Below are 57,421 nucleotides of genomic sequence, written 5' to 3' on the forward strand. Positions count from 1 at the left end.
ACTCGTCGACGTGCAACGTCTCAACGGTTAAGTCGGATCCATGGATGGGGGAAAGTGGACCAGTCGGCTTGTTATCTCGCTGTTGCTTGCGGCAACCGCAAGCCACGTCACATGTGGGCCGCTGGCCGCATCCGAGGGTTCCGATGAAGGGCCGCTAGCGGGCTTCGCTCCTGGAGGCATTGACGTCGGTGGATCCAAAACAATTTGGGTACTTGACCCGGATACAGGGACGCTGGTCCCGTCGACGAACGGAAATGCAACGGATCCCAACCAATACAGGGCTGATCTGCAGTGCCAGACTGACGAGAACAACTTAAGCGTGAAGTGTTTGCCTGGGCAACAGCAGTGTCCGCCTCGTGAAGAGGGCGGACACCCCGGGATCCCCGTGATCTGGAAGGTGGCGCCGCGAGGAATAGCCGATCCTGTGTGGTCAGACTGGGCCCCAAGCGGTGGAGGGCCGTCGTGCCTATATGACGAGAGCCCCGAGGACCTGCTTCCCCGCATCGCAGCCTTGATTCAGAGCGAGTTTCAGAAACTCCCCGTTGCCGCAGGAACTGTGACCGCTCAGCCGGCTCCGCACACCCTGCGCGGAGCCGAGACAAATTTCTATGCCGACTCTGCGGAGCAGCAGTTCGACATCACGATCCTCGCCCAGAAAGTGCATGTCGTTGCGACACCGGTTCAATACACGTGGAACTACGGCGACGGGACCACGCTCGGGCCGCAGCCCTCGGCGGGCGGGCCGCTCCCGCAGGACCGCTGGGGCGAGAAAACGCGCACCAGCCACGTTTACACCCAGACCGGCGATTTCCAGGTGGTGCTTACGACCCACTTCCAGGGGACGTACTCGGTCAACAGCGGACCACCGCTGCCCATCCCGGGACAGGGGCAGTTCAATTCGCCGCCTCAAACCATCAGCGTGTGGCGTTCCGTCACCCGAAACTACGCCGACGACTGCATCAGGAATCCGCAGGGCCAGGGCTGTCCGGGCGCCGCGCTGCGGGCACCGTAAGAGAGCCACGGCACCGCAGGGAGCCGCACGTCCGGCGCGACCATCGTCGCAATCACAAGCTACGCCTGCAGCTCCCGGTCCACCCGCTCCATCTGCGCCCGAACCAACTGATGGCGCGGATCGCTGGGCCCGACGAGGCTGGCCATTGCCGAAGCTGCTTCGGTATCTGATGAGCCCATGTCGCTCGCGCACCACCGCATCATGAGCTGGGCATTCCCGCTGGCACGGACTGACGCGCCCACTGCTTCGTTGAGCTCGTCCCGCATCAGCTGAACAGACAGGTTGGCCGAACGGTTGAGCAGCTTCGCAGGGTAAGCGGCCAGAGCGTCCAGCACCCGGCCCTCGCGCAAGTGGCCGGCAACGACAGACGCGTCCGTAACGACACGGATGGCCGAAGAGAAACGATAGGGGTTGGGTTCCACCACGTTGCCCAGGACGCCGCGGATTCGATGCATCTCCGTCCTGATGGCTGTTGCGGCACCGTCCTCGCCGTGAAGCCGATACGCCAGTTCGTCGGCGCTCCACCCCTGGGTCCGGGATGCCAGCAATGCCAGGATTTCCGCGCGGCGAAGAGTCAGTGGAAGCCGGGCACCGCCGTCGACCTCGGCGCCGGGAGTGTCACCCAGCAACCTCAGCATCAGCGTTGAGCGCACCGCGCTCGCGGGCTGCCGCAGGAGGTGGCCTGCGGCCGGGGCGCCGGCCGTCTTCAGCAGCTCCTCCGCCAGCCGAACACCGCAGCGCACCATGCGGAGGCTGTCCGGCGTCACCGATTCAAAGGGGCCGGACACATCGAGCACTCCCACAACTTCGCCCGTGAACGGATCGCGAATCGGCGCTGCCGTGCAGGCCCAGTCGTGATGGGTGCGCACCAGGTGTTCGGCGCTGAATAACTGCGCCGGTGCGCCGGTCACCAAGGCCTCGCCGATGGCGTTGGTCCCGACGCCGGATTCGGACCAGTCGGCTCCCTCAACGAACTCCAGGGAATCGGCCAGCCGCAGCGCCTGCCGGCTGGCAACCCGCCACAGCACCTCGCCCTGCTGGTCCGTGACGATCAGCAGATGGCGGCCCGCGGCGGACTCGTCGGCCAGTAGCTGCGACAAGGCCGGCATGACGGAGGCCAGCCGGTGCCCGGCGCTGAGCGAGCGCGCCTCCGACACGTCGTGCCGGTGGACAGGGCGGTGTTGATCAGGGTCGATCCCCAGTGCCAGCGATCGTTGCCAGGACTTGATAATGCCCGGCGAAAGGAACGGATCAGGGTTGCCCGAGATCGTGGCTTCATGGGCCTTCCGCAGCGTGCGTGCGTACTCCGCCGGCGCGGTAAACCTCAGGTCAGGAAGATAGGTGGCCGCGCCGGTGCCCGTCCGCATCCGCAATCTCCCAACTCGTCATCGAATCGATCCGGCCAAAAACCGGAGGCCGCTCTCCGGCAGTTCCTACGGCAGACAGCGCGAAGGAACAGGGGAGAGGTTCATGTCACTCGATTGTAACCCTCGGCGTCTTTTACTTGTGATGCGGGTCACGGGGCGCTCATGGCGAGGCGGACCGGGAGTGGCTCACTGAATGCAACGGAAAGAGGAATCATGCCTGAGACACCAAGCGGCATCGTGGAGGCCTGGCTGGCGCAGTTCGATGAGGCGCTGCGCTGCACCAACACCGATGCCGTACTGCAACTGTTCGAGGACGATTCGTACTGGCGCGACTTCGTATCCTTCACTTGGAACCTCAAAACACTGGAGGGCAAAGCGGAAATCCGGCGCATGCTGGACACCACGCTCGGCGACGTCCAGCCCGGCAACTGGAAACTCTCCGAGGATGCCACAGGGGACGCCGCGAACACAGAGGCGTGGGTGAATTTCGAAACCGCCCAGGCACGGGGCTACGCCCACCTGCGGCTACGCAACGGCAAATGCTGGACCCTGCTCACCACCATGCAGGAGCTCAAGGGATTCGAGGAAAAGAAGGGCCCCAACCGCGAGAAGGGCGTGGCGCACCAGATCAGTAGGGGCCGCAAGTCCTGGCTGGAACTCAAGGAGGAGGAAGCGGCAAAGCTCGGCTATGAGGGCCAGCCGTACACCGTGATCATCGGCGGCGGACAGGGCGGCATCGGACTTGGTGCGCGGCTCCGCCGGCTCGGCGTGCCCACCATCATCGTGGAGAAGAACGAGAAACCCGGCGATTCGTGGCGGAACCGCTACAAGTCCCTCCACCTGCACGACCCCGTCTGGTACGACCACCTGCCGTACATGAAGTTCCCGGACGACTGGCCGGTCTTTGCCGCCAAGGACAAGATCGGCGACTGGCTGGAGCATTACACCCGGATCATGGAGCTCAACTACTGGTCCAGGACCGAATGCACCAACGCCCGCTTTGATGAAGCGTCCCAGGAATGGATCGTTGAGGTAGTGCGCGACGGCGAACCGGTCACCTTGCGGCCCAAACAGCTCGTCTTCGCCTTGGGCGTCTCGGGTTACCCGAACGTTCCAGCGTTCGACGGCGCCGAGTCCTTTCTGGGGCAGCAGTACCACTCGTCCAAGCACCCGGGCGGTGGAGACTGGACGGGCAAGAAGGCAGTGGTGATCGGCTCCAACAACTCCGCGCACGATATCTGCGCCGATCTATGGGAACACGGCGCGGACGTCACCATGGTGCAGCGGTCCTCCACGCACATTGCCCGGAGCGAGTCGCTGATGGATCTCGCACTCGGTGACCTGTACTCGGAGAAGGCGCTCGCCAACGGCGTCACCACGGAGAAGGCCGACCTCCTGTTCGCGTCTCTGCCGTACCGGATCCTGCCGGAAGCCCAGATCCCGGTTTACCAGGAGATGGCCAAGCGCGACGCCGGGTTCTACTCCCAGCTTGAGGCCGCCGGCTTCGATCTGGACTTCGGAGTCGACGGTTCCGGCCTGTTCCTCAAATACCTGCGGCGCGGCTCCGGCTATTACATCGACGTCGGTGCCTCACAGCTGATCATCGACGGACGGGTCAAGCTCGCGAACGGCCAGGTCAGCAAGATCACCGGCAATGCCGTAGTCATGGACAGCGGGGCGGAGCTTGAAGCCGACGTCATCATCTATGCCACCGGCTACGGTTCCATGAACGGGTGGCTGGCCGACCTGGTCTCGCCCGAGGTGGCGGACTCCGTCGGCAAGTGCTGGGGGTACGGTTCGGACACGCCCAAGGACCCAGGCCCGTGGGAGGGTGAACTACGCAACATGTGGAAGCCCACCAATGTTGGGAGTCTCTGGATTCATGGCGGCAACCTGCACCAGAGCCGCCACTACTCCAACTACCTGGCGCTTCAGCTGAAGGCCCGGATGGAGGGGCTGCCGACGCCGGTCTACGAACTCCAGCCCACCCACCACGCGCGCTGACCCTGACGGGCCGTGACAATCACCAACCGGAAACCACACTGAGGGTGACGGCCCCTGCTGTGACAATCCAACGACATGCCGTGGATGTGCCTGGCCGGGTGCATCCACGGCCCGTAATGCGAAGGAAGACATCATGAAAGCAGCACGATTCCACGCCCGCGAGGATCTCCGGATCGAAGACATTCCGGAGCCGGGGTTGCGCCCCGGCGCCGTGAAGATCGCCGTCGCCTGGTGCGGGATCTGCGGTACAGACCTCCATGAATTCCTGGAGGGGCCCATCTTCACCCCGCCGGCCGGGCACCCCCACGGGCTGTCCCACGAGGCCGCCCCGGTCACCCTGGGGCATGAGTTCTCCGGCACTGTTGAGGAACTGGGCGAGGGCGTTACCGGGCTCTCCGTGGGCGACAGTGTGGTGGTGGAGCCCTACTTCGTCTGTGACGAATGCGGTCCGTGCCGGGAGGGCAACTACAACCTGTGCACCACGTTGGGCTTCATCGGGCTGGCCGGCGGCGGCGGGGGACTCAGCGAAAAGATCGTGGTCGACTCACGCTGGGTCCACCCCGTTGGCGACATCCCGCTGGACGAAGCCGCGCTCATCGAACCCCTTGCGGTGGCCTATCACGCCGTCTGCCGGAGCGGCCTCAAAGCCGGGGACGTCGCCGTCGTCGGCGGTGCAGGTCCCATCGGACTGCTCACTGCGGCAGTCCTGAAAGGGATCGGCGTCACTACCCTGGTGACCGAACTGTCCGCTGCGCGCAAAGAGAAGGCGACGTCGTCCGGCGTCGCGGATCATGTGATCGACCCGAGCAGAGACGACGTCAAGGCGCGCGTACTCGAGCTGACCGGCGGAGCAGGTGCGGACGCAGCCTTTGAGTGCGCGGGGGTGAACGCGGTGCTGGACACCATGCTCGACGTCGTGAAGCCTGCCGGTGTGGTGGTCAACGTGTCCATCTGGGGCCGCCCGGCCACGGTGGACATGCAGAAGATTGTCCTCAAGGAAATCGACCTGCGCGGCACCATTGCCTACCGGGGCGACCACGCGGCTGCCATCAAGCTGGTCCAGGAAGGGAAAGTGGACCTCAAACCTTTCATCACCGGACGAATTGCCCTCGAGGACCTGGTGGACAAGGGCGTCGATACGCTCATCAACCACAACGACACGGCGGTGAAGATCATCGTGCACCCTTAGTGATCCCCGTCTCATGCGGAATAGTTGCAGGCGCGCTCCAGTTGAGCTCAGTGGACCCCATCCGCTTCGAAAGGAACCGCGCATGTTGTTTTCCCCCATGACTCTCGGCGAGCTCGAACTGCCCAACCGCCTGGTAATGGCGCCGCTCACCCGCCTCCGCTCCGGCGAGGAGGGCGTGCCCGGTGCGCTCGTTGTTGAGCACTACCGCCAGCGCGCTTCGCTTGGCCTGATCGTCAGCGAGGGCATCTACCCCAGCCCCGCCGGCCGGTCCTACCCGGGGCAGCCCGGCATTGTCACCACCGAACAGATTGCCGGCTGGAAGAAGGTCACGGACGCTGTCCATGCCGAAGGCGGCCGGATCTTCGCGCAGATCATGCACGGCGGCCGGGTCTCCCACGAGGACATCAACGGCGGCCACCAGGTTGTCGCGCCCAGCGCCATCGCCCTCGAAGCTGAAACCCGCACGTACAAGGGCAAGCAGGCGCACCCCGTGCCGCACGAGCTCACCGCCGATGAGGTGCCCGTGGTGATCCAGGAAATCGTGACGGCGTCACGGAACGCCATTGAGGCAGGGTTCGACGGCGTTGAGCTGCACTCGGCCAACGGTTACCTGCTGCACGAATTCCTTGCGCCGGACACCAACGTGCGGTCGGACGGCTATGGCGGGTCTCCCGAGAACCGGGCACGGTTCGTCATCGAAACCGTCAATGCCGTCGTCGAAGCGCTCGGCGGAAACCGGGTGGGTATCCGGATCTCACCGGAACACGGCGTCCAGGGGATCGCGGAGAACGACCCCGCCGATGTCCGCGCAACCTACGAAGTTCTCGTGGACACGATCGCGCCGCTCAACCTGGCCTACCTGAGCATTCTGCACAACGATCCATCCGGCGCTCTGGTCCAGGACCTGAAAGCCCGCTTCAGGGGCACGTTCCTCGTCAACACCGGCTTCGGTGTCGTAACCTCCCGCGATGAAGCCATCTCCCTCGTTGCCGACGGCCATGCCGACGCAGTTGTCGTGGGCCGGCCCGCCATCGCCAACCCGGACCTCGTCCGCCGCTGGCGCGAGGGCCTGCCGGTCAACGAGCCGGACCAGGCCACGTTCTATGGCGACAGCGCGGCAGGATACACCGACTACCCCTTCTACGAGGAGTCCCGGAACTAGCCATCTCGAGATAGCGATACGCTCCTCACACGGGCTGCAATCCGGCGGGCGCAACCCAGTTGTGCCCGCCGGATTGTTGCCATGCGTGGCCGATCGTTAGTGTTGGCCGCCCCTGCGCCCGGAGACAGCGGCTTTCAACTAGTACCTCATGACCTGGATGGCCGCCGTGAAACCTGGACGGGGTGCCCAATTTTCCCCGATGAGTCCGAAGGCGTTGCTGCCGTCGTCGCGAAGCTGATAGACAATGATGGCCAAGGGCCTGGCCTGTTTTGCGGCCGCTATCGCCGCAGGCACGAAAAGACGTTGGTCTTCGGAGGACCACTTTCCGGCAACCTGCAGCCCAACCTCAGCAATGATCACGGGCTTTCCGTAGCGGAGCTTGGTGTCGTTAATGCGTTTTGGGAGCATTTCGATTTCAACGAAGCTGTCCGCCGGGTACACATCCAATGAGATGACGTCCAAGTATTGCGAAATACCGTCGAAGTACTTCTGCCATCTGGCCTGGCGTTCATCCGACATCGGCCATCCAGTGGATGTGGTTGTCAGCAGCACCCGGGGGTTCACGGCTTTTATCGTCGCTCTGGCTATGGCCAGCATGGAGCCAAGATCGGACAGGTATTCGGGGGTGAGGTCCTCAACGGGTTGGCTTAGCAGCCGAAAATGGGCTGTGTCGGATTCGCTGTAGACCTGCCAAACAGCCACCTTGTTCGCAAAGCGCCGTGCGAGAGTATCCCAGAACTGGCCCAGGGTGACTTTGTAATCATCGAAAGAGGTGGCCGGATTATTTTCGGCGTCCGCGGTAATCAGGTGAATGGCAAGCCCTTTGGAGTTGACGTAGTCGATGGCGGCGTCATATTGCTTCAACGCTTCCTCATCCCAAATAATTTGCCGCCCCGGGTCCGCGACTTCCATGATGTCCCAGCCAACGATTCCCAAGCGGACCCACTTCTGCCCGTTGGCGACCAAGAGATCGATGTCCTTCTTGAAATCGTCCAGGCTCGGGCCACGGCCGCTGGTGGAGAAGAGCACCATAAAGCCAAAACCAGGCGTGAGCCCCTCAGCCCCGACGGTGGCCGGCCCCACTAGCGAACTCTCGGCCGTCGTCAATCCTGACGCACTTCCGCCGCTTCCCGGTGGAGCGGCGGCGGTGATTGAAGTTGCGACGACCACAAGGATTAGTGCCACCAGGCTGAAGCGGCGCGAAGGTTGAATGCTGCTTGTCATGGCTTCCTCCGATTTCTGTTTCTCACGGTTCGCGCCTCCCATAGGCCTGCCGCATCTCCGCCTCGGAGCGGAACGACTACCGGGGAACGGCTCTGGCTGGTGCGCAAATTGGTCGGCTCAACTCCGTGCCGGCGCAGGCTTCAAGCCTCCTCTTAACCCCTGTTCGGCGCCAAGGCCTCCTGCTGCGGAAGGTCGGCCTGTATTTTTCGAGACATCGCGGTACAGATCGAGGTACTGCCTGCAGACTTCTGGCCAACCCAACCGGGGATGGACTTCCGACCGGACCGATGCCCTAAGGGATGTGTAGGCGGGCGCTTGCCAGAGCTTCAGTACCCCGTCTGCTATGCCGCGGGCGTCAGCACCTGGTGCGACGAGCAGCGAGGAGAGTTTTCCGACGATCTCGGGGTTTGCGGCCACGGGTGTCACCAAGGGGACTGCACCACAGGCCATGGCCTCGACTGTTGAAAGCCCAAAGCCTTCAAGGGTTCGGGTGGGGGTTACTGCGATGTCGGCTCGCCTGTACCAGTCCCGGAGATCCGCGTCACTGATACGGCCGACCAGGTGCACCGTTTCGTGGAGTCCCAGTTCCGTTATGATCCGTTGCAGCCGCTCCCTGAGAGGCCCGTCGCCCGCTACTGTCAGCCTCGCATCGGGTTTTTGTTCCAGGACGAACGGCATGGCACGGATAAGTTCTTCGACCCCGGTCCGGCTGACCAACCGGCGGGCGGTGAAAAGCCTAGGCCCCTTGGCTGGTTCCCGTGTCTCAGGCTGCGGTTCGGGAGAAAACCACGATGTGTCGAGCCCTCCGGGGATGCGGGTGACGCCCTCGGGAGGCTTGGCGGTGAGCTCGACAACCTCGTCACACACGAATTGGCTGAGGGTCACCACGCGTTTCGCAGAGCGGATGACGAGCTTCTCAACCACCTTGAAGGTGCCAATGAACGCATCCTGGACAATCGCAGGCAGGCGGTAGCTGTCCTGCCTTTCGTCCAGAATCTCCTTATGCACCGGCGCGTGGCACGTGTAGACATATGGCATTCGGCGGAGCAACGGATAGATCATGGGCAGCGGGAAGTGTCCGTGGATGATGGTGCTCCCGGTTTCGTGGGGGACCATTGCCGCTGATATTGCCCGGCTGACTCCCGTGGCCACGGAAAATGGATATTTGATGACAAACAAAGGGTCCCGCTTCGACGGCACCTCGTAGCGCTGCACTTTGACACCGTCGGCAAACTCCTCCTGGAGTGGCTGGAGTTCATGGGTTCTTTTCGAAACAACAGTGACTAGATGGCCCTGCCGGACTATTTCAGCAGAAAGCTCGCGGACGTATCTCTCGAGCCCGCCCAGTTTGTCGGGTGCCACGACATTTGTCACCATCACGATGTGCATTTGGGAACTTTGCTGACTCATTGCGGTGTCCTTCCGGTGTTGCAGAATGAGGATGGTCAGAGGCTCACATTTCGGGTGCCGATTCAAGCCCGACGGTGGCGCCGTGCCGGGTTAGTGGCACCTTCAGTCCTTCCAGGAAGGAGCGTTGGCGCAAGAGGTAGTGCGGTATGGTGTCCCGCCGTGCCGCCACCCTCGCCATCATCCACACCTGCATGTACGCCAGCGCCGTGACCTTCTGGACTGTGGAACAGTGCTTTCTGGTGACCAGGACCCAGTTCCGCGAAATCCACCGCACGGAGAAAGGCGAAAGATAGCCGCCGGTAAGACTGCTCGCCTTGTGGATTATTTTGTACTCGCCGGTCAGCCAATAGGGAAACCCGGCTGCCTTTGCCCGGATGGCAAAATCGACGTCGTCGAAGTAGACGAAGTAATCCTTGTCCATGCCGCCTATGAGATTGATAACGTCACGGTGGATCAGGAGGCAGCAAGTGGACGCATACGGGGTCTTGTGCAATCCTCGGGGGGCGCCGACAATAGGCGACCCCATTTTTTCGTGCCGCACCTTCATGCCCTGATAGGGAGAAATGGTGCCCCCCGCATACCAGACGCTTTCGACTGGTTCAGTACCCTCAATTGTTGGCGTCAGAATATGCAGACCCTGTTCAGTTGCCGTTTCCAGCAAACCAGCAAGCGTACCCTCAGGGATTATGATGTCGTTGTTCAGCAGGAGGATCCACTCTGCACCGTCACTCAGCGCTGCTGAAATTCCTTGGTTGTTGCCCACCGCGACACCGAGATTTTCAGCATTGGCGCGAACTGACATATCTATTCGGTCTTTGTATCGCGCAGCGACTTCAAGCGTCTTATCAGCGGACGCATTGTCGATGAGATAGAGCTTGATTTTGGGCAGGCGGGGGTCCGTCAGCAAACTGTTGAAAAAATCCTCCAAGACGTCCTGGCTGTTGTAGGTGACCGTCACGAGGGCAAGGGGGGCGACGGTGTTCATTTGCTGGCTCCTTGATGAGCCCATTCCATGAGATCCGCGAGACCCTCCCGGAATGGAACCACCGGTTTGTAACCTATTTCCCTGCGGGCACATTCCACATCAGCGAACGCGGAGCGAACATCCCCAGCGCGGTACCGGCGCGAGGTGGCAGGCGGAGGTGACCCCGCAGCCATAGCCAGTTGGGTTGCGTAGGCGAACAGCGTCCCGTGTGTCCCGGATCCGATATCCAAAGTGCGTGGCTGCGTGGCCGGCGGCGGGGCCGACAACGCACAGAGGATGGCTTGCACTACATCAGTGACGTGGACAAAATCACGGATAATGCCGCCATCCTCGTAAACCTCCACAGTCTCGCCGCTGGCGGCCTGGCGGGCGAAGTACGTCAGGACACCGGTATAGGCGTTATCCAGCGCCTGCCCGGCTCCATAGACATTCTGGAGCCGGAGGATGCTGAGCGGCACCTGGAATGACTGGCACCAGGACGACAGGATGTTCTCCTGCGCAAGTTTCGTGGCCGCGTAGATGTTCGTCGGGCGTGGACTGACCCGGGCGGCGCTGTTAGGCATTGGCTTGCCCCGCTGACCGGCGGGTCCCAAGGGAGCCCAGCGGGCATTTTCGAGGGCGAGGGCGTCCCGCGGCCGGGCGCTGAACGTTTGTCCGGAAGGTTCGGCCCAGTCCCCCTCCCCGTAAACTGCCCGGGAGGACGTCAGCAGAACATGATTCGGGAGCGCGCTGGCACGGTGGAGGGCGTCAATCATAACTGCCGTCCCGTGCACATTCGTGTGGGAGTGGCGTGCCGATTCGGTCAACGACTGACCTGTTCCGGTCTCCGCCGCCAGATGGATTAGCATCGTCGGCGTGAACCCGGACAGGACTTCACCCCAGATGTCCGGATCAGCTATGTCGCCCCTGTGGAACGTTGCGTTCTCGGCCATGACCACCGGCAATGGCAGGAAGCCGTGGACCTGCGGATGCAGGTTGTCGACAACTACAACCTGCTGTGCGGACGCCAGTTCCTTCTGCAGCTTTGTGCCGATGAAACCTGCACCGCCCGTTATCAGTATGTTTTCTCCACGCAGATCGTTCATGTCAGTTCCTTTTGGGTAGGTCTGTGATGGAAGGGGGATCAGGAAACCAGCTCGAACTGGTTTGCGAAACTCCTGATCCGGTCAAGAACCATGCAGAGCTGGTCCTCGGACAGGTTTGGGCTGCTTGGCAGCACGATGCCTTGCTTGAAGAAGCGCTCGGATGTGCCGTTTACCAGCCGGGGAAACGAGCCGGCGCAGGCGAAGACGGGTTGCAGATGCATCGGCTTCCACAAGGGCCGGGTTTCTATCCCGTCTGCCTGCAGCCGGCTCGCCAGGCAAGAAGCATTGAATTTGGCGCGCCCGGGGTCGATGACGATTGCCGTGAGCCAGCAGTTGTCTCCCGTGTCGTCGCCGCCAAAGATATCCACCCCGTCCAGGCCGGCACAGAACTCGCGATACGCAGAGCGAATCTCCCGTCGACGGGCCAAGAATTCGGGGAGCCGATTCAGCTGAGCCCGTCCGAGAGCGGCCAGAAGGTTCGAAAGTCGGTAGTTGTAGCCGACTTCGGTGTGCTCATAGTGGATGACGGGCTGGCGCGCCTGGCTGGCCAAATAGCCTGCCCGTTCGACGATCCGCGCGTCGTCGCAGAGCAACACTCCACCGCCGGAGGTGGTGATTATTTTGTTGCCGTTGAAAGAGAAGACCGCACAGTTGCCGAAAGAGCCGGCGGGTTGCCCATCCCGACGCGCACCCACAGCCTCGGCGGCGTCAGATACAACCGGCAGGCCGTACTGCGCCGCGATTGCGCAGATGTTTTCGTAGTCGGCCACCTTTCCCAGCATGTCGACCACAAGGACGGCAGCTGCTTTTGCCCCGCTGTCTGCCAGCCCAGCCAGTGCTTCGGACAAGAGGTCCGGGTCCATGTTGCCCGTGGCGTCGCAGTCGATGAAATAGGGCGTGGCTCCCGTATAAGTGACGGCGCTCGCCGTCGCGATGAACGTCAAGGTGGAGCAGAGCACAACATCGCCCGGCCCCACGCCGGAGCACAACAGCGCCAAGTGGAGGGCGGCGGTGCACGAGCTGACGGCGAGGGCGTGCTGCCGCTCGGCCAGTATTGCTAATTCCTGCTCGAACAGCACAAGTTCAGGCCCCAGTGGCGCCACCCACCCCGAGCGCAGCGCGCGCACGACGGCGTCCTCTTCCGCCTTGCCCACGTCCGGCGTGGAGAGATGAAGGGTGTAAGCGGGCTGGCCTGCGTTGGGGATCGTGGTCGCGTTCATCACCGTGCTCCGATCCGCTCGGGCTCAGACTCGAGCCCGACCTCGGCCGGAAGCGCGGCCTGGGGACCGGACACGTCGGGAATGGTAGCGACAACCCCCAAAATTGAGGCACCGGCCTGCCCGATGAGCTGCGCAGCAGTGCGCAGCGTCTCACGGCGGGAACCCCGAAGCGGAGTGGCCAGCAGGGTTTGTCCGGCAATTTGCACAAACGCCCGGGTGTTGGCATCAGCGTCAAGGGGTGGCGCTGCAATCACCACCAGGTCCTTGGAACCTGCGGCGCTACGCAGCAGCATGTTCACGCCGTCCACCGTTGTGACGCCCCCCTCAGCGGTATTGAATGCATCCGAGGTCAACAGCTGCGGGACATTGCCGGGCTTTGCTGCGGGCGTCCATCCGGCGTGGCTTTCCAGGGCCGTCCGGGCAGCGGCATCGACAGCCACGAGGAGGCAACGTTGACCGCTCGCTGCGGACGTTGCCGCCAAGCCCCAGCCGACAGTGGCGGCATGGGCTCCATCCACTGTCGAGACGACCACAACCAGCCGGGGGCCGGCTCCCTGCCCGGCCAGGCCCGCACCCGAGTACAAGGCGGCAAAGGAGCCGCCAGCACGGCCACGCTTTCTCGGCGACGAGTGGCGAGATGCCGGACTGTCGGCTGAATGTGCCCCCCGTCCCAGCGGAACCGACACCACGGCCAGGACCTCGGCATCAGCGGACTCGCCGATATCCTCGATGGTGCGGGCATACGGACCATAAATTCTCCAGAGGAGCGCTGCGATGAGTCCGGCAGTCAAACCCGCCGTGGACCCGATCGTCATGAGGGCCATCGGACTCAAGCCGGCGTCGGCATTCGGCGCCACGGCCGCCTCGACGGTATCGGAGCGGAGGATAGGATCGTCCCTGTTGTCCAGGCGTGGGGCCACTTCAGCGTAAGAACGCGCCACCGCATTGGCCAGATCGGCGGCGCCCTGGGGATCGCTCCAGCTTGCCGTGATCGTGATCAGGACTGTTGAGACTTCGACCCTGGCATCGATATGGCTGGCCAGGAAGGCGGTTGATTCGTCCGTACCCATCAAGCTGCGGGCATTAGCCAGGACGGATTCCGACTCAATGAACTCCGCGTACGTCGGCATCCGGTCCCTGACGTAAAGGCTGCTGTCTGTCGGGTCGGTCACCTTGGGAGCGGACAGGAGAATTTGCGCAGTCGCGTCGTACGTTTTCGGCACGACAGAGCCGACTGCCACTGAGGCGAACGCGCCGATCATGAGACCGGCTATGAGCAAGTACCAGTAGCGACGGATCGCGGAGAAAAAGAATGCCGATGTCATGATGTGCGCCCCTTGTAGTATCGAAAGAGTTTCCTGTGCAGATGCGGTGAGCCCTTTGCCAACCCCAGGGAAGCGACCAGCGCCACCCGGCCCCTGGCAACGAGCCACAAGAGTTCCGACCAGCGAATCTGGTGTCGTGTCCACGATTGAATTTCCTCCGCCAGCACACCGGAGCTGATATCGGCAGCCGAATTATGTATCAGCGGCCAATACACCAGCCGATATGCGAAGTGCTTACGGAGGGCACGGGCCACGCGGGGGGCGAAAACCTCGTCCAGGATGGGGTCCACGAAGCTGTGCAGCGCGGTGAGATCCCACATACTTGGCCGCAGTGCGCCCGTGACTGAGCCCGAGTGCAATGAATAGTTGTAGAGGGGTTCGTCCACGAAGGCGACTCGTTCTGAACGGCTGAATAGCTTTGGCATGATGGCCAGGTCGCCGTAGGCGTTGCCCGGACTCACGACACCGTCCCAAATGTCTTTCGAGACGAGCTTGTTGGTCTGAAAGGACCCAATGTCTCCCCGCGCCAGATGTTTCAACGATTCGACACCTGTAGCTACCGAGGCCCTCGGCGCCCACTCTGGAAGGATCTTGGCGGCGCCTGTCGCCACGCGGACTGTGCGTATCCTCGAGACGGCTATCTGCGCTGCATGGGACCTGGCAGCGTCCACAAGCCGTCGCAGCATCTCCGGTTCGGCCCAATCGTCACCGTCCACGAACCAGATCCAACGTCCCCGGGCCAGCCCGACACCTGTATTGGTTGCAGCGGAGTACCCCAAATTGTGTTCCCGACCAATGATGTGCACCTTGTCTCGGTCCGATTCAGGGCGTTCGTCCACGGCCTGACGAACGGTGGACAGTGAACGGTCAGTCGACGAATCATCAATGATGATCACCTCGAAGTCCTTGAAGGACTGATCCAGAACCGAATGTACGGCGCGCGCTACAAAATCCTCGTTGTTGTATATGGGCATGACCACGGTCACGGTCGGATTCATGATGTTCCCCCGGGAAGGCCGGCGTAGCTGGTGGGCCGAGCAACTGGCTCTTGCCGGTGGAAGCACCGAAACGACCAGCCGAGCATGATTGCGATGAAGAGCTCGGTGAGGCAGACTGCGACTGCCGCGCCGACCGCCCCGAAGTTGATGCACCCCAAGGGCAGTAGCACGAGGTGCAAGAGCGCTGCCCTCACAAGCACCCGTGACGAGATTGTCGCTTGCCCATGGGCGATGAGAAGCAGTGTCAGGGCTGTCGACACGCCCGTGAGGCAGAGGGCAGCTCCGAGCAACTGGGCGACGGGGATAACTGCGTCGAAGCCGTGCCCCAGGTACCAGGGAACGAGAATGCCCGCGGAGGCGGTCAACCCCACACCGGCCAGTCCGTAGGTGGCCACCAAACCGGTCAGTACGGCTCGGCGCAGGGCCGCCCCGTGGTCGGAGCCGATGGATGCGCTCACACGCGGAAGCAAGGACTGCTGTACTCCTCCGAGAACCCCTCGCAAGGCGTTGGAGAGACGCTCGCCGGAACCGTAGAAGGCGACCTGTTGAATGGTTGAAAATACGCCCAGAAACACAGTGTTCATGGCCGAAATCACGATTGTGGCAACGGATCCGACGAAAAGCGGAGCGCTTTCGCGGAGGGCGCTGAGTGCTGCCTGCCACGTCGGTCGATCGATTTGGTGGCAGCCGATCGCGGAAAGGTAAAACCACGAACCAACAGCGGCAATCGTGGCCGGCGCGAACTGCCAGAAGATTGCCAGGGTAGCGTCGGACCCTGACTTGACGGTGAGCAGGAGCCCGACGAGCGCGATGAGACGGGAAACAGCGTGCAACACCGCGAACGTCTTGATCTTGCCAATTCCCTGCAAGAGCCAGGTCGGGTAGGCGGCCGCCCCGACTGTCAATACGGAACCGATGAAGTAGAGCTGCCAATGGGCCCGGAGCTCCGGAATCACAAGGACCAGGACGCCCAGAACGGACGCGGAGCCGCCAAGCAGAAGGACCTTGGCCGCCAACGTGGACGAAACAATGTGGGACCGCTCGCGAGCTGTCCCGGCCAGCGCCACGCGACGCAGTGCGCTCATGCCGAAACCAAAGTCCACGACCAGGACCAATACGTTGATGATTGACATCGCCAAGAGCAGCTGACCAAGTCCGTTGGTTCCGAAAATCCGGCTCAGATACGGAATGGAGACCAGCGGATACACAAAGGCGCTCATTTGACCCAGCGCAACCGTGGTGGCGTCCCCTCCGAGCCGGGCCAGACCTGTCCGTTCGCTCCGGTGCTTTGCTGTTGCGACCTTCACGCCGTCACCCCGCCGCCGAGCTTCAGCGAGTTGTATGCCGCCAGGGAGCGTTCTGCAAGGGCACCAACGTCGAACAGCTGAGTGCTGCGTAGCTGGGATGCTTGCCGCATCCGTGCACGTAGCCGGTCGTCGGTCAGGAGCCGGTACACATAGCCGACGAGCTCGTCAGGGGAAGTGCCCAGGAATCCGGTAATTCCGTGCTCCACGACATCACATACTCCGGTCACCCTTGAGGCAACGACGGGAATTCCGAGGCCCTGCGCTTCGAGTAAGGCCATGGGCATGCCTTCACCGCGGGACGTGAACAGTACGACGTCGGCGGCAGCCAGCCGTTCGCGCAGCACCTCGCGGGGCAGCCACCCACTCACCTCAATCCGCTGGGTACGGTCGCCCAGCAGGGACCGCCTGCCGTCGCCGAGCCAAACCACTTCGATTTGGACGTCCGCGCCGGGCGGAAACCGTTCATACAGCGCGTCTATGGCCGCACGGAAGAGTTCGGGGCATTTTTGTTCCGCAATCCGCCCGACATGCACGACACGGTAGGTCTGCTTGGCTGGCGATAGACGGGGTCCTTGGCTTCCGGTCCTGGCCATCCGCGTATAGTCATTCAGGGACTCGTTGTCCACGACATTCGGGAGGACTGCGACGGCAATTCCTGGCAGTGACGCCCTTGCCAGCGCGCCTTCCGAATCAGACACGACCACAAGCTTGTCTCCGCAGAACGCGGCCGCCCTCTCCAAGAAAAGGTACGCAGCGCGTTTCGGAGCGCTCAGACCGGTCTGGGCGAAGGCAAAAAAGTGCGGGCTGTAGACGGCATCGGGGGAGCGGCCGGCCAGTCTTGCAACCAGCCTGCCCAGAAAGCCGGCGCGGGAGGAATGGAAATGAATGACGTCATAGCGTCCGGAGCGCAGGGCACGGACCAGATGATGCGTTAGCGCAACCAAACGGACGGGACCACTCGAGGATGACCACTCGTGCACGGAGACATGCTGGCCGGTGAGTCCTTGTATCTCGTGTTGCTCCGGGGAGTCTTCACGACGGACGTAGGCGAAGGCAACTTCGCTGAACAAGGACGAGGTGGACTGTGCCCTGGCGAGAGTGGTGACCGACGTCAAAACGCCGGCGGAACTCGCATCGGTGACATGCAGTATTTTCATGTGATCACGTCCCTCTCGCGCAGTGGAACCAGGGTCAGGAACAACGGAAGAAGTGGCGTGAGGTGTTTGAGGTATGACCCGAAATCCGGCTCGAAAATGGCCTGCACCAGGACAACCGCCAGCAGCAGGGCGGCGGCCCGCGTGGCCCTCAGCGAGCGGTTCGAGTCCATTTTTGTCCGGGCGTGGACGTCCGGCTCCGCCCCGGCACGCGGCCCACGCTTCGCACGGAGGATTCCGGCAAATGCCGTAATCCACAGGAAAGCGATCATCGAGGCGGAGAGTATGTGGAACGCGCTCCCGCTCAGGAAAAGCTGGACTGGCACGAGCAGGCCCAGCAACACGAGCACCGCGCCGGGCACCATCGAGAACCCGTCGCCGGCGGCCAAAGGATCCACGATGAGCGACGCAACGGGCACGCCCTCCCGGGAGTCGTTGACCGCCTCCCGGAAGGCGGTGAGGCCCTGGCCGAGAACGTTCTGGAAGGTCAGCTCAAGCAACCAATAAAGAACCGCGATGGCCGTCAGCATCCACAAAGGACTACGCGTTTTGGTCAAGAGCAACCGCCACACGAGGTAGAATGCGGCTACAAAAAACCAGTACTGCCGGAAAAGTGCGCCGTAACCGACCACCGCCGCCGCAAAGCATAGCTCTGCGCCAAGGTGCCGCGGCATGGTCATCAGGAGCAGGACCAGCAAGACGGGAATGGACTCCTTGCTGTACTGAGCCAGGTAGACCACGGCGCAGAGGAAGCAGATTGCCAGAACGCACACACCGACGAAACCAAATCGTGCGATCTCAGCCCATCTGGCAGCCGCAAAGACCGCAAGAGCAAAAACAACCAGCGTGAGCAAGGCATCCATGGCAGGGTCGTAGCCGAGCCCGAGAAACCTGTAGACCGCGGCGATGTTTCGGAAGGACTGAGATTTTTCCTCACCGGCCATCGGGCTTTCAATGGCCAGCTTGATGTGATGGTCGTCGAGAAGGAATCTCTCCGGCAGGAAACGCCGCGCAACCAGGGACAACGTGCACGCCACGCCCGCCAAGGCTATCGCCAGGAATTGGGTCTCGGCGCCAAGGCTGCGAGCGGCTGAACCTCTCGCCCCGCCCGGGCTCATGATGCCCGAGCGGCCTCGACCCGGCCTCCCGGTCTCGAAGGAGGTCTCCATTCTGGTATCCATCACCGTGCGCCGTCTGCTCCGAAGACAGCGCGGGCGGTACGGGCAAGGATGTGAAGGTCCTCCCAAAGGGACCAGTTGTGGGCGTAGTCAATATCCAGTTGCTGCGCCTCGTCCCAACTCAACCGCGACCGCCCGCTCACCTGCCACAGCCCCGTCATTCCGGGCGGAACGCCGAGGCGATGTGCAGCGTCTCCCCGGTACAGGGCAACCTCTGCCGGCCGTTGGGGCCTGGGGCCAACCAAGCTCATGGAGCCGGCCAGCACGTTGAAGAGCTGAGGCAGTTCGTCCAGCGAGTATCGGCGAAGAACAGCCCCCACTCGCGTGATTCGGGGGTCGTTATCCACCTTGAACAGCGGGGTGTCAGCCTTGTCCTGCTGCTTGAGCAGCGACTGCAGCTGCGCGTCCGAGCCGTCAGCCATGGAACGGAATTTCAGGATATTGAACAGCGCGCCGTTCTTGCCCACACGTTCCTGCCCGTACAGTGCCGGTCCGCGACTAGTCAGCTTGACCAGGATCGCCAAGGCAATAAGCAGCGGGGAAAGCGCGAGGATAAGGCAGAGCGAGCCGGCAATATCGGTGCACCGCTTCCCCAACCTGACGGCCAGCGGCTGGACTGGAGCCGAAATCTCAAGGACAACACGGGGGCCCTTGACCGCGCACCTGACCCTGCGTTGGCGCAGCGGCCCGCCGGCGACGGCGAAGCGCAGGCTGGCGTGCTGCTCCCGCAGCTCCCAGCTAAGGCTTCGCCAGAGCTGGCCGGAGAGACCCACGTCGCCGACAATCTCCACGGTGCATGCATCAAAGGCCTTGGCTGCTTCGGCGATCCGGGCCACCAGGAGGTCCGGTTGATCCAACAGATCGGCAGCTACAGGAAGGTGGCGAAACGTCAGGTTCGGGCCGTAGCCCGCAGGGAGGGGATCGGTTTCAAGCGTCACCACGAGGACTCGAGGGGACGACAACCTTGTAAGGAACACCCTGGCCACCCCGCTCAACAGACTGAGTGCGACTATCACCTCGATGAGTTCCAGGTAGCCCTGCTCCTGGCCCACAACAACGGCGATCACGACGCACACGGCCAAGGCAGTAGCTCCGGAACGAATGCTGAGGGCAAAAGTTTCGAGCGTATCCCGACGAGAGGAGAATCCGCCCAAGGGGGAGAACGCGCCCGCTTCAGTGGAGCAAACGAACCACACCATGAGCCATGATGCGAAGACAAAAACGTCGGCCAGGGAGTCCATGGACCCCGTCAGCGTCGCTACGAAAGCGATGCCCAGCCCAATGGCCAGATCAAGGAGGACAAGGAGAAGGACAAAGCGCTGGGCGGACCACAGCCGTTTTCCGCCGGAACGGTGCTTCCCGGCCGGCTCAACGTGCCCGGCCGCCAGGGTTCCCCCTGCCAGACTGGCCCCGCGTCGCAGCGCTGGCTTGATGGCAGTAGCATCGAAGGTCAAATGATGCCGCTGTCGCACGTAATCCAGAGGCCTGTTCTTCGCCCCCGCGATTTCTTTGGACTCAATACGTGAGGTCACAGTTTCCTCCAGCGTCGAAGTGGGATTTCTCCGGGAAACTACGTCAGCCGGGCGCGGCGGATCGAAATTTCCGGGGGTTTTGGTCTGGGGCCGGCGGTTCGATAGTCGGCCCGGCTGAGGGTCCTTGGGACAGGTTCGTCGAATGACTCGGCATCCCCTGGTCTTGCCGGTGCCTCTCAACCGGCCAAGTGCTCCGAACGTACCGGCGGGCTTCCGAGACCGGCACGAGTAGCCCTCACTTGTCTCTCCGGTGCGGGATACTCCACTTCCTGGGGTGCGTACGCGTTTGAGTACTCGGACCGCCCGTAAACCAGGCAGTGCGGCGCGGCACGTTGACCGCGCGCCCGCGCGGAAGATGCCCGTGAGATCCCTACTTGTTCCCACTATTTTTGAAGCAGCAAGGCAAGGGCAACGGGCGTATTTCCTCCACGTTAATTCTGTGCAGACGCGAGTGAACCAAGCTGATTTAGTGGGTCCGGTCGGTACTTTGAAGCGTCAGGCAAGGCTCCCAAGAGCCGCATACGGACAAGCCGTTGTGCTCCTTGGTCGCAAGCCGTGGTGGCGGCAGCCCTATAGGATCTGAACATGCAACCACCGTCCCAGATCAGCAGTCCCGGCAGCCGTAAAGGCAGGCCTGTGAGCCGCCAGGTGCTGGCCGACCACGTCTACGAGGAGCTGCTGGAATCACTGATGGATGGTCGGCTCGAACCGGGCGCCACCGTCAGCATTGATGGAACCGCACGGGATCTCGACGTTTCGCCCACCCCCGTCCGCGAAGCCCTGGCCCGGCTGGAACACACCGGCATGGTCCGCCGCGTGGCCCTCAAGGGCTACCGCGTGGCGCCGGTATTCACCCGCGAGGACTTTGCCGAGCTGATGGAGGCCCGGCTCGCCATTGAACCGGTGAATGCGCGCCTCGCCTGTGCACGGCTGACCCCGGAACGGTTCACTCAGCTGGAACAGGCAGTAACGGACCTGAAGACCGCCCCGCGCGGGCCGTCGTTCGCTGAATACCGCGACTACCTTGAAGCCGACGAACGCTTCCACCGGCTCATCGCCGAACAAACAGGCAACCAGTTCATGGTGGCGGCCTATGCGGCACTGGGGGGCCAGGTTCAGCGGTTCCGCCTGTTCGGCGGCGTCGGCATCACAGACGCCGAAAATGCCATCGCGGAACACCAATCCGTCCTCGACGCGCTGTCCACGGGGGAACCCGGAAAGGCCGCCTCCGCCATGGCAGAGCACGTCCGGAAGGTCCGCGGCCGCGCCATCGCTGACGCCCCCGAAGGCTAAACCGCCCTCCCAACTAAGTAGCAGCAGGTGTCGTTTTGGAGCCTCAAAACGACACCTGCTGCTACCTAGTTGGGCTGGCACCACCCAAGTGTGACCCTTGACAACTTTGTGCCGATAGTAAATCCTATAGGAAACAGGATTCGCACAAGGAGTGAACATCATGGCTTACGCAGCTGAGAACTGGCCCATTACCGCGGCCCTGCTGCAGTTCCCGGGCACCGACGCCCAGGGAACCCCGATCAACGACGCCGACGCTTCGGCCTGGGCCGAGGTCCTCACCGAGGTCAAGGACGCCGGTTTCGCCCACGCGGACCTGACGGACAGCTGGGTTCGCCCGGGGGACCTGAGCAAGGAGCGCCTAGCCGAATTCAAGCAAACGGCGGCCAACGTCGGCATCGGCATCCCGGTCATCTCCGCGATCCGCCGCAGCGTCATCGAGGAAGGCAACTGGGAAGCCAACCTCGCCTACAGCCACCGCACCATCGACGCCGCCGCAGAGCTGGGCTGCGAGGTCGTCTCCTTCGGGCTCCACCAGGCATTGACCGCCGAGCAGCAGAAGCAGCTCTGGTTCTGGACGGTTGAGGGCCACAAGGACCCGGCGGGGAACAAGGAAGCCTGGGGCAACGCCGTCACCCGCCTCCGCGAACTCGGCCGGCACGCTGCCGAGGTGGGCGTCCTGCTCTCGCTCGAAATGTACGAGGACACCTACCTGGGCACCGCGGAGTCGTCCGTGCAGCTGGTCCAGGACATCGGCCTCTCAAACGTCGGCCTCAATCCGGACCTCGGCAACCTGATCCGGCTCCACCGGCCCATCGAGGACTGGCGCGAGATGGTGGCCAGGACCCTGCCGTACTCCAACTACTGGCACATGAAGAACTACATCCGGGACGAGGACGCAGCCCGCGAGATGTACGTCACCATGCCGGCACCGATGGAAAGCGGTCTCATCAACTACCGCGAAGCCTTCAAACTTGCGCTTTCCGTCGGGTTCCAGGGCATCCTCTGCACCGAGCACTACGGCGGAGATGGCCTGAGCGTGACCGCCAGCAACCAGGATTACCTGCGCCGCCACGTCCTCCCGAAGACCGACGGCTACTCACTCGGCCAGAGCCAGGTGGCCCAGGGACGGCAGCAGCCGTCCGCCGTCGAACTCGCCGGCGTCTAAGCATTGCCGGCGTCTGACTGAAGCCGGCCTCCAAACCCAGCACCGCTTTCCCAACACGGATTCAATGAGGAACCATGACCCAGATCTTCGACAACCCCGCTGACTTCGCGGATGAGGCACTGGACGGCTTTGTGGCGGCCAACCGCGGCTACGTGGCCCGGATGGACGGCGGAGTCGTCCGCTCCACCGAGGTGCCTGCCGGCCAGGTGGCCCTGGTGGTGGGCGGCGGCTCCGGCCACTACCCGGCCTTCGCCGGCCTGGTGGGACCGGGCCTAGCCACCGGATCAGCCTGCGGCAACATGTTCGCGTCCCCGGCAGCCGGCCAGGTCTACCGGGTGGCCAAGGCCGCCAACGCGGGCGGCGGCGTGCTGCTGAGCTACGGCAACTACGCCGGCGACGTGCTCCACTTCGGCCAGGCCCAGCTGCGGCTCAATGCGGAAGGCATCGAAACCCGCACCGTCCTTGTCACGGACGACATCGCCAGCGCGCCGCTGGACCAGATCGAAAAGCGCCGCGGCATCGCCGGGGACCTGACGGTCTTCAAGATCGCCGGCGCCGCAGCCGAAGCGGGTCTGGACCTCGACGCCGTCGAGCGGCTCGCCATCCGCACCAACTACCGCACCCGTTCCCTCGGCGTGGCCTTCGACGGCTGCACCCTCCCGGGAGCGGAGGCACCGCTGTTCCATGTGCCGGCCGGCCAGATGTCGCTGGGCCTGGGCATCCACGGCGAACCGGGGATCTCCGAGCACCCCATGCCCACAGCCTCCGAACTCGCCGAACTGCTCGTCTCCCGGCTCCTCGCGGACAAGCCCGACGACGCCGGGAACCGCGTGGTGGCCATCGTCAACGGCCTGGGCACGGTCAAGTACGACGAGCTGTTCCTGCTGTTCGGCAAGATCGAAAAGCTCCTGACCGCGGCCGGCCTGACGGTGGTGGAACCGGAATGCGGTGAGCTGGTCACCAGCCTGGACATGTCCGGGCTCTCCCTGACCCTGCTCTGGCTGGACGAGGAACTGGAGCAGTTCTGGGCAGCCCCTGCCGATACCCCCGCCTTCCGCAAGGGGAACCTCGCCCCGCGGGCACGCCGCGAGCCGGCCGGACCGGAGGACGCAGTGACCGCCGAATCCGAAGAAACGACGGCGGCAGCAGCGGACCTGGGCCGGCTGGCAGCCGCCGTGCTCGCCCAGGTGCAGGGCGTCGTCGTCGAACATGAAGAGGAACTGGGCAACCTGGACGCCATCGCGGGCGACGGCGACCACGGCATCGGCATGCGCCGGGGCGTGGACGCGGCAGCCGCCGCAGCACAGCAAACCTCTGCGGCGGGGGCATCGGCAGAACGCGTGCTCACCGCTGCCGGGGAGGCCTGGAGCGAACGCGCCGGCGGAACCTCGGGGGCCCTGTGGGGATCCGCGGTGATCGCCGCCGGACTCGCGCTCGGCAACAGGGACGCGTACCGCGGCGAGGATGCTGCGGCCGCCGTCACGGCCTTCGTGGACGCAATCACCGCCCTCGGCAAGGCCGAACCGGGGGACAAGACCATGGTGGACGCGCTGCTTCCCTTCAAGGACACCTTCCTGGCAGCGTTCGACGACGGCACTCCCGTCGCCGTCGCCCTCGCCGCCGCAGCGGCTGCCGCACAGGCGGCGGCGGACGCCACCGCTTCGCTCCGGCCGCTCAAGGGCAGGGCACGGCCGCTGGCGGAAAAGAGCCTGGGCCATCCCGATCCCGGCGCTGTGTCCTTCGGGCTGATCGCTGCCCGGATCTCGAACTACCTCGATTCCGACCTGACTGATTCACAACCGTCTGATTCCCAACTGGCCGCTGCGGCGGGAAATGGAGCACGCGCATGACTAACACGGCAGGTTGGCGCATCGTCATCGGCAACGATGAAGCCGGCGTCGAATACAAGGAAGCGCTGAAGGCGCTCCTCGAAGCGGACGGCCGCGTGGCGTCCGTTCTGGACGTGGGCGTCGGAGCGAACGACTCGACCGCGTACCCGCACGTCGCCGTCGATGCCGCCCGTAAGGTGGCCGACGGCGAAGCGGACCGGGCGCTGCTGATCTGCGGTACCGGGCTGGGGGTGGCCATCGCAGCCAACAAGGTACCCGGGATCCGCGCAGTCACCGCCCACGACGGCTACTCCGTGGAACGCTCCGTGCTGAGTAACAACGCACAGGTCCTCACCATGGGCCAGCGCGTCATCGGCCTGGAACTGGCCAAGAAGCTGGTGGGCGAATGGCTCGACTACCGTTTCGATGAGACCTCATCCTCCGCCGCCAAGGTGGACGCCATCTGCTCCTACGAGCCCGACTACACGAAGGCAATCTGATCATGACCGAAACAGCAAGCACCACCACCACCGTTGACGTAAACAGCGCCCGGAAGATCGCCGTCGTCGGCTCCGGCTACATGGGCGGCGGCATCGCGCAGGTCCTGGCCCTCGGCGGGGCCCGCGTGGCACTCGCCGACGTATCCGCCGAAGTGGCGCAGAGCAACTACGACAGGCTCCTGGCGGAGTCGGACCAGTTCGTGGCGGACGGCCTGTTCCCCGCCGGTTCCACCGAAATCCTGAAGCAGAACCTCTGGGCCGCCAAGGACATCGAGGAAGCTGTCGCTGACGCCGACTTCATCGAGGAAGCCGTTCCCGAGGTCATCGCCATCAAGCACCAGACCCTGGCCCGCATCAGCGCAGCAGCCCGGCCGGACGCCATTATCGGCTCCAACACGTCCACGATCTCCATCGCCGAACTGTCCGAGCCGGTCACCAACCCGGAGCGCTTCCTGGGCGTGCACTTCTCCAACCCGTCGCCGTTCATCCCCGGCGTCGAGATCATCCCTCACGCCGGCACCTCGGCCGGCACCGTCGGCGCCGTCCGCGACCTGGTGCACGCCGCCGGCAAGCAGACAGCCGTCGTCAAGGACGTCACCGGCTTCGTGCTCAACCGGCTGCAGTACGCGCTGTTCCACGAAGCCGCGCAGCTGGTGGAGCAGGGCATCGCGACAGCGGACGACGTGGACACCCTGGTCCGCACCACGTTCGGCTTCCGGCTGCCGTTCTTCGGACCGTTCGCCATCGCGGACATGGCCGGGCTGGATGTGTACAACTTCTGCTATAAGTCCCTCCAGACCGACTTCCCGGAGCGGTTCGCCACCCCGAAGATCCTTAGCGACCTGGTGGACGCCGGGAAGCTGGGCACCAAGACCGGCGCAGGCTTCCTCAACGTCCCGGCCGAGCGCACTCCCGAACTGATCGCGTACCGCAACAAGGCCTACGTGGCCATGCAGAAGCTGATCGACGACCTCGGCCCGGCCCCCATCAACTGAGCGGTCCCTTACTCTTCGCATCCTCCAGGAGCAACCATGAGCACTTTCCCCGCAGAACGCACGGCAATCGTCACCGGCGCCGTCTCCGAGCGCGGCATCGGCCGGGCCACCGTCAACTACCTCGCCGCGCAGGGCTGGAACATCGGCATCATCGACCTCGACGACGCCCTGTGCGAGGCCACCGCCAAGGACCTCGCCGCCCAGCACGGCGTCCAGGCCCACGGTGTCGGCGCCAACGTCGGTGACGAAGCGTCCGTCCGCGCAGCCATCGATTCCATCGAAGCGGAACTGCCGCAGGTCGTGGCCCTCGCCAACGTGGCCGGCGTCAGCTCGCCGGTTCCGTACCTGGAACTGGACGCCGCCGAATGGGACCGCGTCCTGAACATCAACCTCAACGGCGTCCACTACGCCACCCGCCGGGTGGCCGAATCCATGGTGAAGAACCGGATCGGACGCATCGTCAACATCTCCTCCGTGTCCGCCCAGCGCGGCGGCGGCACCTTCTCCAAGACGCCCTACTCGGTGGCCAAGGCCGGCGTGATCGGGCTGACCCGTTCCACCGCCCGCGAACTGGGGAAGTACGACATCACCGTCAACGCCATCTCCCCGGGCCCCATCGACACCGACATCATGGGCGGCACCCTCAGCCAGGAACGCAAGGACGAACTCACCAAGGACCTCGTGGTCAACCGGGTCGGGTCCACGCGCGACATCGCAGCAGCCATCGCCTTCCTCATCAGCGAGGACGCCGGGTACATCTCCGGCCAGACGCTGAATGTCGATGGCGGACTCTACATGCACTAGGAACGGACAGCCATGGCACAGCACAGCAAACCCGCCACACCCGCTACGGCAGCCACCGGGCTCAGGTCCTGGAGCCGTGAACGCCGGCTCTACCTCGCCGTCGGCATCCTGGCCTGCATCGCCGGCGTCCTCATCATCGCGTTCTCCCGCTAGGACCCGAGGGCCCCACCTTCGTTCGCAACTGATTTACTCAAAGAGGAGTTTTGATGTCCCTAACAGCAACTTCCACCAAGGAGCTCCTGGATTCGCCGATCCTCAAATCGGCGATTTCCAAGGCCTCGTTCCGGCTCATGCCGATGCTCGTCATCCTGTACGTCGTCGCTTTCCTGGACCGCACCAACGTGGGCTTCGCTGAAGCCGCGCTCGGTGTGGACCGCGGCATCACGGCCGGGGCGTACGCCCTCGGGGCGGGCATCTTCTTCATCGGCTACGCACTGTTCGAAATCCCCAGCAACCTGCTGCTGACCAAGTTCGGCGCCAAGATGTGGCTGGCACGCATCGCCATCACCTGGGGCATCGTGTCCGCGTGCTTCGCCTTCGTCCAGGGCGAGACCTCCTTCATCATCCTGCGCTTCCTGCTCGGTGTGACTGAGGCCGGCCTGTTCCCGGGCGTCATCATGTTCCTGGCGGCCTGGTTCCCGAACAAAGTGCGCGTGAAGATGTTCGCCATTTTCTACCTGGCCCAGCCGTTCTCCCAGATGATGGGAGCCCCGCTGTCCGGTTGGCTGATCAACATCGGCGACCAGGTTCCCGGTGTGGCTGGCTGGCAGGTCATGTTCTTCGTCGAAGGCATGCTTGCGGTCCTGGCCGGCATCGCGGCGTACTTCTTCCTGATCAACAGCCCGCAGGACGCTAAGTTCCTGAACCCGGGCGAAAAGAAGGCGCTGCTGGACGTCATGGCGCTGGAGGACACCGTCAAGGAAGAAACCGGCCCCCGCGGTGTCCTTGCCGCCATGAAGAACCGCAAGGTCTGGTACTTCACGGCCATCTACTTCTGCCTCCAGATAGCGGTCTACGGCGTGACGTTCTACCTGCCGCAGCAAGTGGCTCAGCTGACCGGCCAGAAGGTGGGGATCATGGTGGGCCTGCTGGCAGCCATCCCGTGGTTCTTCGGTATCTTCGCCTGCTACTTCATCGGCAAAGCTGCCAACACCATCGTCCGCCGCCGCGTCTGGGGTACCGGCCTCTTCATTTCCACGGGCCTGTGCATCTTCGGCTCGGCCTGGGCCGGAGCCAACCACATCCCGGCACTCGGCATCATCTTCATCACCCTGGCAGTCTGCAGCTTCCTGTCGATCGGACCCATCGCGTGGTCCTACCCGACGGCGTTCCTCACCGGAACGGCAGCCGCTGCGGGCATCGGCCTGATCAACTCGCTGGGCAACCTGGGCGGTTTCGTCGCCCCGATCCTGCGCACCACGGTCAATCAGGTCACGGCGTCCGACACCGGAACCATGGGCGTCTACGCCCTCGGCGTCCTGCCGTTCGTGGCCGCCGTCATGATGTACGCCACCAAGCGGTTCCAGAACAAGGCCGACGAACTGCTGGAGAAGTAACATGCAGCACGCTTCAGCCAGCCAGGCCCCCGGCTCCCTTGCGGCAGGTCCGGATGCCCACGACCGTGTCACCTACGTGGGCGTCAGCACCAAGATGTACTTGGGTTATCGGGACAGCCTGGACTGGTTGGAGCGTCTACGGCACGAAGTGGACTCCCGTCCGGCCCTCGCGGCCGGGCGGGTTGTCCCGTTTGTCATCCCGTCCTTCCCGGTGCTCCCGGCAGCTGCCGCGGTGTTGAACGGGTCACCGCTGGTCCTGGGCGCGCAGAACTGCGGCTGGGCTGACGGACCGTGGACCGGTGAGGTGGCGCCGTCCATGCTCGCTGAGCTCGGCGTCGGTCTGGTGGAGATCGGCCACGCAGAACGCCGTGCGCACTTCGGCGAAAACGACGCCGTGGTGGCGATTAAGGTACGCGCCGCGGACGACGCCGGGCTGACGCCGCTGCTCTGCGTCGGGGAAGTCTCAGTTGGCGAGGACTTAGCCCGCAGGCCTGCTGCCGGCGGGGACTCTGCCGGCGGTGACGTGGCCGGTGGCGCCCCTGCGGCCGACTTCGTGTACCGGCAGATCAAGGCTGCGGTTGTCGGCGACTGGGCGCTGGCCTCGCGCCTGATTATTGCCTACGAGCCTGTCTGGGCCATCGGCGCCGCCGAGCCGGCTGACGCCGGCTACGTGTCCGACGTCGTGAGTCACCTCCGTGCCCTGCTTGCCGTGCACGGACTTCAGGATCTTCCGGTCATCTACGGCGGTTCTGCCAAGCCCGGCCTGTTGCCCCGGCTCGGCGGGGTGTCCGGGATCTTCCTTGGCCGCTTCGCGCACGACGCCGCGAACTTCGGCAGGGTACTGGATGAGGCGCTGCTGATCGCCGCCAGGTAGAAGCTACGAAGAAACAGACCGCTGGCAGAGCCCGATGAAGCCCCCCAACTGTTCGAGGCCCTCCGGATGGGTGGGCAGATAGTTGGTCAGCTCCGGGGCCCGCACCACCACAGCGCGCCATTTCCCGCGGGACACAGCGACGTTAATCCGGTTCCGCGAGAGCAAGAACTCCATGCCGCGCGGAGCCTCGGCCACCGCTGAACAGGCCATGGATACAATCACGACAGCCGCCTCCTGGCCCTGGAACTTGTCCACGGTACCCACTCGAACCGCCGTGTGGCCGGCCGCGTCCAGGGCATCCCGGATCACGTTCACTTGGGCGTTGTAGGCCGCCACCACCAGGATGTCTTCCGGCCCGAGCCGCAGGCTGCCGGCTTCGTCGTGCCACGTCATTCCCAGGTGCCTGCCGACCTGCCGCACCACTTCGGCGGCTTCCTCTACCGAGGACGTGATGTTTCCGCTGTGCGGCACCATCACCGTTTCGATTCCGGCGGGAACGCCGTCCAGGAAGCGCAGGTCCGCCGCGCTGGCGGACCGCAGCCGACCCTCGTACGAGAGCTCCGACACAGCAGCGCACAGGGGAGATGCCATCCGCCACGAGTCGGCCAGGAAGTAGCCGAGCTCCGGCGGAAGAGTGGCATGGCCAGCAGAGATCCAGCCCAGGGCGGATTCGTTGACCGGCTCGGGATGCGTGCCCTGGCTGACCTGGGGGAGTTGCTGTGGATCGCCGAGCAGCAGCAGCCGCGGGCTGGCTTGGGCCACAGCCAGGGTGTTGGCGAGCGAGAACTGCCCCGCTTCGTCGATCACGAGGAGATCCAAAGACCCCGCGGGCACCGTGGAACCGGTCATGGTCCAGGCAGTGCCGCCCACCAGGGCCCCGCCCGGGGTACTGAGCAGCCTGTCCACATCAGCGGCGTCCCGATGATGCCACGGCAGGGAACCGTCGTGTTTGACGTCCTTGGCAACCCTGCGCGGGTCCACTCCTGCCTTGTTCACGGCCGTGCAGAGCAGGTTCTCCACAACCGCGTGCGACTGGGCAACAACGCCCACCTTCCAGCCGCGGGCCACCAGCCGGGCAATGACGTGCGAGCCGACGTGTGTCTTGCCGGTGCCCGGCGGTCCCTGGACTGCCAGATACGAATGGTCGAGCGCTTCCACTGCAGCCGTGATGGCGTCGATGAAGCGGTCCGGGCCACCGGCCGGCGCGGGCAGCGGCCCGCCTGTCACCAGCTGCGGCGGAACCCGGCGGACCAGGTCCAGGGCCGGATGTTTCAGGAAGACAGGTTTCCCCGGCGCCGCTGCAGTGCCGTCCGGAAGCCCAGCCGCGACCTGGTCAGCCAGCCGCGCCAGGGCCTCCTCCAAGCTCTTGGTGGTGATGGGTTGGTCCTCGGTGAGTGCGATGGGCAGGCTGTTGTGAGGATCGATCTTCCGGGGCAGCCGGTCCCGGATCACCACGGTATCCCTGCCGTCCTCGTGGCCGAGCTCCAGGACCTCCGTCCCGAACAAGCCGTTGCGCCCGGAACCGTCGCTTCCCGTTCCCTCCAGGCCGGCCGGCAGCGGACGGTCATACATGCGGAACCATTTGCTGCCCTCGCGGAGGTCCGAACCGGGGCTCACCGTGCCGGTCAGCTGCACCCTGCGCTCCGGGAGCCTGGTGCCGACCTTTTGCCAGTCATCGAGGATTCGGGCCTCCTCAACGAGGAAAACGTTGCGGTCCTGCTGATGGGTGTCGGGTCCGTTTTCGCAGCGGTCGAAGTGGGCCCACCAGAACGCCTTGCGCTCGCGGCGGTGGTAGCTCACGGCCGCGTCCACCATGGCGACGGCCTGAACTTCAGGATCCACACCGACGTGCCCCACAGCGGCACCGAGGGACTCAGCCGCTGCCCCCGCGGCGCGGGACTCCGCCGCCCGGTGCAGGAAGGCCCTGATGGCGGACTCAGACCGCGGGAGCGCGGCACCGTCCTCGGAGTCAGATGCCGCCTGGCCTAAATTTCCGGCAGTCTTTTTGCTTTCCGGTGTGGTCCCGATTCCGCGCTCGCCGGCCAGCCGCAGCAGCCAGTTGCGCAGTTCCAGGGTGGAGAGGCAATCGTATTCGTTGTAGTCGGAGATGCCGGCGAGGATGGCCGCAGCATCCCCGGCCAGGCCGGCGTCGCGCGCCTCGCAGTAATCGGCATACGCCACGACCGAGGCGCCGGCGTCCTTCACGTCCCCGGAGCGGAGGTTGCTGCCCATGTACAGCGGCTCGAGCTTCTTGATGCTGTAGGACTTCTCGGAGATACGGATGCTGTTCCGGACGGTCTGGTACAGGTCCACGAGGAGCCCGTCCCGCAGCCAGTTGTCCACGGTGTCCTCGCCGGCGACGTGCATGACCGACAGCTTGCGGAGGGCCGTCTTCTCGTAGGCGGCGTAGTGGTAGACGTGCATGTCCGGATAGCTGCGCCGCCTGTTCTCCACGTAGTCCAGGAAGTCGAGGAATGCCTGTTTCTCCGCCGCACGGTTGTGTGCCCAGAACGGCCTGAAAAAGGTTAGGCCATCTCGTTCCTGCGGTGCTTCGATAACTCCGAAGAGGTACTCAAGCCCCCAGACTCCCGTGCCGCTGTCCTGCCATAGCGGGTCCCCTTCGAAGTCGAAGAAGATGTCTCCGCGGCTCGGTGGGGGAAGCTCCGCCAGCGTGTTCTCGGGGACCACGCGGTAGCCAATGCTGTGCTGTTCACCGTCCTTGACATAGCTGACGGATCCCTCCGCGGTTCCGGCGTTGCTTTGCATCCTGGCCTGATCCTGCATCCGCAGCAGCGACGCGTTGGCTCCGGGCAACGAGGCGTCGGCCAGCTGCTTGACCGTGAAGATCCCTTGCGCGTGCAGCTTCTTCCGCTGGGCGGAGTTCATCCGTGCCACCAGGAGGAGGTCATCAGTGGCCTTCACTTGTTCCTGGCAGTAATCGCACCGGCCGCAGGCCACGACACCGGATTCGCCCCAGCTGACGACGTCGGACTGGTTGCGGTGGCCGGTAGTGAGCGCCAGGAATCTGTCCCTCCGCTCGCGGAAGACCGGGAGGATGTCCGCCAGTTTGTGGCTGCTTCGGACATAGTCGAAGCCGCTTCCGGGCGTTTCCACCGTGGCACCCAGAATCAGCGTCACCGCAGGGTCCGGCGCAATGCCGGCGTGGAGCAGTTGGTCGCCGTACGCGGCGAGCTGGAGCAGCGCCGTCACCTTGGCGTGGCGGGCCAGCTTGGTGTCGTACACGGCATAGCTGCCATCGGCCTGTTTGACCAGGAAGTCGGAACGGCCGTGGAAGCGGCCGTCAAAGAAAGCCGCCTGGAAGACGACGTCCGCCCCGGCCCGCAGCGCATCGACGGATTCGGCATGCTTGGCCTGCAGGGTGGCGCGGTCCACGGCTGTGGCGGGCGCGACGTCGTACACACCGCGGCCGGTGGCGGGATCCCACGGACCGAACTCATCCAGAAACTTGTCCAGGACCTTGTGCTCGTGGATGTCACCCAGCTTGGCTGTGCGGGCCAGCATCTCGTCGGCCTCGAACTCCGCTTTGGGGGACCGGCCCAGTTTTTCGTCCAGCTTGCGCAGCAGCTGGTACTCGCACGTGGCCGCGATGACGAGATCGCTCGCGGAGAAGACCAGATCCTGTTCGAGATCCGGTGCTTGCGGTTCAAGAAGAAACACTGCGCCTCGTTGCCGTAGATGTCGTGTTGCCGTTGATGTCTTATTGCCAAAGTATCAAAAGCCCCTGACAGTATTGGCGGGTTTGGCTGCAATAGCTGGTCTGGTCCAGGACCATGCCATCGGCGTAGGGTCTGAGGGACGTGCCTGAGCCAAAAATCAACGGACCCTGCACCGCTGCTTGCGGGGCACCCGAACACCAAGACTGAACCGGGGAACATGACTGAGCAAAGTGCCATCACTGCATACGACGAAGCCGCGTTCGAGGCTGCGGTCCTGGCAGCGCAACAGAGCCGCAGTGAAGGCGGCATCCCCATCGGGGCCGCGCTGGCGAGGGGGAACGAGGTGATCGCCAGCGGCCACAACGAACGCGTGCAGCACGGTGATCCGATCGCCCACGGCGAGATGGCCGCGCTGCGGGCAGCGGGCCGGCAGAAGAGCTACCGCGACACCACTCTGTACACGACCCTTGCACCGTGCGCGATGTGCACGGGAACCATCATCCAGTTCAAGATTCCGAGAGTTGTGGTGGGTGAGGCCAGGACGTTCCCCGGCGAATTCGACCTCCTGCGCTCGCGCGGTGTGGAGGTGGTGGTGCTGGACGACCAGCGCTGCGTGGACATGATGCTCGCGTTCCAACACGACTACCCGGAATTGTGGGCCGAGGACATCGCCGAGTAGGCCGACATCTTCAACTTTGCCTCCCGCACGGCCCTGTTTGAATTCCAAAATGGAGCCTAAACCGGCCCGGGTGCGCCGTCCGGTACCGCCGTACGACGAACCATGATTGAGCCTAGTCAGGGCGTTTGCCCGGGCGTAGGCTGACAGCATCGGCGCCGGAGCCGAGGGCCCCTGCGTCGAACCCCAACCGATGAAGGAGGACTGATGAGCGTCGTACGTGAATTCATGACCACCAACGCCCAGTGCGTCAAGGAAGACCAGACACTGCAGGAAGCGGCCGTAATGATGCGCGACCTTGACTGTGGTTCGCTGCCGATCTGTGGCAGCGAAGGCAAACTCAGGGGAGTCATCACGGACCGCGACATCGTACTTAAGTGCGTTGCCGAGGGTTTGGATGCCAGGGAGGTCAGGGCCATCGACCTGGCCCAAGGCAATCTACGCTGGATCGATGCTGACGCCAACATCGACGAAGCCATTGCAGTGATGGAGCAGTACCAGGTCAGGCGCCTGCCGGTCATTTCCGACCACAAGCTGGTGGGCATCATCAGCCAGGGCGATATTGCCCGCAACTACTCGGAAGAGCGCGTCGGCGAACTGGTGGAACACATTTCGGCCAAGAGGCCCATGGATAACATGGCCTAGTGCTGAATGCGAGCAACTGCTTATGGCAACTGACCCAAGCGCCGCGAACTGTTCGCGGCGCTTGTCCCTTACCTGCCGTCAATTCCTTGCGCCGGTCTCGGCTGACCGCAAAGCCACTTGACCGCAAAGCTACAAGAAGGCCTCGCGTCCGGTTCCCTCCCGAATCACCAGTTTGCCTTCTGCGATGGACACGAGGAGGCTCTTCGGCCTTCCGCTGAGTTTGACGCCTCCGGCCAGACCCCGGCTGGTGACCTCGACGCCGATGGTGGCCCCGCGCGCCGGAAGCTCGATTGCTACCTCCTCCGCTATGCCCAAAAGGGGGTTGGTGGAGAGATCGGTGTCGCGCCTGGCCTGCTTGCCGTTAACGAAGACCGTGACATTGTCCTCCTCAAAGCCGTCCTGAAGGATGATGAGCAACTCCTGCATGATGGACCGCCTCCGTTGGTTGCTGGCCTTCTTACTGCCACTACATCACTAATGCCCCGGGCCCGGTAGACCCAATCTCCCGCCGGCCGTGCCATAGTGTCGGTCCGGTAGGGCAAAATGTTCTGGGTGAACCATATCCCGCAGCGCCCTTCCCCGTCCCCTGCGACTCCGGCTGCCGTGATGCCCGGAAAAACCGCCGGCGGGACAGCCGGACAGACAGCCGCGCAGGCAGGCGGCAAGCCCGTCGGCAAGACCGCCGACGCCGTGGCCGAACAGATCGCCGCCCAGATCGCCGGCGAACTGGGAGTGAAGGCCTGGCAGGTCAAGGCGGCAGTGGACCTCCTCGACGGCGGTTCGACGGTGCCGTTTATCGCCCGGTACCGCAAGGAAGCCACCGGGACCCTGGATGACACGCAGCTCCGCGAGCTCGAGGAGCGGCTGCGGTACATCCGTGAACTGGAGGACCGCCGTCGGACAGTCCTGGAGGCGATCTCCGCGCAAGGCAAGCTGACGCCGGAACTGCAGGCCGCCGTCGTCGATGCGGATACCAAATCCCGCCTTGAAGATATCTACCTGCCTTTCAAAACCAAGCGGCGGACCAAGGCGCAGATCGCCCGCGAGGCGGGGCTGGAGCCGCTCGCCGACGCGCTGATCAGGCGCCCGGAGCTGTATCCGGAGCGCGAGGCCGCCAAGTTCCTGAACGCTGAACACTCCATTGACGACGCCGCAGCGGCGCTGGCGGGCGCCCGATCCATCCTGGTGGAGCGGGTGGCGCAGGACCCTGACCTCGCCGCAACACTGCGTGAACGGCTCTGGAGCCAGGGCCGCATGGTGTCCCGGGTGAAGAAGGGCCAGGAGACCGAGGGCCAGAAGTTCAAGGACTACTTCGAGTTTTCGCAGGCGCCGTCCGGGATGCCGTCGCACCGCGTCCTGGCGCTGCTCCGCGGGGAAAAAGACGGGGTGCTGGAGCTGGATCTCGCTGAGGCTGAACCGTCCGACGACGCCGCCCTGGCCGCGGCCCGCGGCCGCTACGAATCCGCCGTGGCCAGGTTCCTCGGGGTAGCGGACCGCGGCCGGCCCGCCGACGAGTGGCTCCTGCAGACCGCGCAGGTGGCGTGGCGCTCGCGGGTGCTGGCCCGGCTGACGGCCGACCTGCGCGGACGGATGTTCGCAGCCGCCGAAGACGAAGCGGTCCGGGTTTTCGCCGCCAACCTCCGCGACGTGCTGCTGGCTGCCCCGGCCGGAAACAGGGCCACCCTGGGGCTGGATCCCGGGCTCCGCACCGGCGTGAAGGTGGCGGTGGTGGACGGCACCGGCAAGGTGGTGGCCACGGACACTATCTACCCGCACGCCCCGGCTCGGAAATGGGACGAAGCCTTGGCCACACTGGTCCGGCTGGCGCGTCAGCACACCGTCAAACTCGTGGCGATCGGCAACGGGACGGCATCCCGCGAGACTGACAAGCTTGCCCTCGAACTGATCAAGAAGCTGTCCGCGGGGTCAACCGCGGGGTCAGCGACGGGGCAAACGGGCAACGCGCCACCCGGAACCCGGCCGCCGGAAAAGCTGGTGGTGTCGGAAGCAGGGGCGTCCGTGTACTCGGCGTCGGCGCTGGCTGCTGCCGAGCTGCCCGGCATGGATGTTTCCCTGCGTGGTGCCGTGTCCATCGCCCGGCGCCTGCAGGATCCGCTGGCCGAACTGGTGAAGATTGAGCCGAAGTCGATCGGCGTCGGGCAGTACCAGCACGATGTCATGGCCGCGAAGCTGGACCGCAGCCTGGATGCCGTGGTGGAGGACTGCGTGAATGCTGTTGGGGTGGACGTCAACACGGCGTCGCCCGCGCTGCTGAGCCGTGTGGCCGGCGTCGGACCGCTGCTGAGCGAGAACATCGTGGCGTACCGGAACGAGCACGGACCGTTTGCCAAGCGGAGCGAGCTGAAGAAGGTGCCGCGGCTGGGCGCCAAGGCGTTCGAACAGTGCGCCGGATTCCTGCGGATTACCGGGGGAACGGAGCCGCTGGACGCTTCCAGCGTGCACCCGGAGGCGTACCCGGTGGCGCGGAAGATCGTCGCCGCCGCAGGCGGCAGGACAGCCGTAGGAGGGGCAGGTACCGGCAGCCTCGCCGCGCTGAACCCGCAGGACTTCGTGGAGGGCGCCTTCGGCCTGCCCACGGTGCAGGACATTATTTCCGAGCTGGAGAAGCCCGGCCGGGATCCGCGGCCGGCATTCGCAGCGGCCAAGTTCTCGGAAGGGATCGAGAAGATCTCCGACCTCCGGCCCGGCATGATCCTCGAGGGAACCGTCACCAACGTGGCCGCGTTCGGGGCGTTCGTGGACGTCGGAGTGCACCAGGACGGGCTGGTGCACGTGTCCGCGCTGGCCAACCGCTTCGTGTCCGATCCGCGCGAAGTGGTGAAATCCGGACAGGTGGTGCGGGTGAAGGTCCTCGAGGCCGATCCCGAGCGGAAGCGCATCTCGCTCACGCTAAGGCTCGACGACGAACCGGCACCTTCCGGTGGCCGGCCGGCTGCTGCCGGTGGGCGGCAGGGCAACAATGCGCCGAGGCAGGGCACCAGTGCGCCGCGGCAAGGTAGCGACGCCGGTCAGCCACGGAAGGATGCCCGTCCGCCGCGGAATGACGGCCGGCCCGCGAGGAACAACGACCGTACAGACGCCAAGCGGACGCCGCCGCCCAAGCCCGCTCCGGTGAACACCGCCATGGCCGAAGCGCTGCGAAAGGCCGGCCTGGGCAAGTAACCGCACCGCATTCCAGACGCAGGCCGTGGCTACAGTGGACCCCATGACTTTCACGCGGCCCGATCCGTTCACCACGCGCCCCACCCTGCGGGGCACCTTCGGGATGAGCACCTCCACGCACTGGATCGCGACGGCCACCGCGCAGGCGGTGCTGGAACGCGGCGGGAACGCGTTCGACGCCGCCACCGCAGGGGCGTTTGTGCTCCACTTGTTGAGCCGCACCTGAACGGTCCGGGCGGGGACATGACCGGTGTGTTCGTCACCGCCGAGGCACCAGGCAAACCGATGGTCCTGATGGGGCAGGGCCCCGCGCCCGCCGGAGCAACGCCCGGACACTTTCGCTCGGAAGGCCTGGAACTTGTCCCCGGCTCGGGTGCCCTCGCCGCTGCGGTGCCTGCCGCCGTCGACGCCTGGCTCCTGCTGCTGCGCGACCACGGGACGTGGGAGTTGCCGGCCGTGCTGGAGTTTGCTGTCGGGTACGCCCGGGACGGCCATCCGGTACTGGGCCGCGTTGGAGCGACGATCGCGGCCGTTTCCGGGCTGTTCCGGGAGCACTGGCCCACGTCGGCCGAGCTATGGATGCCGGAAGGCAGGGCCCCGGCCGAGGGCCAGTTGTTCCGCAACCCGGCCTACGCGCGGACCCTTGAGCGGCTTCTGGAGGCGGGGGCAGCAGAGTCCTCCCGCGAGGATCGTATCGATGCCGCCCGCCGTGAATGGCGCGAGGGCTTCGTCGCAACGGCGATGGTGCGGTCGGTCCAGGCGCCGCACAGGCACTCCTCCGGCACGGACCACCGCGGCGTGCTGGCAATGAGCGACCTGGCGGCTTTCGAGGCTGGCTACGAAGACGCCGCCACCATCGAATTCCGCGGCCACACGATCGTCAAGACCGGTCCGTGGGGTCAGGGCCCGGCACTGTTGCAGACCCTTGCGATCCTGGACGGGTTCGCCGACGAATACCTTGACCCGTCCACCGAACTTGGCGCGCACACCATCCTCGAGGCACAGAAACTGGCGCTCGCGGACCGCGAGGCCTACTACGGCGATACGGATGTTCCGCTCGACCATCTGTTGTCCGCCGAGTACGCCGCCGCGCGCCGTGCCTTGATCACGGAGCGGGCGTCGCTTGAGTTCCGGCCCGGCCAGGTTCCGGGACGCGAGCCGTTCCACCCGCCGCTGCGGACGGAGTATGTGCCGCCGGCGCTCGCGAACGACGCCGCCGGGCCAGGTCTTCGCGGGAGCGGTTCCAGTGCCGGCGTGGGTGAGCCGACAGTGCTGGCGACCGGGGAGACGCGAGGCGATACCTGCCATATCGACGTTGTGGACCGCTGGGGAAACATGATCTCGGCAACTCCGTCCGGCGGTTGGTTGCAGTCGTCCCCGGCGATTCCCGAGCTGGGTTTCTGCCTGGGCACGCGGCTGCAGATGACGTGGCTCGAACCCGGAACGCCCTCCACGCTGACCCCCGGAAAGCGCCCCCGCACCACCCTGACGCCAACGCTCGTGCTTCGGAACGGCAGGGCTGTAACTGCGCTGGGCTCGCCCGGCGGGGACCAACAGGATCAGTGGCAGCTGCCTTATCTGCTGCGGACGATTGTTGGCGGCTACTCTCCGCAGCAGGCCATCGATGCGCCAACGTTCCATACAACGTCGATGCCGGGGTCATTCTGGCCCCGCACCTGGGAGCCGGGCGGCGCCGTGGTGGAGGACCGGTTAGGCGCCGGCGTCATTGCGGGTTTGGAGCGTCGCGGCCACCGGATCACGCGGGCTGGTGAGTGGGCGCTGGGACGGTTGTCCGCCGTCGTGCGAGATCCTCTGACGGGGGTGCTGCAGGCCGCCGCAAATCCGCGCGGTGCGCAGGGGTACGCGGCGGGTCGCTAGGGGGTGACCCTACTCGTGGGGAGGCCAGCCCATCATCTCGTTCAGTGCAATGACGTTTCCTTCGGTGTCCTGGAGGAATGCTGACTTCACGGCGCCGAAGTCCATCACCTCGCCCTCAGCTTGGCCTTCGACGCCGGCGAAACTTCCGGCGCCCGGCGGCTGGAATGTGGCGCCACGGGCTTTTAGCTCCTTCACGAGATTCTCGATGTCTTCGACCATGAAGCTGATCATCGGATAGGCGGGGGGAACCCTGTCCGGGAGCTCGGTGAGGGCGATGCTCGAGCCGGAGGCCGCTCCGAAGACCATAGGATCGTCCGTTGGGCCGGTGAGAAGGTCGAGGCCAAGGACATCGCGGTAGAACTTCCGGGCACGGTCACCGTCCTGCGCTGGAAGGATCGGGTTCACGTAGAAGCGGTTCAGCATGGCGAGTCTCCTTGTTGCAAGGTGTGAGCGTCCGCTCTTTGATTCTTGCAGAGCGGGCGATCTTCTTCACCTGTGGCTTTTCACCCGGTGTGGCTTGTTCATCTGGTGTTGCTGGCGCGTGCCGCCCAATGAACAGGCTGCAGGTTTTTTGGGCGCTGCTCAGCATCGGAAGTATCTGTTCCGTTGGAGTTTTTGGCGTGGGTCGATGTGGGGTGGCGGGATGAACCACGGGATGCCGGTTTTGACCTGGATGGTCCATTGTTCCTTGTGGATGAGGTGGTGGTGATGGGAGCACAGCAGGGTGCCGTTGTCTGTGCTGGTGGGTCCGCCGTGTGACCAGTAACTGATGTGGTGGGCTTCGCACCAGGAGGCGGGGATGGTGCAGCCGGGGAAGGCGCAGCCCTGGTCGCGGGCGGTGATGGCTTTGCGGATGTGGGGCGGGAAGATCCGGGTGGTGCGGCCGATGTCCAGGACGCGTCCCTGGCTGCCGAGCAGGACGGGGATGATGTCGGCGTCGCAGGCGATTTTCCGGATGGTGGCGGCCGTGACCGGGCCGGTGAACGTGAATGACCCAGTGCCGGGGATGCTGGCCGGGGATCCGTTGCTGGAGGGGCCGGCGCTTGAATGTCTGGCGCTAGCCCCGGTGCCGATGGCCGCGGTCCGGTAGCGAGGGCCTTTGGCGGTGGTGTGTTCGAGGCGGTCCAAGAGGTCGTGGTAGTCGATGGTGACCATGACCTGAGGGCGGAGTCCTCCGGCAGCGGGGAGGGTTCCGGTGGTCAGGGCTGTTTTGCAGGCACCGACCAGGCCGTCCAGGAGCCGCTGTTGCCGGGTCCGCTGGTCCAGGTCGGCATCAGGTCCGCCGCCGGTTCCGCTGGTGTCGGTTGCGTCGCCCGTTCTATCCCCGGGGCCGACTTCCACGCTGTTGCCCCAGTACTATCCGTGCGAATCCGAGGGTTGGTGGCGGTGTTCATGACGGTCAGGAGGGGTTCGTACTGGTCCGGGGTGGCGAAGATTTCGAGGTGGTGGAGTCCGCGGCGGGCCGGGCGGAGGAAGACGCCCTGGCGGCGGCGGAGTTCTTCCTCGGAAGGTTCCGAACCGTCCTGGTCGATCGCGTCGGTCCAGCGGCGGGCGATCCGGGTGAGGAAGTCGGTGTCGTACTCGGCCGCGGTGCGGGTCAGGGCGTGTTCCATCCGGGCTGTGGTGTCCCCGGTGGCGTGGTGCCTGACCCGGTCCAGGGCCGCCGTGATGATGGTCGCCGGCCGGGAGGCAACGGTCCCGGCAGCGACGGCGGCGGCGAGCTCGGGCCGCTCCGCCGGCTCCGTGTGGCCCGCAAACCCTGCCCGGGGCAGGACCGCGGCGGCGAGACTGATCCGGCGCCGGGCCTCGGCCGCACTGATCCGGAGCCGCGTGCGGAGGAACTCGGTGGCGTTCCTGTACCCGTCATCAGCCAGCTCAGATTCGGCTGGACGTGGAGCTTGGAAGGCTACAGCCGTATCTGCGCCCCAGCCGGTGACCCAGCCGACGGCTGCGCCCGAGCCCGCCGCGCCCGCGCCCGAGCCTGAGCCGACTGCCACCGAGCGCGCAGCCACTGCGACTTCCCGACGGGTACGCTCCACGGCCCCGGCCGCAACGATCTGCAGATAATCGACGGCCCGGGAGACTTCCTCGACATTGTCGGCAAAGTCAGCAGCCTCACGGAAGCTCAGCAGCGCCGAGTCGTCGACCGCCGTCGAACTTAAGGTCCCGAGCAGCTCAAGGCACCGCGCCAGATCACCGGAAGCACCGCCGTCGGACGCTAAAGTATCCAGTGGCCCAGCGGGGACACTGCGCAAGCCGCGGACCCGCGCAGCAGGCGGTTGAACAGCAAGGAGCTGAACAGCAGAAGCGGCAGCCGGCAGCTCGGCCCACCGCAACGCCCCTCCTGCTGCAAGATCCACCATGGCTTCCATGGGATAACTCTGCCAAAGGGGGCAGACATTTAAGATCCCTGGCTAGCCAGGACGCTCTAATCCAGTGAAGAGTTCGTACACTTAGTTCCGCACAACGGGCCCAGCCTCAGCCCCCGAGCACCCGCGGCCTGCCGAACCGCGTCCGGACCCCGGGGGAGAACAGTACGGAGTCGGGCGGTCCTGTCACGCTGAGGCCGGCGGCCCTGACCAACCCGTCGTCCAGTACCGTCAGCTCAGCCCGGTACAGCGGCCACGCCGAATGCGTGTTCGGAATGTAGAGCGTACGGCCGCGGAAGCGGGAGTGCAGCCCGAACCTGGCCGTGAGGTGGACGGACAAGGGATCCGCCGCGACGTCGTCGAACGCCGGAATAACCGCGAAATCGCTCGTCGAGCCGCGCCGGAACCTGCGCACGGAATAGCCGGTGGCCGGCCTGCCGGGTTGGGCCGGGCGGAAGCGGGCGTGCGACCACACGTAAGGGATCCCGGCCGCACGGGCGGCCAGGACAACGGCCAGCCGGTCGGCGTCCAGGCTCAGGAACACAACACCCCGGGTGCCGTCCGGTTCCCGTGAGTACAGGCGGACGTTGATTTCGTTGAAGTCCCCGAAAAACGACACAGCGGGCCCACAGCCCAAGCCCGCTTTCTGCATGCGGAACCCGATCAGCCCCACCCAGGCGGACCCGTCGAACACGTCCGGCACCACTCCGGACGGCATGAATGCCGCCGACTCCGCCTCGGGGATGCGCCAGTGCAGGAACACTGCATCGGTCCATCGTTGCTCCATGAGGACAGGGGCGGGCAGCTCAGGCGGCTCAGGCCACGGGTCAGGCAGGCTCGCAGCCTGCATCTCCGGCTCAGTCATCCTGCGAGCCTAGCCGAGCCGGCTGACAGCCGAGCCGGCTGACAGCTCAGAAGGGTGTTAGCCGGCGGCCGAGCTCGCGGAGCCGGCCGAGGCCGCCTCGCCTGCGGGCTGTTTCTGCCAGGGCCAGCGGCCGGTGATTTCCAGCTCCAGCGAGAAGCTCAGGAACGTCCGGATGAGCACAATGATCGCCAGCACACCCACGCTTTCGAACGTGGGTGTGACCGCGACCGTCCGGATAATGTCCGCCGCCACCAAAAGCTCAAGTCCCAGCAGGATGGAGCGTCCCAGAAGTTGCCGGTACGAGCGGTAGACGGAGAGCGGTTCGGCGCCTTCCGGCAGGCGCTTCGGCTGGAATCCGCGCACGGCCATGGGGATGGAGACGACGGCGCCGATCACCATAACGGCGACGCCGGCAAAGTCCATGAACCTGCCGACCGTCTCTATAATGTGCTGAAAATCCACTGTTCCCCTTAGAAAGTTTCGGCTACAACGTCGGACACGGAAAGGCTCACATCACGGGTACCGGCTGCCTTCGCCGGCCAGGATGGCGCGGTGCCCCTCACGGAAGGTGGGGTAGCGGAACTCGAACCCGGTGCTGCGGAGCAGGGCGTTGCTGCACCTCTTGTTCCCGCCGCGGGACGGTTCACCAGCAACGGCCGACGCAGGCCGGGGGAGTCCCAGCTCGGCGGCCAGGAAGCGCTGGACCTCGCCGAGATCGGCGGGATCGTTGTCCACCCCGAGGTACACGGGACCGGGGTCTGCGGCCATGGTGCAAAGGTGCACGATGGCCGCCGCGGCGTCATCGCGGTGGATCCGGTTCGTGTAACGGGGTTCCGCCGGGGCCTCAGCCGTGCCTTCACGTACCTGGTCGATGAGCCGCGTCCGCCCCGGGCCGTAAATGCCGCCCAGCCGGAGCACGACGGAGGCGATTCCGGTGCCGATCAACCGCCTGTGCAGCAGTTCCTCCGCCTCGCGGATGATGCGGCCGGAGAATCCGCCGGGTGTCGGCGTCGTGCTTTCATCCACCCAGCCGCCATCCGCATCGGCGTAAACGGCGGTAGAGGAGACGAACAACACGCGCCGGAGCGGCGAAGGTGGCGCGCCGCCGTCGTGCCCGCGTGCGCGCTCCAGCGCATCGAGCACGTTCGCCAGCCCGTCCACGTAGGCAGCCCGGTAGGCGCCCTCGGTGGGGGAGTCGGCCGCAACGGCGACGACGACGGCGGTGGTGTCCGCCGGGATGGGCGGCAGCGCCGGCGTGGTCAGGTCAGCCGTGACACCTTCGATGGCGGCCGGAAGCTTGTCAGGCGACCGGCGCCAGCCCACCACGCGGTGGCCGGCGGCAGAGAACCGCAGCCCGGCCTCGGTACCAAGATCGCCGCAGCCGGCCATAAGAACAGTCATACGGGCCAGTCTGCCAGAGCTGCCCCAACGGCTCGGCTAGGCGCCGCTAACCACGCCTACGGCGCAGGAATCGGGAAGAACAGCCGCGGGTCCTGCAGCAGTGCCGGGTAGTCGAACGATGAGCGTTCCACAATCTCGGTCACCTGGAAGTTCCGGGCGAAGCGGCCGTCCACCGTGATGGGGCGGCCCTGGACCTTGCCCACCGCAAACGTGGCGCCGCCGTCGAACGGTACGGCGATTGCCGAGTTGCCGGGGAGGGTGCGGAAGGCCTCTTCCTGCAGCTGGCGCTTGCGGGTGGGCTTCTTGATGAGTTGCTTGGGAGGCCGCTTCTTGGGGTTCTTGGGCGGCCGGCGCGAGCCGGAGTCGGCGTAGACGAACTCGTATTCGTCGGACTGGGCGGCGGCCTTCGCGGCGCGGCCAACCTCCGGCAGGCTGATGGTGTCCAGCTTTTTCGGGTCTGTGTCTCCTACCAGGGCGCGCAGGATCCAGAGCCGGTCGCCTAACGGATCTTCCGGGAGGAACTCGTGCCGCGGTTCGGGCCAGACGTATTCCAGGTCCGCCGGGGTTCCCGGGAACAGCTCACTGTAGAAACGCGGTTCCTTCTGCAGCAGCCGGGAGCGGTGGCTGAGGTGGAGGTCCGGCTCGCCGAGCCACGGCGGCATGGCGATCTTGGCCGCGTACGCGGGGTGATCTGCCTGCGGCGCGAATTCGACGATCTTGGCGCGGGTGGTGTCTTCGCCGCCGCGGGCGATCCATTCATCCGCCATGGCAAGGCCGTACATGGTCAGGGCGGGGACGTAGCCCATCCACATGCGGACGGCCGGGTGCGACTGCCAGCCGTACTCCGGGATCACCAGCGCACGCAGGGTCTGCAGCGCCTCGACACGCTGCTTGCCGAGCCGAACGCGGTCCAGGACCGCGGCGCTCTGCTGGAAATCTGGATAGGGAAGGAAAGTCTGCATTCTTCAAGTGTGGAGGTGCCGGGGTCCCAGACCAAATGCCGCAGGCGCCCACACCTCGCCCACACCCAGCCCACACCTTGGCCGCCCATGGGGTAGGCTGTCAGCGGCTGGCCAAGGGGCGCGGCGTAGTCTACTGGACCGTATGGTGAGACGGCGGCGACAACACGGTCACAATTTCACTAAGATGACCCCAAGCAGTTCCCCCTCAGCCCACCCTCCGGAAGATGCGACATGACACTTACCCAAGCAGTTCCGTTCACTCCGAAGTTCGGACAAATGCTGAGCCCGGAAGCCAATGGCATCCTGGTGCTTGATGAGTTCACCCTGGACGCGGAAGCGGCCCGCAAGGAGCAGCACGGTTTCCGCGCCGCCATCGGCTCTGTCGCCCTCACTCTTCGGCGCATCGTGGCCCTCCGCCTGTTCATCGCAGTGGTGGCCATCGCCAACCTCCCCCTGTTCCTCCTGTCCACCGGCTGGTGGATCTACGCCGTATCCCTGGCCGTTGTGATCGGCGTACATGCAGGCGTTTCGTGGCTGAACAAGCACGAGCCGAAGGTCCGCCAGCGCCACTCGCTGGAACTGCACCTGCACCGCGAACGCAGTGACAACTACCGCAAGGTGCGCGACGCCGTGAAGTTCGTGATCGATTCGCCGGCGCGCATGAACGAGCACCTTTACCTGGAGCTCCTGGCAGCCAAGCGCGTGGCCCTGCACCTGCACATCGGCACGGTGGCCGTCCTGGACACCAGCGACGACTCCGCCTGGAAAGTCCGGATCGTCCGGGAACTGCCGCAGGCTACGTACCCGCATGCCAGCCTGAACTGACTTCATCTGAACTGACTTAAGAAACAACGACGCCGGAGCTCCCCGCCAAGGGAGGCTCCGGCGTCGTTGTTATCAGGAGTACTGGTTCAGGACGGCTGCTGCCTTAGGCCGGCAGCTGCAGAACCTGTCCTTCAAACACCAAGTCGGGATCCGCGATGGTGTCAACGTTGGCGTCGGCAAGGGTCTGCCAGCCGCCGGTGATGTTCAGCTTTTCCGCGATGGTGCTCAGGGTGTCGCCTGCCTCAACCGTGTAGGTTTCGCCGCTCAGCGGCACTTCGGCGGCGTGGCGCGGTTCAGCGTGGACGGGCGCCTGGGCAGGTGCTACTGCTGCCGAGGCCGCTTGGACAGGTGCCTGCGCGGCCTGCACCGGAGCCTCGGTGGGGGCCGGGGTGACGGGAACGCTCGGTGCAGGTGCGCCGCCGCCGCCGCTCAGTCCCAGCTTGGCTGCACAGGCGGGCCAGGCGCCCCAGCCCTGGCTTGCCTGGACGTTTATGGCGACGGCGATCTGCTGCTCGCGGGTGGCGTCCGCCGGTGACCCGGTGCCGCCGTAGGCGGACCAGGTGCTGGCCGTGAACTGCAGCCCGCCGCTGAAGCCGTTGCCGGTGTTGGTGCTCCAGTTGCCGCCGCTTTCGCACTGGGCAAGGGAGTCCCAGGTGCTGGCGCTCGTGGCGGTGGGGGCGGCCGCACTGGCGGCGGTCGCGGAGAGTGCGAGGCCCGCGGCCGAAACGGCAGCCAAGGTGACTCCGCGGCGCGCAACGGTTCCCAATTTGGATTTGTTCATGCGAGTGGAAGTGTTCATGAGGGTGGATGCTCCGAAAGGGCCACCTGCGCTCGGTCCGTCCCCGGACGTTGTCGCGCCACTGCCCGCCCCTGACAAACTAGAGGTCATTTACGGTGTCTGCCGGCCGGGCAGTTACTGGTGGTGGCAGCACCGGGCATTCGATGTCCCGCTCGGCGGGATCACGTTCCACGCTAAGACAGTGCCGCCGCGTTATCAAATCGAAATAGTTACCGCGCGTGGCGTGATGGCTGCAGGACCGGGATCACACGCCCAGCGCGGTTGCCAGGTACGGCGCCGTCCGGCTCTGCTTGGAACGCGCGACGGCGGCGGGTGTCCCGGACGCCACAATCTCACCGCCGGCGTCGCCACCGGCCGGGCCGAGATCGATCACCCAGTCCGCTGCGGCCACCACGTCCATCTCGTGTTCCACCACGATGACCGTGTTGCCGGCGTCCACAAGGCCGTGCAGCTGGGCCATGAGCAGCTGGACGTCCGCGGGGTGCAGGCCCGTGGTGGGCTCGTCCAGAAGATACAGGGTGTGTCCGCGGCGGGCGCGCTGGAGTTCGGTGGCCAGCTTGATCCGCTGTGCCTCGCCGCCGGAAAGTTCGGTCGCGGGCTGGCCCAGCCGGAGGTAGCCCAGGCCCACGTCGCGCAGCGTCTGTAGGCTGCGGGCGGCGGCCGGGACGTCGCCAAGGAATTCCGCGGCGGCGTCCACTGTCATGGCCAGCACCTCGGCCACGTCCTTGCCGTTGTACGTGACCTCAAGGGTTTCCGGGTTGTAGCGCGAGCCCTGGCATTCGGGGCAGGGGCCGTAGCTGCCCGGGAGGAACAGGAGCTCCACGGCCACGAACCCTTCGCCCAGGCAGGTCTCGCAGCGGCCGCCGGCAACGTTGAAGGAGAACCGTCCCGCACCGAAACCCCGGGCGCGGGCCTCCTCCGTGGCGGCGAACTCCTTGCGCACGGCGTCAAAGAGCCCGGTGTAGGTGGCCAGGTTGGACCGCGGCGTGCGGCCGATCGGTTTCTGGTCCACGCGGACCAGCCGGTCAATCCGGTCCATACCGCTGGTTTCGCCCACAGCCTCGGCAACATTCAGCGGCCCGTTTGATTCATTGTCCTCGGATCCCAGGTCCCCAGGCCCGGCAGCCGCCTCCGCTCCGGGGTCCGGGTGCAGCCGTGCCCCCACCACCTCGGCCAGTACCTGGCTCACCAGCGTGGACTTGCCCGAGCCCGAAACACCGGTGACCGCGGTCAGGATGCCCAGCGGGAAATCCGCGTCGAGATCCCTGAGGTTGTGCCGGCTGATGCCCTTCAGCCCCAGCCAGCCGTCCGCCTCCCTGACAGCAGGTTTACGGACCGCAGGCGTACCGGGCGCAGCGCCGCCCCGGCGCGTACCGCCGTCGTGCGTCCCGTCGTTTCCGTCCGGGAACAGGAAGGGCCGCGTGACCGACGACTCCACCTCGGCGAGCCCGGCAACGGGGCCGCTGTACAGGATCTCGCCGCCGCCTTCACCGGCGCGGGGACCCACATCAACAAGCCAGTCGGCACGGCGGACCACGTCCATGTTGTGTTCAACCACGAATACAGAGTTCCCGGAGGATTTGAGCGCTTCGAGCACGGCCTGGAGCGGTTCGGCGTCGGCGGGGTGGAGCCCGGCGGACGGTTCGTCCAGAACGTACACCACGCCAAACAGGCCGGAGCGCAGCTGGGTGGCGATCCGCAGCCGCTGCATTTCGCCGGGGGAGAGCGTGGGAGTGGCGCGGCCCAGGGCGAGGTAGCCCAGGCCCAGCTCCAGCAGGACGGTGATCCGCAGCAGGAGGTCGCGGGTGATGGCGACGGCCACTTCGTTGGTCTCGCCCGAGGCCGCCGCACGGCTTGCCGTCCCGGCGTCCTTGAGTTTGCTCGTGGGCCGGATGATCTCGGCCAGTTCTGCCATGGGCACGGCGTTGAGCTCGGCGATGGTCCGGCCGGCGAACGTCACCGCCAGGGCATCCGGGGTCAGTCCGCTTCCGCTGCAGCGTTCACACGGTCCCGTTTCCATAAAGCGGAGGACGCGCTGGCGCATCGTGTCGCTCTTGGAGTCGGCCAGGGTGTGCAGCACGTAGCTCTTGGCGCTCCAGAAGCGGCCCTTGTACGGTTTGGCCACGCGGTCACGCTTCGGTGTCACCTCCACAACGGGCTGTTCTTCGGTGAAAAGGATCCAGTCGCGGTCCTTCTTGGGGAGCTTCCGCCACGGCGTGTGGACGTCGTAGCCCAGGTGGCTGAGGATATCGCGGAGGTTCTTGCCCTGCCATGCGCCGGGCCACGCGGCGATGGCGCCGTCGGCGATGCTCAGCGAGGTGTCCGGAACCAGCGAAGATTCACTGACGGTGTGGGCAATGCCCAGGCCGTGGCAGACGGGGCAGGCGCCGGCGGCCGTGTTGGGCGAGAAGGCGTCCGAATCCAGCTGCGCCGTGCCGGCAGGGTACGTGCCGGCGCGGGAGAACAGCATGCGCAGCGAGTTGGACAGCGTGGTCACCGTGCCTACGGTGGAGCGGCTGCTCGGCGTACCGCGCCGCTGTTGGAGCGCGACGGCGGGAGGCAGCCCGGTGATCATCTCCACCTTGGGGTTGTGCCCCTGCTGGATGAGGCGCCGCGCGTATGGCGCCACGGACTCGAAGTAGCGGCGCTGGGCCTCGGCATAGATGGTGCCGAAGGCGAGCGATGACTTGCCGGAACCGGAAACACCGGTGAACGCGACGATGGCATCCCGGGGCACGTCCACGTCCACGTTGCGCAGGTTGTTTTCCCGGGCTCCGCGGACCCGCACAAATCCATCTCTGGCGTGGTCCGGAACCAGGAACGGCAGATCGGAAGCATGCTGTTCAGTGTGCATTCATTCGACTCTATCGGTGCCGGAGCGATGCGGGCATATCCTTACCGGATGGAAACTTACGACGGCGCGCCCGAACCCGGCGGTGCGCCAGTACTCAGCGATGCTCACGTACCCGCCCCGGAACAACCCGCGGCCGAGCTCCCGGAAGCCGAGGGCACGCAAGCCGAACAAACCGAAGCCGAAGAACCCGTTGCCGAAGAACCGAGCAAGCTGCTGCCGGTGGCGGAGCTGCATCTCCACATAGAGGGGACGCTGGAACCGGAGCTGATCTTCGCCCTGGCGGAACGGAACGGAATCCAGCTTCCCTATGCGGACCTGGACGAGCTGCGCTCACGCTATGAGTTCACCGACCTGCAGTCCTTCCTGGACCTGTACTACGCCAACATGGCCGTGCTCCAGACGGAGCAGGACTTCGCCGACATGACCCGTGCCTACCTCGCCAGGGCTGCTGTTGCGGGCGTCCGGCACGCCGAAATCATGCTGGATCCGCAGGCCCACCTGTCCCGCGGAGTGGCGCTGGAAACCTGCGTGAACGGCGTGGCCTCCGTACTGGCCAACTCCCTGGAGGAGTTCGGCATATCCACCCTGCTCATCGCCGCGTTCCTGCGGGACCTGTCCGAGGAATCAGCCCTCCAGGTCCTGGACAAGCTGCTGGCCATAAAGGCGCCGATCGCCGGCATCGGCCTCGACTCGGCCGAGGTGGGCAACCCGCCGGCCAAGTTCGAACGGCTCTTTGCCCGGGCGAAGGAGGCGGGGCTGCACCGGATTGCGCACGCCGGCGAGGAGGGACCGCCGTCGTACATTATTGATGCGCTGGAACTGCTGGACGTGGAGCGGATCGACCACGGTATCCGTTGCATGGAGGACCCGGAGCTCGTGGAACACCTTGTGGAGGAGCGGGTGCCGCTGACGGTGTGCCCGCTGTCCAATGTCCGGCTCCGTGCTGTGGATACGCTGGCCGACCATCCGCTGCCGGCCATGCTCGCGGCAGGACTGAACGTCAGCGTCAATTCGGACGATCCCGCGTATTTCGGCGGGTATGTGGACGACAATTTCGTGCAGCTCGAGACCGTGCTGGGATTGTCTGAGTTCGACCGGGTGCGGCTGGCTTCGAACTCCATCCGGTCCTCGTTTGCGGACGAAGAGCGCAAGGCCGAGCTGCTCGCGGAGCTGGGCCACTCCTAGGCAGCCGCTTCGTCGCGGCGGGCAGCGCTGCGGGCGCCCTGGGTGCTGCTGGTGATCCACCATCCCAGCGCCGCCATGGCCAGGCCGATCGGTATGCCGTAGGGCGGCAGGCCCGCGTTGTAGCCGAGGATACCGGCCACCACGAAGGCCGCGCCCAGCCAGGCCGGGAACATACGCGCCCGCCACCCGGCGATCCCAAAGACCACCCAGCCGAGGGCAAACAGGACATAGCTGGAGAACCCGCCGATCACCAGCATTCCCGAGCCGCCCGCCAGGATGGCCTCCGGTGCGACGTCGGCAATCCATGGACCGGCGAAGCCGTCGAACCACATGTTGCCGGCCATGTCCATGGTGCCCACCAGGGCGAAACAGAAGGCGACGGCGCCGAGCGCTCCGGCGTCAGCGTGGTGCCTCAGGTAGACGGAGACCAGCGCCAGGAGCAGCCCGATGAAGACCACGAAGTAGAGCGCGTTGGTCACCTGGAACGGGGTCTCGCGCATCATCGCAATCCGTTCCTTGCTGGTGTCGGCCGCGAGCAGCCGCGAGACATCGACGGCGGCGAAGGTGAGGCCTGCAACTACGGCGATCGGTCCGGCGGCGGAAGCGAGTGGTGAGGACATCACTCCTCCTAACAGGGTTGGGTTGGGGATTAGTCAGGCCGGTGGCCCGGATGCGGTGCGGTTGAAGCGCCCGGAAAGCGGGCCGACGTCGGACGCCCCGGGAGGTGCGGAGCGCCAGGCCGGTCGGTCCAACAGGATGGTGCCGAGGGCTGCGGCGGCAACCATCACAAAATAGATCAGCTCCGCGCGCGGTTCGTCGGGACCGGTGAAACCGTAGGATCCCACGGTGAAGGTGCCTTGGCTGTTGTGGAAGAGCAGTGTCAGCAACACGCTGCCGCCGGTGCGGTTGAACAGCCACACGTATAGGAATGTGATGACGAAAGTCGTGGGCAGGCCGATCAGGCTGAGCCCCCCGAAGATGATCAGCGGCAGGTGCCAGCCGGCCACCACCGTTCCGAGGACTGCCGCCGACTGCAGCGGCGACCGGTCGGCCTGGAGCAGCGGTACGGCGTACCCGCGGAACCCCGGTTCTTCGCCCAGCGGCCCGTCCATGGGGTTGACCAGGCGCACGGCGAACACTACCAGCAGCCCGGTCCAGGTCAGCTGGGACAGCCCAGGTGCGGCAGCGCCCAGCAGCATATTGACTGTGCCCGTGACCAGCACCAGCACGGCCGGGAGGAGCAGGGCCACGGCGTACCAGCCCCAGCCCACCCGCCAGCGGATGATCCGACGGCCCCACGCCCTGTAGCCGGATGGCCCTTCGGCGAGGCCGATCACAATGACCGCGGCTGCCAGCGGACCGATCGGCAGGAACTCCATCGTCGGCATCATGCCCAGCGCATACACCGGCCAGGACAGCCAGGAAATCACATACGAGAGAACAAAGAAGGCAGCGAGGCGGTGACGCTGAAGCCAGTTGTGGAAGCGCGGCATGACGGCTCCGGACAATCAGGACGGGTGAGTCCTATTGTCCGCCCATCGGCACCTGAACAACACCCCGGGGGATAGCCCGGGAAGCCGGGCCAAATGCTTGCCGGGTCTCTCCATAGCTGCTAATCCTGATAAGAGGGCAGCACCGAACGGTGCGTTCCAAGCCAAGGAGGGTGCAGCATGCCGCGCAAGAACCCGCATGTTGAAGAAGCCGACGAGAACAACCTTGAAGTGGCGAAGCCGAAGGACTGGGCCGCGGGCATCCCCGGGGTCTACCACTCCATGCAGCCGGCCCTGAAACACATGGGCGTCGGACGGGCAGGCAAGACGCTGCTGGGGCTGAACCAAAAGGACGGCTTCGACTGTATGAGCTGCGCCTGGCCGGACCCCGGGCACCGCAAGACCTTCGAGTTCTGTGAACAGGGTGCCAAGGCGGTCACCTGGGAGGCAACGCCCGTCGTCGTCCCGTCCGGGTTCTGGGCCGAAAATCCGGTCAGCGAACTGAGTGGAAGGTCCGAATACTGGCTCGGGATGCAGGGCCGCCTCACGGAACCGGTGTACAAACCGGCGGGGGAGGACCACTACCGGCCGGTCAGCTGGGACGAGGCGTTTTCCATCCTCGGGAGCAAGCTCCAGGGCCTGGACAGCCCGGACCAGGCCGCGTTCTACACCAGCGGCCGGACGTCGAACGAGGCCGCGTTCCTGTACCAGCTGTTCGTGCGGGCGTACGGGACCAACAACCTGCCGGACTGCTCCAACATGTGCCACGAATCCTCCGGCTGGGCCATGGGCCAGACCATCGGCGTCGGCAAGGCCACCATCTCCTATGACGACTTCGCCAAGGCGGACCTGATCATCATCATGGGACAGAACCCGGGCAGCAACCATCCCCGCATGCTCACCGCCCTGGAGGAGGCCAAGGAAGCCGGCTGCGAGATCGTTGCCATCAACCCGCTCCCGGAAGCCGGGCTCATGCGGTACAAGAATCCGCAGAAGGTCAACGGGATTCTGGGGCGCGGAACGGAGCTGGCGGACCAGTACCTGCAGATCCGGCTCGGCGGTGACATGGCCCTGATGCAGGCGCTGTCCGAGCGTGTGCTCGATGCCGAAACGAAGCGGCCGGGCAAGGTCCTGGACCATGATTTCCTCCGGGAGCACTGCCAAGGCCTCGACGAACTCAAGGCCCACCTGGCAGGGCTGCGGGAAGAGACGGTGCTGCGCGCCACGGGGCTGAGCAGCGTGGAAATCGACGAACTAGCCGAGCGCTATCTGCGGGCGGGAAAGGTGATCATCACCTGGGCCATGGGAATCACCCAGCACAAGAAGGCCGTGCCCACCATCAAGGAGATCATCAACCTTCTGCTGCTGCGCGGAAACATCGGCAAGCCCGGCGCCGGGGCGTCCCCGATCCGCGGCCACAGCAACGTGCAGGGCGACCGGACCATGGGCATCTGGGAGCAGATGCCTCCCGCGTTCCTGGACTCGCTCGCCAAGGAATTCAGTTTCGAACCGCCGCGCGAACCCGGCGCCGACGCCGTGGAAACCATCCGCAAAATGCGCGACGGCGGGATCAGGGTTTTCGTCGCGATGGGAGGCAACTTCGTGGCCGCCATCTCGGACACCCACGCGGCCGAGGCTGCCGTGGCGAACACCGAGATGACCGTGCAGATTTCCACCAAGCTCAACCGCTCGCACACTGTGACCGGCCAGGAAGCGCTGATCCTGCCCACCTTGGGACGGACTGAAATCGACGTGCAGGAATCCGGCCCGCAGTTTGTGTCCGTGGAGGACACCGTTTCGGCTGTGCACGCCTCCGAGGGAAAGGTGCAGCCGGTGGCGCCCGGGCTGTTGTCCGAGGTGGCAATTGTCAGCCGGCTGGCACGGGCCACCGTGGGCAGCCGGATCGAGGCGGACTGGGCGGGTTTCGAACGGAACTACGACCTCATCCGGGACCACATCTCGCACGTGGTGGCCGGCTGTGAGGACTACAACCGGCGGATCCGGGAATGGGGCGGATTCGTGCTGCCCAACGGCCCGCGGGATTCGCGGACGTTCCGCACGCCCACCGGGAAGGCCATGCTCACGGTCAATGATTTGGAGTACGTGGAGCGGCCGGCAGGGACCCTGATCCTGCAGACCATGCGTTCGCACGACCAGTTCAACACCACCATCTACGGGCACAATGACCGGTACCGCGGGATCAAGAAGGGCAGGGACGTTGTTTTTGTCAGCCCCGAGGACATCGCCGAACTCGGCCTGGCCGACGGGCAGCACGTGGACATCCGCGGGGTCTACGGGGACGGTGCCGAACGGGTGATCAGGAACTTCCGGGTGGTGTCCTACCCCACGGCAAGGGGATGCGCTGCGGCGTACTACCCGGAGGCGAACGTCCTGGTGCCCCTGGAGACCGTCGCCGAGGGCAGCCACACGCCGGTGTCCAAGGCAGTCATCGTCCGGTTGGAGCCGAGTTTGGCGTGAGTGCGGGCAGCCCCCAAGGAGGGCATCATGAGTGATTTCGTTGTATATCTTGATACGTCCGAGGTTCGGCCCGGGAAGCTTGGCGAGCTGAAGGCCGCGATGCTGGACCTTGCGCGCTTTGTCGAAGTAAATGAGCCACGGATCATCGCCTACGACGTCTACTTTTCGGCCGACGGCACACGCATGAGCGTCCTCCACGTCCACACGGATTTGCCATCGCTGGAGTTTCACCTGAAGGTCGCCGGCCCGCAGTTCCCTCCGATTGCGCCCCTCGTCCAGCTTCGGACCATCGAAATCTTCGGAGCGGTCAACGAAGAGTTGGTGAAACAGCTCGAGGCGAAGACTCAACTGCTGGGCGGCACCGTGATTATCCACGACCTCCACGCAGGGTTCGCCCGTGTCCCGGCGGCCTGACATCACGCCAGTGGGCGTCGCCGGCAGTCCTTCCGGCTCCTGTCAACGGGCCAAAAGTCCCATGTTTCCGCCCGTAAGCTGAGACTCTAAGATCACTTGCGTCGCATTCTGCGTCATAGACGGTCACGACACACGTTGTTAACGCGCATAGTCGCCTCTATTTACAGTTCACTGGCAAAATGCTGAGTGATCACATGCTCGAAAGGACAAACATGCCCACGGCTATTGCAGACACCACCACGGTTCGACTCAAGTCAGTGCTCGACATTCTCGCGGAAAGCGTCCTGTCAGGTGAGACCCTCGGCGCAGGCGCCGTCCTGGCCCAGGCCACTGTTCGCGTCCCGCTGAACGAGAAGGAAAGTGAACTGCTCAGCGGAGGCATCCCCCGGGGACACAAGGCCCTGACCACTGCCACCAGCAAGCTGGTCAAGGCCGGCTGGCTCGTCAAGGGTCGCAGCGGCTGGACCATCACGGACGACGGCCTCCGTGCCACCGTGGCGTTTCCGGATGCTGACACGTTTGCAACCGCGCTCGCCGTAGGCACTCCGGTGCCGGCTGACGTGCCTGTTCCCACGGAGCTCCCCGCCAAGCCCGCCGCTGCGAAGGTTGCTGCCGCGAAGGCTCCCAAGGCCGCTCCGAAGAAGAAGGCGCCGTCCAAGGCCGCCAAGGTGGTCGAAAAGGCCGCCGAGCTGATCGAGGACGCAGTGGCACCCGTGACGAAGGCCGTGCGCACGCGCAAGACCGCCGCCAAGCCGGCAAAGGCCAGCACGGAGCAGCCCGCCGAGGCCTCCAGCGTTGAGACGATCGACCAGCCGGAAGCCGTGGCCATCGCGGGCGACTTCAACGTGCTGCTGGGCGCCCCGGCGAACTGGGCACCCCAGTACGACGAAGCCCAGATGCAGCTCGATGCAGTGGACCAGCTGTGGAAGCTCACCACGGACCTTCCCGCCGGCCACTACACCTTCAAGATCGCGCTCAACCGTTCCTGGGACGAGAACTACGGTGCGTTCGGTGCGTTCGATGGCGCCAACCACGAACTGCACCACCCCGGCGGCCGGATCACGTTCAACTACGATCACCGGACCCGGGACATCACCCTGGTCTAATCCGCGACACGGTCTATCCGCGCAGGCGGTTTTGTTCCTGTAGGCAGCTGACCCTGATCGTCCTAGAATCAGAGCATTCAGGGTCAGCTCCCCAAAGGACCGGTGTGGCATGGACACCGTTGAGATTTCCGGATTGCGCATCGGCTACCAGCGCGCGGGCCAAGGGCCTCCGCTGGTCCTGCTCCACGGTGCGTACGAGGACAGCCGCGTTTGGCGTCGGCAGCTGGAGGGGCTGTCCAACGACTTCACCGTCATTGCCTGGGATGCCCCGGGCTGCGGCCGTTCCGACGATCCCCCTCCGGACTTCTCCGGCGCGGACCTCGGCGATGCCCTGGCCAGTTTCCTCCGGGAAGTCGCGCCGCGGAAACCCCACGTCCTCGGGCTGTCCTGGGGCTCATGCGTCGCCCTGGAGCTGTACCGGAACCACTCGCACATGGCGGCGTCCTTGGTGCTGGCCTCTGCCTATGCGGGCTGGGCCGGCTCGCTGCCCCCGGATGAGGTGGAGCGGCGGTACGCGCAGATTCTGGCTGAGCTCGATCAGCCACCCGAACAATTCATCCCCGTGTGGCTGCCCACGCTCTTCACCGAGCGGGCAGACCCGGCGATCGTCGAAGAGATCAGCGCCATCATGGCCGACTTCCACCCTGACGGCATGAGGGCGCTGTTGAGTGCGAACGGACACTCCGATTATCGTGACGTGCTGCCCACTATCAGCGTGCCCACGCTGCTGCTCTACGGCGAAGAGGACGTGCGGTCGCCGCTGGCAGTCGCCCGGGAGATGCACCGCCAGATTCCGGGTTCACAACTCGTGGTGATTCCCGACGCCGGGCACCTGACCGCCGCCGAAACGCCGGAGGCGTTCAACGCTGAAGTCCGCCGCTTCGTGCACAGCATTGGTGACTGAGACTTTTGAACCCCGTCACGAGAGCCGGAATCAGAACCGCGTGGGGTCCGGATGGGGCGGGGGAGGCGTTGGCGGGACCGGTCCGGGGTCCGGAATCGGCAGTGGCCCCGGCGAAGGCGCAGGCTCGGGTCCGGGCCCTGGCGGACGCGGCTCCGTGGGATCAGGCCTGCTGGGCGGAAACGGATTGTCCGGGTCCGGCGGACCGGTGGGGCCCGGCTCCGGCGGGAACGGATCCGGCTCTGGCAGCGGTGGAATGGTCATCGTGAACTCCTTCTTCGCTGGTGTGGTGCCTTGGTTCGGAGACGCTCAGGTGTTGTGTTGCCGGCGGAAGACCTTAAGTTCCCACGGACGGAGCGCAATTTCGGCGTGTGTCCCCGTGGCCTCCAGGGGATAGTTTCCCAGGATCCGTTCAGCCGGGTAATGGCCCAGTTCCGGCTCGTCTGCGCCGGCTTCGGCATCACCCCAGCCGCCGCCGTCGAGGGCGACAGCCCTGTCCTGCCCGGAGAAGTTGCCCAGCACCAGCAGCTGGACGCCCGGCGCCG

49 protein-coding genes and 1 pseudogene (2 of these 50 running past the window's edge) are annotated in these 57,421 nt (G+C 65.2%); 24 read left to right on the forward strand and 26 right to left on the reverse strand.

The genetic code is table 11. The features are described 5' to 3' along the window. Both J7I79_RS03945 and J7I79_RS03950 read left to right on the forward strand, forming a co-directional pair. Window positions 1–31, forward strand: partial view of a DUF6318 family protein gene (locus J7I79_RS03945; RefSeq protein ID WP_214950557.1) — the 3' end only. The gene continues 632 nt to the left of window position 1, outside the view; the window shows 31 of its 663 coding nt (coding positions 633–663); the start codon falls outside the window, past its left edge; its stop codon occupies window positions 29–31. Window positions 32–556: 525 nt separating this feature from the next. Further along, a complete protein-coding gene (locus J7I79_RS03950) occupies window positions 557–1,012 on the forward strand; it encodes a PKD domain-containing protein (protein ID WP_311380511.1) in 456 nt (151 codons plus the stop codon). Between the two features lie 59 nt (window positions 1,013–1,071). Here the strand turns inward: J7I79_RS03950 and J7I79_RS03955 are convergent, their stop codons facing one another. Beyond that, a complete protein-coding gene (locus J7I79_RS03955; RefSeq protein ID WP_214950565.1) occupies window positions 1,072–2,379 on the reverse strand; it encodes a GAF domain-containing protein in 1,308 nt (435 codons plus the stop codon). 213 nt (window positions 2,380–2,592) lie between these two features. Here J7I79_RS03955 and J7I79_RS03960 point away from each other — a divergent pair, with 213 nt between their 5' ends. The 3 genes from J7I79_RS03960 to J7I79_RS03970 all read left to right on the forward strand — a co-directional run bounded on the left by J7I79_RS03960 (window position 2,593) and on the right by J7I79_RS03970 (window position 6,734). Then, window positions 2,593–4,383, forward strand: a complete 1,791-nt coding sequence (locus J7I79_RS03960) for an NAD(P)/FAD-dependent oxidoreductase (RefSeq protein WP_214950567.1) — start codon at window positions 2,593–2,595, stop codon at window positions 4,381–4,383. A gap of 133 nt (window positions 4,384–4,516) precedes the next feature. Beyond that, window positions 4,517–5,572, forward strand: coding sequence for a 2,3-butanediol dehydrogenase (locus J7I79_RS03965; protein WP_214950569.1), 1,056 nt, complete (start codon window positions 4,517–4,519; stop codon window positions 5,570–5,572). 82 nt (window positions 5,573–5,654) lie between these two features. Then, window positions 5,655–6,734 carry an alkene reductase gene (locus tag J7I79_RS03970; RefSeq protein ID WP_214950571.1) on the forward strand — a complete coding sequence of 360 codons (1,080 nt, stop codon included), beginning with the start codon at window positions 5,655–5,657 and terminating at the stop codon, window positions 6,732–6,734. A gap of 138 nt (window positions 6,735–6,872) precedes the next feature. On the opposite strand, the gene J7I79_RS03975 is transcribed toward J7I79_RS03970, so the two are convergent. The 11 genes from J7I79_RS03975 to J7I79_RS04025 form a co-directional block, all read right to left on the reverse strand. After that, window positions 6,873–7,958 (reverse strand): hypothetical protein, encoded by a 1,086-nt coding sequence (locus tag J7I79_RS03975; protein WP_214950573.1) that lies wholly within the window; start codon window positions 7,956–7,958, stop codon window positions 6,873–6,875. A 117-nt stretch (window positions 7,959–8,075) separates the two neighbouring features. After that, window positions 8,076–9,347: a glycosyltransferase family 4 protein gene (locus J7I79_RS03980; protein WP_214950575.1), complete on the reverse strand. Its 1,272-nt coding sequence runs from the start codon at window positions 9,345–9,347 to the stop codon at window positions 8,076–8,078. A 64-nt stretch (window positions 9,348–9,411) separates the two neighbouring features. Further along, window positions 9,412–10,353 (reverse strand): glycosyltransferase family 2 protein, encoded by a 942-nt coding sequence (locus tag J7I79_RS03985; RefSeq protein WP_214950576.1) that lies wholly within the window; start codon window positions 10,351–10,353, stop codon window positions 9,412–9,414. Then, a complete protein-coding gene (locus tag J7I79_RS03990) occupies window positions 10,350–11,438 on the reverse strand; it encodes an NAD(P)-dependent oxidoreductase (RefSeq protein WP_214950584.1) in 1,089 nt (362 codons plus the stop codon). Before J7I79_RS03990 ends, J7I79_RS03985 begins: the two co-directional genes overlap by 4 nt. A 38-nt stretch (window positions 11,439–11,476) precedes the next feature. Further along, window positions 11,477–12,658 carry a DegT/DnrJ/EryC1/StrS aminotransferase family protein gene (locus J7I79_RS03995; RefSeq protein WP_214950591.1) on the reverse strand — a complete coding sequence of 394 codons (1,182 nt, stop codon included), beginning with the start codon at window positions 12,656–12,658 and terminating at the stop codon, window positions 11,477–11,479. Next, entirely contained in the window at window positions 12,658–13,983 is a 1,326-nt protein-coding gene (locus J7I79_RS04000) for a hypothetical protein (protein ID WP_214950593.1), read from the reverse strand. The genes J7I79_RS03995 and J7I79_RS04000 overlap by 1 nt, the downstream gene beginning before the upstream one ends. Beyond that, window positions 13,980–14,981, reverse strand: a complete 1,002-nt coding sequence (locus J7I79_RS04005) for a glycosyltransferase family 2 protein (protein ID WP_214950595.1) — start codon at window positions 14,979–14,981, stop codon at window positions 13,980–13,982. Before J7I79_RS04005 ends, J7I79_RS04000 begins: the two co-directional genes overlap by 4 nt. Further along, entirely contained in the window at window positions 14,978–16,288 is a 1,311-nt protein-coding gene (locus J7I79_RS04010; protein ID WP_214950603.1) for an oligosaccharide flippase family protein, read from the reverse strand. Before J7I79_RS04010 ends, J7I79_RS04005 begins: the two co-directional genes overlap by 4 nt. Next, entirely contained in the window at window positions 16,285–17,445 is a 1,161-nt protein-coding gene (locus J7I79_RS04015; protein ID WP_214950605.1) for a glycosyltransferase, read from the reverse strand. The genes J7I79_RS04010 and J7I79_RS04015 overlap by 4 nt, the downstream gene beginning before the upstream one ends. After that, window positions 17,442–18,611 (reverse strand): hypothetical protein, encoded by a 1,170-nt coding sequence (locus tag J7I79_RS04020; protein WP_214950606.1) that lies wholly within the window; start codon window positions 18,609–18,611, stop codon window positions 17,442–17,444. Before J7I79_RS04020 ends, J7I79_RS04015 begins: the two co-directional genes overlap by 4 nt. A gap of 11 nt (window positions 18,612–18,622) precedes the next feature. Continuing rightward, window positions 18,623–20,152, reverse strand: a complete 1,530-nt coding sequence (locus tag J7I79_RS04025) for a sugar transferase (protein ID WP_311380512.1) — start codon at window positions 20,150–20,152, stop codon at window positions 18,623–18,625. A gap of 585 nt (window positions 20,153–20,737) precedes the next feature. Here J7I79_RS04025 and J7I79_RS04030 point away from each other — a divergent pair. From J7I79_RS04030 to J7I79_RS04070, 9 genes are all read left to right on the forward strand, one after another. Beyond that, window positions 20,738–21,445, forward strand: a complete 708-nt coding sequence (locus J7I79_RS04030; protein ID WP_214950608.1) for a GntR family transcriptional regulator — start codon at window positions 20,738–20,740, stop codon at window positions 21,443–21,445. Window positions 21,446–21,605: 160 nt separating this feature from the next. Further along, the gene (locus J7I79_RS04035) at window positions 21,606–22,610 is read left to right on the forward strand and encodes a sugar phosphate isomerase/epimerase (RefSeq protein ID WP_214950610.1); all 1,005 of its coding nucleotides are present in this window, start codon (window positions 21,606–21,608) and stop codon (window positions 22,608–22,610) included. A gap of 74 nt (window positions 22,611–22,684) precedes the next feature. Beyond that, on the forward strand, window positions 22,685–24,460 hold the full coding sequence (gene dhaL / locus J7I79_RS04040; protein WP_214950612.1) for a dihydroxyacetone kinase subunit DhaL: 1,776 nt from the start codon (window positions 22,685–22,687) through the stop codon (window positions 24,458–24,460). Further along, window positions 24,457–24,939, forward strand: a complete 483-nt coding sequence (locus tag J7I79_RS04045) for a ribose-5-phosphate isomerase (RefSeq protein WP_214950621.1) — start codon at window positions 24,457–24,459, stop codon at window positions 24,937–24,939. The genes dhaL and J7I79_RS04045 overlap by 4 nt, the downstream gene beginning before the upstream one ends. Window positions 24,940–24,941: 2 nt before the next feature. Further along, entirely contained in the window at window positions 24,942–25,934 is a 993-nt protein-coding gene (locus J7I79_RS04050) for a 3-hydroxyacyl-CoA dehydrogenase family protein (RefSeq protein ID WP_214950623.1), read from the forward strand. Window positions 25,935–25,970: 36 nt separating this feature from the next. Beyond that, window positions 25,971–26,738 (forward strand): SDR family NAD(P)-dependent oxidoreductase, encoded by a 768-nt coding sequence (locus tag J7I79_RS04055; protein WP_214950625.1) that lies wholly within the window; start codon window positions 25,971–25,973, stop codon window positions 26,736–26,738. Between the two features lie 12 nt (window positions 26,739–26,750). Continuing rightward, the gene (locus tag J7I79_RS04060; protein WP_214950627.1) at window positions 26,751–26,891 is read left to right on the forward strand and encodes a hypothetical protein; all 141 of its coding nucleotides are present in this window, start codon (window positions 26,751–26,753) and stop codon (window positions 26,889–26,891) included. Between the two features lie 53 nt (window positions 26,892–26,944). After that, window positions 26,945–28,294, forward strand: a complete 1,350-nt coding sequence (locus tag J7I79_RS04065; RefSeq protein WP_214950629.1) for an MFS transporter — start codon at window positions 26,945–26,947, stop codon at window positions 28,292–28,294. A 94-nt stretch (window positions 28,295–28,388) separates the two neighbouring features. Next, window positions 28,389–29,168: a triose-phosphate isomerase family protein gene (locus J7I79_RS04070; RefSeq protein ID WP_251042384.1), complete on the forward strand. Its 780-nt coding sequence runs from the start codon at window positions 28,389–28,391 to the stop codon at window positions 29,166–29,168. 3 nt (window positions 29,169–29,171) lie between these two features. On the opposite strand, the gene J7I79_RS04075 is transcribed toward J7I79_RS04070, so the two are convergent. Further along, complete coding sequence (locus tag J7I79_RS04075; protein WP_214950632.1) at window positions 29,172–32,846, reverse strand: bifunctional RecB family nuclease/DEAD/DEAH box helicase; 3,675 nt, start codon at window positions 32,844–32,846, stop codon at window positions 29,172–29,174. Window positions 32,847–33,062: 216 nt separating this feature from the next. Here J7I79_RS04075 and J7I79_RS04080 point away from each other — a divergent pair, with 216 nt between their 5' ends. Further along, window positions 33,063–33,524: a nucleoside deaminase gene (locus tag J7I79_RS04080; protein ID WP_214950634.1), complete on the forward strand. Its 462-nt coding sequence runs from the start codon at window positions 33,063–33,065 to the stop codon at window positions 33,522–33,524. Between the two features lie 204 nt (window positions 33,525–33,728). Further along, the gene (locus tag J7I79_RS04085) at window positions 33,729–34,166 is read left to right on the forward strand and encodes a CBS domain-containing protein (RefSeq protein WP_214950636.1); all 438 of its coding nucleotides are present in this window, start codon (window positions 33,729–33,731) and stop codon (window positions 34,164–34,166) included. A 129-nt stretch (window positions 34,167–34,295) separates the two neighbouring features. On the opposite strand, the gene J7I79_RS04090 is transcribed toward J7I79_RS04085, so the two are convergent. Continuing rightward, on the reverse strand, window positions 34,296–34,592 hold the full coding sequence (locus tag J7I79_RS04090; protein ID WP_104173544.1) for a hypothetical protein: 297 nt from the start codon (window positions 34,590–34,592) through the stop codon (window positions 34,296–34,298). A gap of 117 nt (window positions 34,593–34,709) precedes the next feature. Here J7I79_RS04090 and J7I79_RS04095 point away from each other — a divergent pair, with 117 nt between their 5' ends. Both J7I79_RS04095 and J7I79_RS04100 read left to right on the forward strand, forming a co-directional pair. Further along, complete coding sequence (locus J7I79_RS04095; protein WP_214950638.1) at window positions 34,710–37,349, forward strand: Tex family protein; 2,640 nt, start codon at window positions 34,710–34,712, stop codon at window positions 37,347–37,349. A 43-nt stretch (window positions 37,350–37,392) separates the two neighbouring features. Next, a pseudogene (locus J7I79_RS04100) lies at window positions 37,393–39,227 on the forward strand (gamma-glutamyltransferase family protein). A 9-nt stretch (window positions 39,228–39,236) separates the two neighbouring features. Here the strand turns inward: J7I79_RS04100 and J7I79_RS04105 are convergent. From J7I79_RS04105 to J7I79_RS04130, 7 genes are all read right to left on the reverse strand, one after another. Continuing rightward, window positions 39,237–39,650 carry a VOC family protein gene (locus J7I79_RS04105; RefSeq protein WP_214950645.1) on the reverse strand — a complete coding sequence of 138 codons (414 nt, stop codon included), beginning with the start codon at window positions 39,648–39,650 and terminating at the stop codon, window positions 39,237–39,239. A gap of 159 nt (window positions 39,651–39,809) precedes the next feature. Next, on the reverse strand, window positions 39,810–40,493 hold the full coding sequence (locus tag J7I79_RS24880) for a DUF222 domain-containing protein (RefSeq protein WP_396020162.1): 684 nt from the start codon (window positions 40,491–40,493) through the stop codon (window positions 39,810–39,812). Beyond that, window positions 40,427–41,599 carry a DUF222 domain-containing protein gene (locus J7I79_RS04110; RefSeq protein WP_396020160.1) on the reverse strand — a complete coding sequence of 391 codons (1,173 nt, stop codon included), beginning with the start codon at window positions 41,597–41,599 and terminating at the stop codon, window positions 40,427–40,429. The genes J7I79_RS24880 and J7I79_RS04110 overlap by 67 nt, the downstream gene beginning before the upstream one ends. 106 nt (window positions 41,600–41,705) lie before the next feature. Then, complete coding sequence (locus J7I79_RS04115; RefSeq protein WP_251042352.1) at window positions 41,706–42,461, reverse strand: YqjF family protein; 756 nt, start codon at window positions 42,459–42,461, stop codon at window positions 41,706–41,708. A gap of 57 nt (window positions 42,462–42,518) precedes the next feature. Then, window positions 42,519–42,923: a DUF1622 domain-containing protein gene (locus J7I79_RS04120; protein WP_104173541.1), complete on the reverse strand. Its 405-nt coding sequence runs from the start codon at window positions 42,921–42,923 to the stop codon at window positions 42,519–42,521. A gap of 51 nt (window positions 42,924–42,974) precedes the next feature. Beyond that, window positions 42,975–43,862, reverse strand: a complete 888-nt coding sequence (locus J7I79_RS04125) for an NAD-dependent epimerase/dehydratase family protein (RefSeq protein ID WP_214950647.1) — start codon at window positions 43,860–43,862, stop codon at window positions 42,975–42,977. A gap of 56 nt (window positions 43,863–43,918) precedes the next feature. Beyond that, window positions 43,919–44,824: an MSMEG_6728 family protein gene (locus tag J7I79_RS04130; RefSeq protein WP_214950649.1), complete on the reverse strand. Its 906-nt coding sequence runs from the start codon at window positions 44,822–44,824 to the stop codon at window positions 43,919–43,921. A gap of 231 nt (window positions 44,825–45,055) precedes the next feature. On the opposite strand from J7I79_RS04130, the gene J7I79_RS04135 reads away from it, so the two are divergent. Continuing rightward, entirely contained in the window at window positions 45,056–45,649 is a 594-nt protein-coding gene (locus J7I79_RS04135; RefSeq protein WP_214950651.1) for a hypothetical protein, read from the forward strand. Window positions 45,650–45,752: 103 nt separating this feature from the next. Here J7I79_RS04135 and J7I79_RS04140 read toward each other — a convergent pair whose 3' ends face one another. After that, complete coding sequence (locus tag J7I79_RS04140) at window positions 45,753–46,430, reverse strand: transglycosylase family protein (protein ID WP_214950653.1); 678 nt, start codon at window positions 46,428–46,430, stop codon at window positions 45,753–45,755. Window positions 46,431–46,692: 262 nt separating this feature from the next. Beyond that, window positions 46,693–49,302, reverse strand: a complete 2,610-nt coding sequence (locus tag J7I79_RS04145) for an excinuclease ABC subunit UvrA (RefSeq protein ID WP_214950655.1) — start codon at window positions 49,300–49,302, stop codon at window positions 46,693–46,695. Window positions 49,303–49,350: 48 nt separating this feature from the next. Between J7I79_RS04145 and J7I79_RS04150 the strand changes: the two genes are divergently transcribed. Next, window positions 49,351–50,487, forward strand: coding sequence for an adenosine deaminase (locus J7I79_RS04150; RefSeq protein ID WP_251042353.1), 1,137 nt, complete (start codon window positions 49,351–49,353; stop codon window positions 50,485–50,487). On the opposite strand, the gene J7I79_RS04155 is transcribed toward J7I79_RS04150, so the two are convergent. Next, on the reverse strand, window positions 50,484–51,107 hold the full coding sequence (locus J7I79_RS04155; protein WP_214950657.1) for a hypothetical protein: 624 nt from the start codon (window positions 51,105–51,107) through the stop codon (window positions 50,484–50,486). The genes J7I79_RS04150 and J7I79_RS04155 overlap by 4 nt on opposite strands. 33 nt (window positions 51,108–51,140) lie before the next feature. Beyond that, window positions 51,141–51,980: a CPBP family intramembrane glutamic endopeptidase gene (locus J7I79_RS04160; RefSeq protein WP_214950659.1), complete on the reverse strand. Its 840-nt coding sequence runs from the start codon at window positions 51,978–51,980 to the stop codon at window positions 51,141–51,143. Window positions 51,981–52,157: 177 nt separating this feature from the next. On the opposite strand from J7I79_RS04160, the gene J7I79_RS04165 reads away from it, so the two are divergent. From J7I79_RS04165 to J7I79_RS04180, 4 genes are all read left to right on the forward strand, one after another. Next, a complete protein-coding gene (locus J7I79_RS04165) occupies window positions 52,158–54,455 on the forward strand; it encodes an FdhF/YdeP family oxidoreductase (RefSeq protein ID WP_214950666.1) in 2,298 nt (765 codons plus the stop codon). Between the two features lie 27 nt (window positions 54,456–54,482). Beyond that, window positions 54,483–54,869 (forward strand): hypothetical protein, encoded by a 387-nt coding sequence (locus J7I79_RS04170; protein ID WP_214950667.1) that lies wholly within the window; start codon window positions 54,483–54,485, stop codon window positions 54,867–54,869. Window positions 54,870–55,081: 212 nt separating this feature from the next. After that, the gene (locus tag J7I79_RS04175) at window positions 55,082–55,975 is read left to right on the forward strand and encodes a glycosidase (protein WP_214950669.1); all 894 of its coding nucleotides are present in this window, start codon (window positions 55,082–55,084) and stop codon (window positions 55,973–55,975) included. Window positions 55,976–56,084: 109 nt separating this feature from the next. Next, window positions 56,085–56,879, forward strand: coding sequence for an alpha/beta fold hydrolase (locus J7I79_RS04180; protein ID WP_214950671.1), 795 nt, complete (start codon window positions 56,085–56,087; stop codon window positions 56,877–56,879). Window positions 56,880–57,185: 306 nt separating this feature from the next. Here the strand turns inward: J7I79_RS04180 and J7I79_RS04185 are convergent, their stop codons facing one another. Further along, window positions 57,186–57,421 carry the final stretch of an alpha-glucosidase gene (locus tag J7I79_RS04185; RefSeq protein ID WP_251042354.1) on the reverse strand. 1,657 nt of this gene lie beyond the right edge of the window, so only the last 236 of its 1,893 coding nucleotides appear in the window; its start codon lies beyond the right edge, outside the window; its stop codon occupies window positions 57,186–57,188.

The sequence above is a fragment of the Arthrobacter sp. ISL-69 genome (genome assembly GCF_018613775.1).
Lineage (GTDB): Bacteria > Actinomycetota > Actinomycetes > Actinomycetales > Micrococcaceae > Arthrobacter.

Bases quoted from the DNA above. Each gene is read 5' to 3' on its own strand.
- J7I79_RS03955 (WP_214950565.1), bottom strand. From the start codon at position 2,379: ATGCGGACGGGCACCGGCGCGGCCACCTATCTTCCTGACCTGAGGTTT.
- J7I79_RS03960 (WP_214950567.1), top strand. From the start codon at position 2,593: ATGCCTGAGACACCAAGCGGCATCGTGGAGGCCTGGCTGGCGCAGTTC.
- J7I79_RS03965 (WP_214950569.1), top strand. From the start codon at position 4,517: ATGAAAGCAGCACGATTCCACGCCCGCGAGGATCTCCGGATCGAAGAC.
- J7I79_RS03970 (WP_214950571.1), top strand. From the start codon at position 5,655: ATGTTGTTTTCCCCCATGACTCTCGGCGAGCTCGAACTGCCCAACCGC.
- J7I79_RS03975 (WP_214950573.1), bottom strand. From the start codon at position 7,958: ATGACAAGCAGCATTCAACCTTCGCGCCGCTTCAGCCTGGTGGCACTA.
- J7I79_RS03980 (WP_214950575.1), bottom strand. From the start codon at position 9,347: ATGCACATCGTGATGGTGACAAATGTCGTGGCACCCGACAAACTGGGC.
- J7I79_RS03985 (WP_214950576.1), bottom strand. From the start codon at position 10,353: ATGAACACCGTCGCCCCCCTTGCCCTCGTGACGGTCACCTACAACAGC.
- J7I79_RS03990 (WP_214950584.1), bottom strand. From the start codon at position 11,438: ATGAACGATCTGCGTGGAGAAAACATACTGATAACGGGCGGTGCAGGT.
- J7I79_RS03995 (WP_214950591.1), bottom strand. From the start codon at position 12,658: ATGAACGCGACCACGATCCCCAACGCAGGCCAGCCCGCTTACACCCTT.
- J7I79_RS04000 (WP_214950593.1), bottom strand. From the start codon at position 13,983: ATGACATCGGCATTCTTTTTCTCCGCGATCCGTCGCTACTGGTACTTG.
- J7I79_RS04005 (WP_214950595.1), bottom strand. From the start codon at position 14,981: ATGAATCCGACCGTGACCGTGGTCATGCCCATATACAACAACGAGGAT.
- J7I79_RS04015 (WP_214950605.1), bottom strand. From the start codon at position 17,445: ATGAAAATACTGCATGTCACCGATGCGAGTTCCGCCGGCGTTTTGACG.
- J7I79_RS04020 (WP_214950606.1), bottom strand. From the start codon at position 18,611: ATGGAGACCTCCTTCGAGACCGGGAGGCCGGGTCGAGGCCGCTCGGGC.
- J7I79_RS04030 (WP_214950608.1), top strand. From the start codon at position 20,738: ATGCAACCACCGTCCCAGATCAGCAGTCCCGGCAGCCGTAAAGGCAGG.
- J7I79_RS04035 (WP_214950610.1), top strand. From the start codon at position 21,606: ATGGCTTACGCAGCTGAGAACTGGCCCATTACCGCGGCCCTGCTGCAG.
- dhaL (WP_214950612.1), top strand. From the start codon at position 22,685: ATGACCCAGATCTTCGACAACCCCGCTGACTTCGCGGATGAGGCACTG.
- J7I79_RS04045 (WP_214950621.1), top strand. From the start codon at position 24,457: ATGACTAACACGGCAGGTTGGCGCATCGTCATCGGCAACGATGAAGCC.
- J7I79_RS04050 (WP_214950623.1), top strand. From the start codon at position 24,942: ATGACCGAAACAGCAAGCACCACCACCACCGTTGACGTAAACAGCGCC.
- J7I79_RS04055 (WP_214950625.1), top strand. From the start codon at position 25,971: ATGAGCACTTTCCCCGCAGAACGCACGGCAATCGTCACCGGCGCCGTC.
- J7I79_RS04060 (WP_214950627.1), top strand. From the start codon at position 26,751: ATGGCACAGCACAGCAAACCCGCCACACCCGCTACGGCAGCCACCGGG.
- J7I79_RS04065 (WP_214950629.1), top strand. From the start codon at position 26,945: ATGTCCCTAACAGCAACTTCCACCAAGGAGCTCCTGGATTCGCCGATC.
- J7I79_RS04070 (WP_251042384.1), top strand. From the start codon at position 28,389: ATGTACTTGGGTTATCGGGACAGCCTGGACTGGTTGGAGCGTCTACGG.
- J7I79_RS04080 (WP_214950634.1), top strand. From the start codon at position 33,063: ATGACTGAGCAAAGTGCCATCACTGCATACGACGAAGCCGCGTTCGAG.
- J7I79_RS04085 (WP_214950636.1), top strand. From the start codon at position 33,729: ATGAGCGTCGTACGTGAATTCATGACCACCAACGCCCAGTGCGTCAAG.
- J7I79_RS04090 (WP_104173544.1), bottom strand. From the start codon at position 34,592: ATGCAGGAGTTGCTCATCATCCTTCAGGACGGCTTTGAGGAGGACAAT.
- J7I79_RS04095 (WP_214950638.1), top strand. From the start codon at position 34,710: ATGTTCTGGGTGAACCATATCCCGCAGCGCCCTTCCCCGTCCCCTGCG.
- J7I79_RS04105 (WP_214950645.1), bottom strand. From the start codon at position 39,650: ATGCTGAACCGCTTCTACGTGAACCCGATCCTTCCAGCGCAGGACGGT.
- J7I79_RS04110 (WP_396020160.1), bottom strand. From the start codon at position 41,599: ATGGAAGCCATGGTGGATCTTGCAGCAGGAGGGGCGTTGCGGTGGGCC.
- J7I79_RS04115 (WP_251042352.1), bottom strand. From the start codon at position 42,461: ATGACTGAGCCGGAGATGCAGGCTGCGAGCCTGCCTGACCCGTGGCCT.
- J7I79_RS04125 (WP_214950647.1), bottom strand. From the start codon at position 43,862: ATGACTGTTCTTATGGCCGGCTGCGGCGATCTTGGTACCGAGGCCGGG.
- J7I79_RS04130 (WP_214950649.1), bottom strand. From the start codon at position 44,824: ATGCAGACTTTCCTTCCCTATCCAGATTTCCAGCAGAGCGCCGCGGTC.
- J7I79_RS04135 (WP_214950651.1), top strand. From the start codon at position 45,056: ATGACACTTACCCAAGCAGTTCCGTTCACTCCGAAGTTCGGACAAATG.
- J7I79_RS04140 (WP_214950653.1), bottom strand. From the start codon at position 46,430: ATGAACAAATCCAAATTGGGAACCGTTGCGCGCCGCGGAGTCACCTTG.
- J7I79_RS04145 (WP_214950655.1), bottom strand. From the start codon at position 49,302: ATGCACACTGAACAGCATGCTTCCGATCTGCCGTTCCTGGTTCCGGAC.
- J7I79_RS04150 (WP_251042353.1), top strand. From the start codon at position 49,351: ATGGAAACTTACGACGGCGCGCCCGAACCCGGCGGTGCGCCAGTACTC.
- J7I79_RS04155 (WP_214950657.1), bottom strand. From the start codon at position 51,107: ATGTCCTCACCACTCGCTTCCGCCGCCGGACCGATCGCCGTAGTTGCA.
- J7I79_RS04160 (WP_214950659.1), bottom strand. From the start codon at position 51,980: ATGCCGCGCTTCCACAACTGGCTTCAGCGTCACCGCCTCGCTGCCTTC.
- J7I79_RS04165 (WP_214950666.1), top strand. From the start codon at position 52,158: ATGCCGCGCAAGAACCCGCATGTTGAAGAAGCCGACGAGAACAACCTT.
- J7I79_RS04170 (WP_214950667.1), top strand. From the start codon at position 54,483: ATGAGTGATTTCGTTGTATATCTTGATACGTCCGAGGTTCGGCCCGGG.
- J7I79_RS04175 (WP_214950669.1), top strand. From the start codon at position 55,082: ATGCCCACGGCTATTGCAGACACCACCACGGTTCGACTCAAGTCAGTG.
- J7I79_RS04180 (WP_214950671.1), top strand. From the start codon at position 56,085: ATGGACACCGTTGAGATTTCCGGATTGCGCATCGGCTACCAGCGCGCG.